Raw genomic sequence first — 40,686 nt, 5'->3', positions numbered from 1 at the left:
CCTCCGCGCCGCCACCACCGAGCCCACCGCCGGCCCCGGCGCAACCGCCGAGCCCGCCGCCCGCACCGTCTCCTGCTCCCGGCCCAGCCGTGCCGATGCCCGACCCGAATGGCCAACCCGGCGTCACCGGGCCGGTGGATGGCAGCCAGCAGCAGGTTCCGACGACCAACCAACCCGGCGTCGTGCCCTCCTGACAGCTCGCTGGGACACGGTCATACCGCCGTGGGGCCGGAGCCGAGTCCGGCCCCAGCACTTCACCACGCGTGGCGAACTCCGGATCGCAGGTCGACATCCGCTGTGCGCCGGTGCCCGGCCGCGGAGTTCAGCACCAGGTGCGATCAGACCTTCACCAGGTCGTCGGCGTGGATGACGGGACGTTGCATGGTGTCGGGGAGTTCGGCGGTAGAACGGCCGAGCATGCCAGCCAGTTCGGTGCTGTCGTATTCGACGACACCCCGGGCGACCACGCGGCCGTCGGGGGCCACCAGGTCGACCACGTCGCCACCGTAGAAGCGGCCGCGGACGCCCACGATCCCGGCCGCGAGCAGCGACCGGCGCCGGTGCGCCACCGCTTGGACGGCGCCGTCGTCGATGAGCAGCGCGCCGCGGCTGTCGGCGGCGTGCCGCACCCAGAACTTGCGGGCGGACAACCGCACCGGACGCGCGGCGAACGCGGTGCCCACGGTGCCGGTGGTCAGTGCGGTAGCGGCCGACGAGGCGGCGGCCAGCAGGACCGGTACGCCGGCGTCCGCGGCCAGCCGCGCCGCCGACAGCTTGGACGCCATGCCGCCGGTGCCGAGCGCACCGCCGCTGCCCGCGATCACGCCGTCCAGATCGGCGCTGCTGCGCACTTCGGGGATCAGCGTGGCCGCTCCTTTGCGCGGGTCGCCGTCGTAGAGGCCCGCCACGTCCGACAGCAGCACGAGCGCGTCGGCGCCGACCAGGTGGGCGACCAGCGCGGCGAGCCGGTCGTTGTCGCCGAAGCGGATCTCCTCCGTCGCGACCGTGTCGTTCTCGTTCACCACGGCCACCGCGCCGAGCGAGCGCAGGCGATCGAGGGTGCGCTGCGCGTTGCGGTGGTGCTCGCGGCGCGCGAAGTCGTCGGCGCTCAGCAGCACCTGCCCGACCGTGCGGTGGTAGCGGGCGAACGACGTGCCCCACGCGTGCGCGAGGGCGAGCTGCCCGACGCTCGCCGCGGCCTGCTTGGTGGCCAGATCACGCGGACGGCTGGTCAGGCCGAGTGGCGCGATGCCCGCGCCGATCGCGCCCGAGGACACGACGACGACGTCGGATCCGGCGCGCATCCGCGCCTCCACCGCGTCCGCGAGCCGATCCAGCCGTGCGGTATCCAGGCCGCCCTTCAGACTGGTCAACGCCGACGAACCGATCTTCACCACGACCCGGCGCGCCGCCGCGATCGCCAGCCGCGCCTCGCTCAGGCCCGAGGAATCCGCCTCGGCGCTGATAGACCTCACCTGCATCGCCACCGAACTCCCTGCACCACAATCGAATCCACGGTAGCCGGGACGAATGCCCCGCCTATTCCTCGTCTTCCCGCACGAGACCGCGTCGCACCCGGGACGCGTGCTTGCGCTCGGCCGCGCTGACCCGGTCGGTCTGCTCCAGCCGGATGTCGGTGCCGCGCCCGGTGGGCACCATGTCGATGCCCGCGGAGATCTGCGGCTCCCAGTCGAACGTCACGTCGCCGATGGTCACCGGCGCGCCCGGTTCCGCGCCCTGCCGCACCAGTTCGTCTTCCACGCCCAGGCGGGCCAGCCGATCGGCCAGGTAGCCGACGGCCTCGTCGTTGTCGAATTGGGTCTGCCGCACCCAGCGCTCCGGCCGAGTGCCGCGCACGATGAAGCCGCCCGGCTCCTCCGGGTCGGCGATGACGCTGAATCCGGTCTCGTCCACCGCGATCGGGCGGATGACCGGGCGCTTCGGCGCGGCCTGCGGATGCTCCTCGCGGTACCGGCGCACCAGGTCGGCGAGAGCGAACGTCAGCGGGCGCAGACCCGCCCGGCTCACCGCGGAGATCTCGAACACCGGCCAGCCGCGCTCGGTGAACTCCGGAGTCACCATCTCGGCCAGTTCGGCCGCGTCGGGCACGTCGATCTTGTTCAAGATCACCACCCGGGGGCGGTCGGCCAGGTCGCCGAGCCCGGCGTCCGCGCTCAGCGCGGGCTGGTAGGCGGCGAGTTCGGCCTCGAGCGCGTCGACGTCGGAGACCGGGTCGCGGCCCGGCTCCAGTGTCGCGCAGTCCACCACGTGGGCGAGCACCGCGCAGCGCTCGAGATGCCGCAGGAAGTCCAGGCCAAGTCCGCGGCCCTCGCTGGCGCCGGGAATCAGCCCGGGCACATCGGCGACCGTGAACGTGGTGTCGCCGCTGGCGACGACGCCGAGATTCGGCACCAGCGTGGTGAACGGGTAGTCGGCGATCTTCGGCTTGGCCGCCGACAGCACAGAGACCAGCGAGGACTTGCCCGCCGAAGGGAAGCCGACGAGCCCGACGTCGGCGACCGACTTCAGCTCCAAGACAAGGTCGAGCTCTTCGCCGTCCTCGCCGAGCAGCGCGAAACCCGGCGCCTTACGGGCCTTCGACGCCAGCGCGGCATTGCCGAGCCCGCCTCGGCCGCCACGCGCGACGATGAAACGGTTGCCGGCACCGACCAGGTCGACGAGCACTTTGCCGTCGTCGTCGAGTACCACGGTGCCGTCGGGCACCTTCAACACCAGGTCGCCGCCCTGTTTGCCGTCCCGGTTACCACCCTCGCCCGGTTTGCCGTTGCCTGCCTTCGCGTGCGGGTGGAAGTGGAAGTCCAGCAGGGTGTGCACGTTGGAGTCGACCTCGAGGATGACGTCGCCGCCGTTGCCGCCGTTGCCGCCGTCCGGCCCGCCGAGCGGCTTGAACTTCTCGCGGTGCACCGAGGCGCAACCGTGGCCGCCTTTACCCGCACGCACATGCAGTACGACGCGGTCGATGAACTTGGACATACGCCGAATCATCCTCCTTCGGGACTGGTCGTACTGGACGCTGGTCGTTCGAGAACACGAAAAACGGGCCAGGGTTCCGAGACCCTGACCCGCTCGCTGTTAATCCGGAAGTGGTTCGGCGGTCAGGCCTGAACCGGCTCCGGGACCACGATGTTGACGGTCTTGCGTCCACGCTTGGTGCCGAACTCCACCGCGCCCGCCGCCAGGGCGAACAGGGTGTCGTCACCGCCACGGCCGACGTTCACGCCGGGGTGGAAGTGGGTGCCGCGCTGACGCACCAGGATCTCGCCCGCCTTGACCGACTGGCCGCCGAAGCGCTTGACGCCGAGTCGCTGGGCGTTGGAATCACGTCCGTTCCGGGAGCTGGACGCGCCCTTCTTGTGTGCCATAGCTGGTTCTCCTCGGGATGTCTTACTTGATGCCGGTGACCTTGAGGACCGTCAGCGGCTGACGGTGACCCTGGCGCTTGTGGTAGCCGGTCTTGTTCTTGAACTTGTGGATGCGGATCTTCGGACCCTTGGTCTGCTCGACCACCTCGGCGGCCACGGAGACCTTGGCCAGCTTGTCGGCATCGGTGGTCAGCTCCGCGCCATCGACGACGAGGACGGGATCCAGCGCCACGGCGGTGCCCGGCGCACCCTCGATCTTCTCGACCTTCACCAGGTCACCGACCGCGACCTTGTACTGCTTTCCGCCGGTCTTGACGATCGCGTACGTTGCCATCGGTCGGCTGCCCTTCTTCCTATAGTGCTCGGCACTTGCTCACGCGGCGACTCCTCCGGTCTGAAACCACCGGAAACCGCCACACGACTGGTCTGGTAATCGCCACCGCCTCGGCATCTGGTGGCTCTCGGTATCGAACTGTCGAGAACCGGGCCACGAAGACAAAATATGTTGTCACCGGGCAGCGACTGTCCAAGATTACAGGACGGCTACCGCGACGACCAAACCGGCGTCCACGCCCGCGCCGCGGTCATGCCACCGGTTCGCTGCCCGGACGCACGTGGCCCCCACCGGAACGACCGGCGGGGGCCACGGCACGTGGGCGAGGACTCAGTTCGGCGCTTCCGGCGCACCGGCCGGGCGGCCGACCGCCCGCCTGCGCGGCCGGTTGCGCTGCGGCAATTCGGCCGCTTCCGGCTGGGAGTAGTCGATCGCGGGGGCGGGCGCCTGATCACCGGTGGGCAGCACGAACACCGCTCCCGAGCTGTCCGCCGCCGGTGCGGCGGCCGAACGGGCAACCCTTCGGCGACGAGCCGGACGGGCCGCCGGTGCGGCGACACCGTTGGCGGCCGCACCGTTCTCCGATGCCGGAACGGGCTCGGCAGCCGAGACGGGTTCGGCGACAGGCTCGGGCTCGGCGGCCGGAGCGGACTCCGCGACGGAGACCGGCTCCTCCGCCGGTACCGGCTCGACCTTCTCGACTTCCTCGATGACCTCCACCACTTCGGCGGGCTCGGTCTCGGGCTCCTCGGCGGGCACCGCCACCGCGGCTTCGACGGTCTCCGTGACCACCGGCTCCGCGGCGGATTCGTCGGCGACCGCGACCCGCGGCTCGACGGCGTCCTCGGCTTGTTCGGGCTCGTCGGACTGGTGCGCCGCCATCGCCAGCGCCACCGGATGCGCCCGCTTGACCGCCGCCTCTTCCTCGGGGTGCTCGGGCGCGGGACCGGATCCGTTGGCCGGCTGGGCGGGCGCGGCCGCACCCTTGTCGCGGCCCCGCCGCCTGCGCGAACCGCTCTCGCGGGTGCGCCCCGCGGTCTCTTCGCCGGAACCGGGCTCCACCGGGTAGGTGTGCACGAGGATGCCGCGGCCGTGGCAGTGCTCGCAGGTGGTGGAGAACGCCTCGACCAGGCCGGTGCCGAGCTTCTTGCGGGTCATCTGGACCAGCCCCAGCGAGGTGACCTCGGAGACTTGATGGCGGGTACGGTCGCGGCCCAGCGCCTCGGTCAGGCGGCGCAGCACCAGATCGCGGTTGGACTCGAGCACCATGTCGATGAAGTCGACGACGATCATGCCGCCGATGTCGCGCAGCCGCATCTGGCGCACGATCTCCTCGGCGGCCTCCAGGTTGTTCCTGGTGACCGTCTCCTCCAGATTGCTGCCGCCGGAACCGGTGAACTTGCCGGTGTTCACGTCGATCACCGTCATGGCCTCGGTGCGGTCGATCACCAGGGTGCCGCCCGACGGCAGCCACACCTTGCGATCCAGCGCCTTGGCCAGCTGTTCATCGATCCGGTAGGTCTCGAACACGTCGACGCCGTTGTTCTCGTGCCGGTTGACCCGGGCGAGCAGGTCCGGCGCGACGGTGCCGATGTACTTCTCGACCGTGCTCCAGGCCCGGTCGCCTTCGATGACCAGCTTGGAGAAGTCCTCGTTGAACAGGTCGCGGATGACCTTGACCAGCAGGTCGGGCTCTTCGTAGAGCGTCTTGGGCGCGTTGTTGTCCTTGCCGGTCTGCTGCTGGATCGTGCGCCACGTGGCCTGCAGCCGCTCCACGTCGCGGGCCAGCTCGGTCTCGCTGACGCCTTCGGAAGCGGTGCGGATGATCACACCGGCGTCGGCGGGCACGATGTCGCGCAGGATCTCCTTCAGCCGCTTGCGCTCGGTGTCGGGCAGCTTGCGGCTGATGCCGGTGGAGGTGCCGCCGGGCACGTACACCAGGAAACGACCGGCCAGGCTGATCTGCGTGGTCAACCGCGCGCCCTTGTGGCCGACCGGGTCCTTGCTCACCTGGACCAGCACCTGGTCGCCGGGCTTGAGCGCCTGCTCGATCTTGCGCTCCTTGCCGCCGAGACCGGCGGCTTCCCAGTTGACCTCACCGGCGTAGAGCACGCCGTTGCGGCCGCGGCCGATGTCGACGAACGCGGCTTCCATGCTGGGCAGCACGTTCTGCACCTTGCCCAGGTAGACGTTGCCCACCATGGACGCCGAACCGGTGCTGGTCACGAAGTGCTCGACCAGGACGTTGTCCTCGAGCACGGCCACCTGCGTCGCGGTCGGGTGGTCCGGGAAGGACTTCTCGCGCACGACCATCACGCGGTCCACCGCTTCGCGCCGGGCCAGGAACTCCGACTCGGTCAGGATCGGCGGACGGCGGCGGCCCGCCTCACGGCCGTCCCGCCTGCGCTGCCGCTTGGCCTCCAGCCGGGTGGAGCCGGTGATGCCCTGGACCTCGTCGGACGCGGCGCGGCTGCGGGTCTTGTTGCGCGGCTCGCGCTCGTGCACGACCGTGTTCGGCGGATCGTCGTCGGAGGCCTCGTTCTCGCCGGACTCACCGGCCACCTTGCGGCGACGACGGCGACGGCGGCGGCGGCTCGAGCCTTCCGGCACGCCGTCCTCGTCCTCGCCATCGCCGGTCTCCGCGGACTCCGCCTCGGCGGGCTCGGAAGCCGTGGGGGCCGACTCGTCCACGGTCTCGGTCTCGGTCTCGTCGTCGTTGTCCTCGCCGTCGCCGTCGGCTTCGGACTGCTGCTCACCCCTGCCACGACCCCGGCCGCGGCGGCCACGGCGCCTGCGCCGGGGCTGGCCGTCGGCTTCGCCCTGCTGGTCGGACTCGCGCTCGTCCTCGACCTCGGTCTCGTCCTCGGCGGGCTCGGGCGCCTGCTGCTCGGTGTGCCGGGTTTCCCGCTCGGCGCGCCGCTGTCTGCGCGCCTGCTCGGCGGCCGCGGCGTCCGGCGACAGGAACAGCGGCGCCTGCACGACGGCGGCGGACTCGAACACCGCCGGGGTCACCGGCTCGGCCTCGGGTCGCACCGAGTGCGTGAACAGCTGCGTGTGGTGCGCCGCCGCGCCGGTGGACGGTTGCGTGGCGCTCGGCACGTCCGGCGCGGAGAAGATGACGCCCGTACCGGTGAAGGACGCGTCGGCCTCGGCCGCGCGCGGTGGTTCCGGAGGTTCGGCCGGTGTTGCCGCGTCCGCCGCGGGCTCGGCGGCCTGCGGCGGTGCGGGGGGCTCGGCCTGCCCCACGGCGGGCTGCTCGGCGGCATCGGCCTCGACCGTCACCAAGGCGTCGCGCACCGACTCGGCGACCGCGCGGTCGACGTTCGACTGCGCGCTGCGCGCGTCCGCCCCCATCTCGGTCAGCTTGGCCAGGATGCGCTTGCTCGTTACCCCCAGCAGCTTGGCGAGTGCGTGAACTCGGATTCGCTCCGGCAATTGTTCGGCATCCTGTGATGTTGTATCCAGCGGCTCTTGATCGGCCACGAAGTCTCCTCGGGCCCCCGGGCGCGTCCCTCCCGGCGGGAGTGACGCGGCCGACGCGGGGGCGCTGTCCGTTCGACTCGCACCCGGTGGGCGCGAGATCAAGTGGTCTCGCCCCGCGTGCCCGGTTATCTCCTCGGTCGTTCGTCGTTCGGGCTAACTGGTCACGCGGCGCCTGGCTGTATGGCTGAACTCCGCGGTTCGAGCGCTCATCCAGCGTGCCTACACGGATATCCGACCCGGTGACCAGGCCATTTACCCGTGGCAGCGATGATCGGCATCGAGCCGTGGTGTCATCCGGCTGCGCTCGTCACGTCTCGTTCGCGCACCTGCACGAACAGTCGGCGTCGAATGCAGCCGATGCCAGTATCCCACACCCCGCGCCGGGCGTTCGCCATCGGCGCTCGACTCGGTCCGGCCCGCGGCGCGAACACCGGTGTCGCGGCGGCGCGGGCACGACGATCGAGACGTGGTCAGGCGGGCCGCTCGGGGAACCAGAGCGCGATCTCCCGCTTGGCCGATTCGGGGGAATCCGAGCCGTGGACCAGGTTCTCCTGGGTCTCCAGAGCGAAGTCTCCGCGAATGCTGCCGGGCACGGCCTTGTCCACCGGATCGGTGCCGCCGGCGATCTGGCGGAACGCGGCGATCGCGCGGGGACCCTCCAGGATGGCCGCGACGACCGGGCCCGAGGTGATGAACTCGATCAGGGACCCGAAGAACGGCTTCTCGGCGTGCTCGGCGTAGTGGCCCTGGGCCAGTTCCTCCGACACGTGCTTCAGTTCGAGGGCGACGATCTTCAGGCCCTTGCGCTCGATCCGTGCCAGCACCTCGCCGACAAGGCCACGGGCCACACCGTCCGGCTTGATGAGTACCAACGTCTGCTCAGTCACGGCGAACAGCCTATCCGGCACACTTGCGGGCAGCGCACCAGCGGTCCGGCTGATCGGCGCCCCGGCGCCGCCGCCCCCTCGGCAACAGACCGGCAGCGTCCTCTCCTGAGTCCTCCGGCTACGACCGCTGGATGCGCTGGCTGGGCAGCAGGCCCTTCTCCATCCGGCCGCGCACGTCGGCTCGCAGCACCAGGATGAAGCCCCAGACCACGCCGAACACCACGCCGATCACGCCGATGGACAGGTGGATGAACGCGCCGAGCAGGACAAGCACTTGCAGGCCGAGATTGAACGGCAATGCCCAGGACCGCCGCTGCAATCCGGCCCCCAGGAACATCACCACCGCGAGGACCACGAGATAGGTGCCCGACAACCAGGTCACCCCGCCGCCGACGTCCGCCACCACCGGCAGGGCCAGCAGCACCACGATCGCCTCCAGCACCAGCGTCCCCGCCATCACCCCGCGGAACCCCTTCCACGGGTCGGTCGCGGGGGCGGGCACCACCTGCTCGTCTCGGTCGGCCGGTTCGCTCATGCTGGATTTGTTGTCGGCATGAGCGGGGCCCTGCGTGGTCACGCTGCGCTTCCGCCTCCAGGCCTGACCGCTCATGCTGTGCCCTCCTCGGCGTCCGCCGGGCTCACGAAGTGTCCGGCGTTCCTGCGGTGCTTCTCGGCGTCCACGGGCCCGCCGTGGCCGGATAGGCTGCCGTCCGCGCACCCGGCGCTCACGCCGGGTCCTTCCCGAACAGCGCGCGGGCCGCGCCCGCCGTGACCACCGACCCTGTCACGATCACTCCGGCTCCGGAGACCATCTCGCCCGCCTCGCCCACCTCTTCGGCGATCGCGATCGCGGTCTCCAGCGCGTCGGGCAGCGTGGCGGCGGAGACCACGCGCTCGTCACCGAACCGCTGGACCGCGAGGTCGGCGAGCGTCTCCACGTCCAGCGCGCGGGGCGAACCGTTGCTGGTGACGACGATCTCGTCCAGCACCGGCTCCAGCGCGGTGAGGATGCCGGCGGCGTCCTTGTCACCGAGCACCGCGACCACTCCGACCAGTTTGCGGAAGTCGAACTCGTCGGTCAGCGTCGCGGCCAGCGCCTGCGCACCGGCCGGATTGTGCGCGGCGTCGATGAAGATGGTGGGCGCGCTGCGCATGCGCTCCAGCCGCCCGGGGCTGGTGACGCTCGCGAAACCGGCGCGCACGGCGTCCATGTCGAGCTTGCGTTGCGCGCCCGCGCCGAAGAACGCCTCCACCGCCGCGAGCGCGAGCACCGCGTTGCGCGCTTGGTGCTCGCCGTGCAACGGCAGGAAGATCTCGTCGTACACCCCGCCGAGGCCCTGCAACTCGAGTTGCTGCCCGCCCACCGCGATCTGCCGGGCGAGCACGCGGAACTCCGAGCCCTCGCGCGCGACCGCGGCGTCCATCTCGACGGCGCGGCGCAGCAGCACCTCCATCGCCTCCGGTTCCTGCTGCGCGATCACCGCGACGTTGTCGCGCGGCACCAGGCCCGCCGGGGCGCGTTTGATGATCCCGGCCTTCTCGCCCGCGATCGAGGTGAGGTCCGGGCCGAGGTACTCGGTGTGGTCCAAGCCGATCGGCGTGATCACCGCGACCTGCCCGTCGACCACGTTCGTGGCGTCCCAGGTGCCGCCCAATCCCGTCTCGACGACCGCCACGTCGACCGGCGCCTCGGCGAAGGCGGCGAACGCCATGCCGGTGAGCACCTCGAACTTGCTCATCGCGGGACCTCCCGCGGCCGCCGACTGCTTGTCGATCATCTCGACGTACGGCAGCAGCTCGCGGTAGATCTCCACGTACCGCGCGGGCGTGATCGGCGCGTTGTCGATGCTGATCCGCTCGGTGGCCAGTTGCAGATGCGGACTGGTGATCCGGCCGGTACGCCGATGCAGCGCGGTGAGCAGCGCGTCGATCATCCTGGTCACCGAGGTCTTGCCGTTGGTGCCCGCGATGTGGATCGCCGGGTAGCTCTGCTGCGGCGAGCCGAGCAGATCCATCAGCGTGGCGATCCGGGTGAGCGAGGGCTCGATCTTGGTCTCCGGCCAGCGCCGGTCGAGTTCCGCCTCGACCAGCGCCATCTCCGCCAGCTCCACCGGCGAGGGGCCGGAGCCGAGCCGCGCGCCGCCACGGCGCTCGTCGTCGCCGTATTGCGGTTCCGGCTCGTGGTTCACTTGCCGCTCAACTCCGCCAGCCGCGCCCCGATCCGCGCCACCTCGTCGGAGGCGATCTGCTGCCTGCCGCGGATCTTGTCCACCACGTGCTCGGGCGCCTTGGCCAGGAACGCCTCGTTGCCGAGCTTGGCGGCGGTGCCCTGGAGCTCCTTCTGCGCGGCGGCCAGGTCCTTCTCCAGCCTGCGGCGTTCGGCGTCCAGGTCGACCGCGCCCGAGGTGTCCAGCTCCACGGTGACCGTTCCGGTGCTCAGGCGGACCTCCACCGACGCGGTGGCGGCGAACTCGGCCCCCGGCTCGGTGAGCCGCGCCAGGTTCGCCACCGACGCCGCCTGCTCGCCGAGTCCGGCCGCGTCCAGGCCGATCAGCTTGGCCGCGACCTTCTGCTTGTCCGCCAGGCCCTGGTCGCTGCGGAACCGCCGGATCTCCGTGATCAACCGCTGCGTATCGGAAATACGTTGCGCGCCTTCATGATCCGCGGGCACACCGGATGCCTGCGGCCACGGCGCGACCACCACCGACTCGCCGCCGGTCAGCGCCTGCCACAACGCCTCGGTGACGAACGGGATGACCGGATGCAGCAGGCGCAGCACGGCATCGAGCACGGAGCCGAGCACGAGCTGGGTCGCCTCGGCGCGGGCGCCGTCGGCGGCGAACTGCACCTTGGCCAGTTCCAGGTACCAGTCGCACAGCTCGTCCCAGGCGAAGTGGTAGAGCGCCTCGCAGGCCTTGCCGAACTCGTAGGCGTCGAACGCGGCGTCGGCTTCGGCGCGCACCGCGTCCAGCCGGTCCAGGATCCAGCGGTCGGCGTCGGTGAGCTGCGCGCGGTCGGGCAGGTCGCCCACCCGCGCGCCGTTCATCAGCGCGAATTTGGTCGCGTTGAACAGCTTGGTCACGAAGCTGCGCGAGGCGAGCACGTGCGGCTCGCCGACCGAGAGGTCACCGCCGGGCTGCGCGCCGCGCGCGAGGGTGAACCGGGTCGCGTCGGCGCCGAAGGCGTTGATCCAATCCAGCGGGTCGATGCCGTTGCCGCGCGACTTGGACATCTTCTTGCCGAACTGGTCGCGGATCAGGCCGTGCAGGAAGACGTCCTTGAACGGCACCTGGCGCTCGCCGCCCTTGCCCGCGGTCAGCGCGGCGTCCTCGGCCACGTAGGTGCCGAACATCATCATCCGCGCCACCCAGAAGAACAGGATGTCGTAGCCGGTGACGAGCACACTGGTGGGATAGAACTTCTCGAGTTCGGCGGTGGCGTGCGGCCAGCCCATCGTGGAGAACGGCCACAGGCCGGAGGAGAACCAGGTGTCCAGCACATCCGGGTCCTGCACCCAGCCTTCGGGCGCCTGCTCGTCGGGCCCGACGCACACCACTTCGCCCTCGGGGCCGTACCAGATGGGGATGCGGTGGCCCCACCACAGCTGGCGCGAGATGCACCAGTCGTGCATGTCATCGACCCAGCCGAACCAGCGCGGTTCCTGACTCTTGGGGTGGATCACGGTGTCGCCGTTGCGGACGGCGTCACCGGCGGCCTTGGCCAGCGACTCGACCTTCACCCACCACTGCATGGACAGCCGCGGCTCGATCGGCTCGCCGGTGCGCTCGGAGTGGCCGACGCTGTGCAGGTACGGGCGCTTCTCGGCGACCACCCTGCCCTCCCGCGCGAGCCGTTCGCGCACCTTGACGCGCGCCTCGAAACGGTCCATGCCGTCGAATTCGGTTCCGGTGCCGGTGATCCGGCCACGCTCGTCCATGATGGTCGGCATCGGGAGCCCGTGCCGCAGACCCATCTCGAAGTCGTTCGGGTCGTGCGCCGGGGTGATCTTCACCGCGCCCGAGCCGAATTCGGGATCGACGTAGTCGTCGGCGATGATCGGGATCTGCCGCCCGGTGATCGGATGCTCCAAGGTGGTGCCGATCAAGGCCCGGTAACGCGGGTCCTCCGGATGCACGGCCACGGCCGTGTCGCCGAGCATGGTCTCCACCCGGGTGGTGGCCACCACGACGTGCGGTTCGTCGTCGGCGAGCGAGCCGTAGCGCAGCGAGACCAGCTCGCCTTCCACGTCCTCGTACTTCACCTCGATGTCGGAGATCGCGGTGCGCAGCTCCGGCGACCAGTTCACCAGCCGCTCGGCGCGGTAGATCAGGCCCGCGTCGTAGAGCCGCTTGAACATGGTCTGCACGGCGCGCGACAGGCCCTCGTCCATCGTGAAGCGGTCCCGGCTCCAGTCGACGCCGTCGCCGAGCGCGCGCATCTGCCATTGGATGGCGCCGCCGGATTCCCGCTTCCAGTCCCACACCTTCTGCACGAACAGTTCGCGGCCGAAGTCTTCCTTCGTCTTGCCGTCCACCGCCAGCTGCTTCTCCACCACGGTCTGGGTGGCGATGCCCGCGTGGTCCATGCCGGGCAGCCAGAGCACCTCGTAGCCCTGCATGCGCTTGCGGCGCGAGAGCGTGTCCATCAAGGTGTGGTCGAGCGCGTGGCCCATGTGCAGCGTGCCGGTGACGTTCGGCGGCGGCAGCACGATCGAATAGGCCGGCTTGCCACTGCCCGGATCGGCGGTGAAATAGCCCGCGGCTACCCAGCGCTCGTACATCTCGGCCTCCACCTCGCCGGGAGTCCAGCTCTTGGGGAGGGCATCGGCACGATTACGCGTGTTGTCAGGGGCTGCGCTGGTCACCCCGCGATTCTAGAGCCCGCCGATCCGCCGACCTCGGGTCGGTCGACCCCGGTCGCTGGTGTCCGGCGGATCCGCCGGTCGACGCCGCGCGGAATGGCGAGGAAAATCCGCCTGCCGGGCGCCGAAGCGGAGGGTATTCCGCGATGAAGACAAAAAGAGGCGGAGTCTTCGGTGGATGAGGGACACCGAACACTCCGCCCATGTCAGTAGCTTACCGGCGATCCGGGACCGGGCTCGGAATCCATAAGCAATTCTCAGCTTCCGGCATTTCGGACCCCGGATATTCCGCTCAACGGGCGAGCACGGCGACCTCGGCCGCCACCAAGTCGCCGTTGATCGCGATCGCTGCGGCGGAGCCCGCTCCCGCGGCGGAAATGACCTGAGCTGCCGGATTGCTGACGTTGCCCGCGGCCCACACACCCGGCACGCTGGTGCGTCCGGTGGCGTCCGTCGCCACCCAGCCGCCTGCGTCGAACGCGCAGCCGAGCGCGACCAGCACTTCGTCGTTGGCACGGAAAGTCGGCGCGACGAACATGGCGGTCCTCGGCACGGCCCGCCCGTCGGCCAGTTCCACACCGCGCAGCCGGTCGTCCACCACGAACCGGGCGACCTCGCCCTCGACCACCCGGACGCCGCGCGCGTCCAAGCGGGCCCGGTCGTCGTCGGACAGGGTCATCGTGTTCGAGAAGAAGACGACGTCGTCCGACCACTGGGGCAGCAACAGCGCCAGGTGCACCGCACGGGCCAGGGCGCCGGGCTCCGGCCCGCCGAGCACGCCGATCGGCTGGTCCCGGACCTCGTAGCCGTGGCAGTACGGGCAGTGCAGCACGTCACGGCCCCACCGCTCGGCCACTCCGGGCAGCTCCGGCAGTTCGTCGCGCAGCCCGGTGGCCACGAGCACGCGACGAGCCCGCAGCGTCCCGCCGCCACCGAGCCGCAGCGTGTGGTCGGCCTCCCCCGTCCGCTCGGCGCCGACGACGACGTCGTCGATCATCTCCGCGCCGTAGCTCACGGCCTCGGCGGCTCCGCTCGCCAGCAGTTGCGCCGGTGGCATCCCGTCCCGGGACAGGAACCCGTGCATGTGCTCGGCGGGCGCGTTGCGCGGTGCGCCGCCCCTGACCACCGCGACGCGCCGCCGCGCCCGGGCCAGGACCAGCGCACCGGACAATCCCGCCGCTCCGCCGCCCACGATCACCACGTCGTATGTTTCGCTCATCCGCGATCACCTCCATCGACACAGTGCCGTCAGTTCCGGCGATTCAGCAACAAATGTTGCCAAAATCGGGAAAGCGCGGTGCACTGGTGACATGTCTGCACCACCGGCTGTCGCCCAGGCCCTCGCCGATATCGGGCCACGACTCAAAGCGCTGCGCACCCGCCGCAATGTCACGCTCACCGCGCTGGCCGAAAGCACCGGGATCTCCAAGAGCACGCTGTCGCGGCTCGAGTCCGGTCAGCGCAAAGCCAGCCTGGAACTGCTGCTGCCGATCGCGATGGCCCACCAGGTGCCGTTGGACGAATTGGTGGCCGCCCCCGCGATCGCCGATCCGCGGGTCCACACGACGGCGCGGAAGATGAACGGGCTCACCATCGTTCCGCTGACCCGGCAGCCGGGTCCGCTGCAGGCGTTCAAGATCATCATCCCACCCGAGCGCGGCGAACCCGACCCCAAGGTGCACGAGGGTTTCGAGTGGCTCTACGTGTTGTCCGGACGACTGCGGCTGGTACTCGGCGAGCACGATCTGGTGCTCGGCCCGGGCGAGGCCGCGGAATTCGACACCCGCCAACCGCATTGGTTCGGCAGCGCGGGCCGGGGTCCGGTGGAAATCCTGAGCCTATTCGGGTCGCAGGGTGAACGAATGCATCTTCGCGCGCGGTCGGCGGGCCGGAAACGCGCCTGAACCACTTGTGTCTGAAATGTCCGTTATTGCCAAAACGTGAATTTTCCGGACCCTGGAAAGGGTGAATACCCCAAGCGCTCCTCCCCCGGTGAATCCCCAAGAAAAACCAGGGTTTTCCCGGTTGCCGAACACGCGTCGGCTGCGGACGCTGGGAGAGGTGAACCCCCCGCTGGAGGCATACGCCCCCGAACCCCGGCTGCCGGTGCTGGTCCCGGAGACGCTGCACGATCTGCGCGGTCAGACGATCGCGGAGATCCGGTATCCCGCCGCGGCGGCCCTGGTCGTCGCGGGCGTTCCCGGCGCGGGCAAGAGCACCGCGCTGCGTAAGTTCTTCGGCGCCGACGCGGCGGCCACCACGCCGTCGCGCAGTGCCGCCGGAGTGCTGGTGCTCGACTCGATGCAGGCGCGTAATCGCTGGCGGCCCAAGCTGTGGTGGCTGCCCTACCTGCTGTGGCGCCCGCTGGTGCACGTCGCGCACTTCCAGGCCATTCGCGCCGCGTTGCGGGAGGTCAGCGGCCCGGTCGTCATCCACGACTGCGCCACCTTCGGTTGGGCACGCGCTCTGATCGCGCGCTGGGCGGCGGATCGCGAACTGCACCTGCTCATGTTGGACGTGCCCGCGGCGGTGGCCCGCGCGGGCCAGCACAGCCGCGGCCGGAGGATCAACCACGTGGTCTTCCGGCTGCACGTGCGACGCTGGCGGCGACTGATGCGCACCGTGGCGACGCAGCGCCGCCCGGTCGGCCGCGCGTCCCGATCGGTGGTCATCGTCGACCGCGCGGCCGTGAATCACCTGCAGTGCGTGACGTTCGCCTGACCGGACGCCGCCGCGGTCAGGGCACCAGGACGGTCAATGCCGCGGGCACCGCCCGGATCGTGATCGGCAGCGTGCCCGCCGGTTCACCGTCGGCGGTGGCGGGCGCGCCGGCCGCGGTGAGCGTGACGGCCGCGGCGCGGAACTGCTTGACCTCCGGGTGATTCTGCCGTTTGCCCGCCGACAGCGCGGGCAGCAGGCGCAGCATCTCCCCGCGCGACAACGCGCCCACCACGGTCAGGTCGAGCAGTCCGTCGTCCATCAGCGCGTCCGGGCAGATCAGCATGCCGCCGCCGTAGGTGCGGGTGTTGCCGACCGCGACCATGACCGCCTCGGTCACCAGCTGCGCGCCCGCGCCCGGGTTGGTCAGCCCGTCGGTCACCGCGTCCACCAGCTCGACCCGGTAGGGCACGGTGAAGCGCCCGGAGATCTCGGCCAGCGCGGCGACGGTGTAGCGCAGTCTGCCCTTCGGCCAGCGCATCTCGTTGGCGCGCAGGGTGACCCGCGCGTCGAATCCGGTGCCCGCCACCGTGGCGAACCACATCGGCGGGTCGGAGGACTCGATGCGGCCGAGGTCGATCGTCCTGGTCCGCCCACGCAACACCAGCGAGGCGGCGGCCTGCGGATCGTCGGTCGGCACGCCGAGTTCTCTGGCCAGATCGTTGCCGGTACCGGCGGGAATCATGCCGAGCGCCACGCCGGTCTCGGCGACGGCGGGGAGGGTCACGTTGATCAGGCCGTCGCCGCCGACGCAGACCACGGCATCGGGTCTCGCGCCGCCCGCGATCAAATCCCGCACCTGCCGAACTGTTTCGGCGGCCGAGGGAGCGCATACCTGCGTGACCTCCGCGCCGCCCGCGCGGAAGCGGGCGATCGCGACGCTCGCCGCGTCACCTCCCCTGCCGTGCCCGGACCGCGGATTGGTCACCACGGTGATCTTGCGCACCGGCGAATAGTTGTTCACGGCACCAGCTTTCCGGGATTCAGGATGCCCGCCGGGTCGAGTTCGGCCTTCACCGCACGCAGCACGCGCACGCCTAGATCGCCCACTTCGTCCGGCACCCACGGACGATGATCGGTGCCCACCGCGTGGTGGTGGGTGATGGTGCCGCCGCTGGCGACGATGGCGTCGCCCGCGGCGCGCTTGGCGGCCTGCCACTGGGCCAGCGGGTCGTCGAGCTGCTTGGCGACGACGGTGAAGTACAGCGACGCGCCGGTCGGATAGGTGTGCGAGATGTGGCACATGACCAGGGGCGGAGTGCCCTGCGCACCGAGCGAATCGGTCAGTGCCGCGGTGACCCCCGCCTTCAGCGCGCTCAGATTCGACCAGGTGGTGGCGGTCTCCAGCGTTTCGCAGAGCACGCCCACGTCCAGCAGCGCGTCGCGCAGGTACGGGGCGGCGAAACGACCGTGCTCCCATTCCCGGGCCGGTGTCTCCCCCAAGGACGCGCCACCCGCGGCGGCCAGCACGGCGGCCGCTTCGGCGCTGCGTGCGGCGACATGCGCCGCGCTGCCCTCGTAGGTGGTGATGGCCAGGCATCCGGCCACGGGGTTGCCGCCGATATCGCCGGAGCGGGCGAGATTGATCCCGGTCTCCGCCTCGTCGGACAAGCGGAGCACAGTGGGCGCCGCGCCCGCCTGCACGACCGCGCGCAACGCGGCGGCGCCGGTCGCGAAATCGGGGAACGCCCAAGCTTGGTAGGCGACAGTTTCCGGAACCGGATGCACCCGCAGCGTGACCTCGGTGATCACGCCGAGCGTGCCCTCTGATCCGACGAACAACTCGCGCAGGTCCGGTCCCGCCGCCGAGGCGGGCGCGCGCCCGAGTTCGAGCGTGCCGCTGGGGGTGGCGATCTTCAGCCGCTGCACCATGTCGTCGAAACGGCCGTAGCCCGCCGAGGCCTGGCCGGACGACCGCGTCGCCGCGAAGCCGCCGAGGGTGGCGAACTCGAAACTCTGCGGGAAATGACCGAGGGACAGCCCGTGCGCGCCGAGCAGTTCCTCCGCGCGCGGACCGGTCACGCCCGCGCCCAGGGTGGCGGTGCCGCTGACCGGATCGACCTCGGTCAACCCGGCCAATCTGCGCAGATCAAGGGCGATCACGGTATCGAAGCGTCCGCGCACGGGATCGACGCCGCCGACCACACTGGTGCCGCCGCCGAACGGGACCACCGCGACGGCGTGCCGCGCGCAGTAGCCGAGCACGGCGAGGACCTCGTCGTGATCGGCCGGGAAAACGACGGCGTCCGGCGCGTCCTGCGGCCCCTCGGCCCGGCGGCGCAGCAGATCGGGCGTGCTCTTCCCGCCGGCGTGCCGCAGCCGATCGCGGTGGTCGGCCGACACGTTGCCGGGGCCGACCACCTCGACCAGCCCGGCGCGCCGCTCGGGCGTCAACGCCGATTCGCGCAGTGGCACGTCGCCCTCGTCGCGGCGCGCCACCGGGTTGCCGGAGACCCCGAACACCTGCGTCAGCAGACCGCGGACCCGTTCCGAAAGTGGCTGGTGAGCAGCCGCAACGCCCCAGGCATCCCAGACCATGCTCGCCGCCGAGTCGCCCGGGCCGGTCTTCGCCGACCGGGCCGGATCGCCGTCGGTGTGCTGCTGCGTGTCCACCATGCGTTACAGTTTGACATATACTGTCAAGCAGTAACGAACAGATGGAAATTCTTCCTGGCCGACGCTCCGCCGTCGGCCGCTCGACCCCGGTGGTGACGCTTTGACCGCTCCCGACACCTCCGCCGAGCACCTCTCGGCGACCGACCTGGCGATTCTCGACGCCGCCCGCGCCTGCGTGGAGGAGTTCGGCGTACGCCGCACCACACTCACCGAGGTGGCGCGGCGGGCGGGCGTCAGCAGGCCGACGGTCTACCGTCGCTGGCCGGACACCGGCGCGCTGGTAGCGGAGTTGCTGGTGCGCGAGCTGCGCGGGATCGTGGCGGCGACCATGCCGTCGGCGGGCAGCGCACGCACCAGGTTGGTGGAGGGCGTGGTCGCCGGGGCGGCGACGGTCCGGACGAATCCGTTGTTCGGCAAGATCTTCCGCACCGACACCGATCTGATGCTCACCTACGTCTTCGGCAGGCTCGGGCGCAACCAGCGCGCGCTGATCGAACTGTTCGCGGCGGGCATCCGGGACGGCCAGCGGGACGGCTCCATCCGCGCGGGCCATCCGGAGCGGATGGCCACCATGCTGCTGCTGATCGCCCAGTCCGCGGTGCAGTCGGCGGGCACCGTCGCACCGCTGCTGGCGGGCGAGCACCTCGACGCCGAACTCCGTCGCGCGATCGACGGGTACCTCGACGATCGCGCTCACGAAACGGCCGAAGACGCGGCCCGAGCGCAATCGTGATCAGTACCAGCTCGCGGCGTTCCCGCTGCATCCGAAAGGCATGTGATGAGCACTGAGCCAATGCGTACCGGAGACTCCGCGTTGAACGCCGCGCGCCGCGCCACGGATTTGTCGCGGCTCGGCGACGGCGCCGAGATCGACGTCCTGGTGATCGGCGGCGGCGTCACCGGCGCCGGAGCCGCACTGGACGCCGCCGCCCGCGGACTGCGGACCGTGCTGGTGGAACGCCACGACCTGGCGTTCGGCACCAGCCGCTGGAGCTCCAAGCTGGTGCACGGCGGCCTCCGGTATCTGGCGAGCGGCCGGGTGGGCATCGCCCACGAGAGCGCGGTGGAACGCGGCATCCTGCTGCGCACCACGGCGCCGCATCTGGTGCGCCCGCTGCCTCAACTGGTGCCGCTGCTGCCGAATGTCGGCACGACGCAAGCCGCTCTGGTGCGCGCCGGTTTCCTGGCGGGCGATCTACTCCGGCGCGGCGCGGGCACACCCGCCGCGCTGCTGCCCCGGTCCCGGCGCGTCGCCGCCGCGGAAGCCGTACGGCTCGCGCCGACCGTGCGGCGCGCGGACCTGCGCGGCGGCCTGCAGGCATGGGACGGGCAACTGGTCGACGACGCACGCCTGGTCGTCGCGCTGGCGCGCACGGCCGCGGCGCACGGCGCGCGGGTCCTGACCCGCGTCGAAGCGCGCGAGGTGACCGGGCAGTCGGCGACCCTGCGCGACACCCGCACCGGCGAGACCCTCACGGTGCGACCGCGCACCGTGGTGAACGCCACCGGCGTCTGGGCCGATCAGGTGGACCCGAGCATCCGGCTGCGCCCGAGCCGGGGCACACATCTGGTGTTCTCCGCCGAGTCCTTCGGCGGCCTCAGCGCGGCGCTCACCGTCCCGGTGCCCGGCAGCATCGGCCGTTTCGTGTTCGCCTTCCCCGCCGCGCACGGCCGGGTCTACCTGGGCTTGACCGACGAGGACGCGCCCGGCCCGGTGCCCGATGAGCCCGAGCCCACCGGGAGCGAAATCGATTTCCTGCTCGACACGATCAATCCCGCCCTGCGAGAGCCGTTGACCCGCAGCGACATTCGCGGGTCGTACGCCGGATTGCGCCCACTGCTGCAGACCGCCGACGACAGCACGGCGGACATCTCCCGGCAGCACGCGGTGCTGCGTTCCCCGACCGGAGTCGTCACCATCGTCGGGGGCAAGCTCACCACGTACCGGAAGATGGCCGAGGACGTGATCGACGCCGCGGTCACGCACGGCGGTCTCGCCGCGGGGCCGTGCCGCACCCGGCGGCTGCCACTGGTGGGTGCGGTCTCCGGCGCGGCACGCGACCGCATCGACGCCCCGCCCGTGCTGATCGAGCGTTACGGCAGTGAGGCGGCCGACGTACTGGCCGCGGCGCGGCGCGATCCGGCGCTCGCCGAGCCGGTCGCACCCGGAATGGACGTGCTAGGTGCGGAGTTCGCGTTCGCGGTGTCGCACGAGGGCGCGCTCGAGGCGGGAGACCTGCTGGACCGGCGCACGCGCATCGGCTTGGTCGCCGAGGATCGCGCCGCCGCGGCGGCCGCGGCCGCGCGCGCCTTCGCCTGACCGCACCGCGGGTTCAGTCCATCGACCACTCGGACAGGTCCGCGCGCATGCACGCGCGCGGCCAGCGGTCGAGGCCGTGGGCCCGTTCGGCGGCACGCAACGCGATCAGCCCCGGCGTCTCCTCGTCCGCCGCCAGGTACCGGAAGCCGAGCCGCTGGTAATACGGGCCGTTCCACGGCACCTCGGTGAAGGTGGTCAACGTCATCGCGGGCAGGTTCGCGGTGGCGGCCCATCGGGCGGCCTGGTCGAGCAAGCGTTTGCCGATCCGGCGGCGGGCGTGGTCCGGATGCACCGAAACCTGCTCGATATGGGCGTTTCCGTCGACCACGCCCACGATCAGGTAGCCGATCGGCGGGTCGGCGTCGCTCCATACCCAGGCGCGCCCGGCCTGCAGGAACTCGCGCAGCGTCGCCTTCGAAGGCGGTTCGTCGTCGGCTACGGCCGTCATGCCGAGTTCCGCGAACGGCTTGCCCGCCGCACGTTCGATCTCTTGCAGCACGGGCAGGTCTTCGCTTGTCGCGGGCCGGATCACCGGCCCATTGTGCAACGGCGCGCCCGACGCGGACCACCGAATTTCACTCCGCCGGGGTGGCTAGGATGCCGTTGATCAGCACTCGCACCGCCCATGCCGCGCGTGCGTCGCCGTCACCCGACAGCAGAGCCTGCCGCATGGCCACGACGGTCGGATAGCGGTCGGCGGGCAGTTCGGCGAAGCGCCGCTCCATCGCGGCGAGATACTCCTGTTCGCTGCCGCCGCCGGTGTCGTGCGCGCTCTGCTCCGCCGCCGCGGCCGTGATGTGCAGATAGAGCAGGTCCACCGCCCACGACGCGGTGCGCTCGTCCAACCCCGCCTCGATGAGCGCGCCGAGCATCAATTCCACCAACCGCACCGCGTTGGGACTGCTCGGGATCACACCGAGCGCGACGAGCGCCAGCCCCTCGTGCTTGCTCATCGCCGCCACCATGGTGTCGGCCAGTGCGGTGAGCCGCTCCCGCCAGTTCGCCCCACCCGGCTCCGGGACGCCACCGAGGACATGGTCGAGCATGGCGGCCATCAGGTCGTCGCGATTGGCGACGTACACGTACAGCGAGGCGGCGCCGGTGTCCAAGTCCTGCGCCACCCGGCGCATGGTCAGCGCCGCCGCGCCGTCGCGATCCAGAATGCGCAGACCGGTCTCGACGATCACCTCGCGACTCAGCGGAGCTTTGGCCGGGCGGGCCCGGCGGCTGACGGCTGCTGCGCTCATGGGCCGAGCATAACCAGGGACGAACGGCGTTCGGGTGACCGGCGCAGGTCGGGGGTGCGAAACATGCGGGATACCGAGACACGGACCGAGAACCGATCCGGCCGCTGGTTCCGCAACGACCCGCCAGGACGCCGTCGCGACTTCCGGCACACCCCTGTCGCCGCAGTGTCATCCCCGGGCGTACCTGCCCCGCAACTCGGTTGTGCTGCACGCGCGACCGGATCGCAGCCCGCGCGACCACTGCGATCTCGCTGACGCGGAGCCGTCGGCCCACCAGAGAGTTGGGCTGATCCGGGTCCACCGTCCTGGGGCCGGGGCCGGCGAACCACTCACCCTGAGCGCCGGTAGTGTCCGCAAACCTCGAACTGTGACTTATGACATAGCAGGAGACGACGAGCATGACCGTCGCCGACTGCGGAAAACACCCCAACGTGCAGCTCACAGCCTTGGTGATAGTGGAAGCAACCGCTCGTGAGAAGGCGCGCGCCCGAGCGTGATTCGGGGACCGGGCGGTGCGCCGGAGGGTTCCGGCATTCCGCTTCGCGATGCTCGCAGACCCCGGTTCGGTTGTCGCCGACGCTCTATGCTGGCTTCGGAATGCCGGTAGTGCGCCGGGAAGGAGGGCGCGGGTGCGCAGGAAACCGTCCACCGTGGGTGTCGCACCGGGCGACGGGCTCGTCGCTCGCTTCGGTGCGGTCGTCGCCTACCTCGGAGCCGAAACGACCTCCACGGACCGGATACTCGGCACCATCGAAGCCGTGGCCGAAGGAGAGCATCCCGGCGCCGCGCTCGCCCAGCGCTTGGCCGCGGTGATCTTCGGCAGCACGGTCCAACCGCCGCCGTTCGGCGTGGTCGCGCCGACCGACGACGGCTTGCTGATTCTGTTGCGCGGACCGGTGACCGCCGAGATCCAAGGTGCGGAGGGCACCCGCCGCCTCGACGGCGGGCGCGCGTTCACCTGGGTCGACGAGATCGTGCGCGAACCGGTGCGCCGCATCACGATCGGCGCGGACACGGGGACGCCGCCGACCGCGCTCCCCCGCACGGATCTGCGGGCGGGCGTGGTCCCCGGCGGCGGTTTCGTCATGCACGCCGCGGTGCGGCGCGCCGGGAAGACCGTCGAGCCGCGCACCTCCGAGCCCGCGGCACAGGGCGAACCAGAACCCACAGCGGCGGCCGGTTTCGCCGCGATGCCCGAACCGACCGGCGCCGCCGACGCCGTCGCCCAGCCGAAGCCGGTCGCCCGCCCGACCGACTCGGCCCCGGTCGCTCGGCCGACCGACTCCGCCCCGGTCGCCCGCCCGACCGACTCGGCCCGTCTCCTGGCCAAACCACGTCCGCCCCGGCACGTCACCGATCGCCCGCTCGCCTGGTCCCAGGTGCAGCCCGCGCACGAACCGGTCGCTCCGCGCGAAGTTCCCGAGAACGGTGCGACGCGAACCGCGCGCCCGGCGGCGCCGTCCGGCGACGCGGCGGCCGGTGCGCTGGTCACCGAGGACGGCGCGGCCTACCCGTTGAACCGCGCCTACGTCATCGGGCGCGGGCCGCAAGTGGACGAATCGGTGCGCGCCGCCACCGCCGCGCCGATCGTCATCCAGCGCGACCGCCACGTCTCGCGCGTCCACGCGTATGTGTCGGTCGACGGCGGCAAGGTGTACGTCCGGGACGCCGCCGCCACCTCGGGCACCTTCATCGCCGGTCCCGGCACCGATCAGTGGACCAGGATCAGCACGTCGCCGACCGAGCTCCCGCCGGGCTGGCGCGTCCGCATCAGCGAGCGGGTCCTCACCTACCGCGGCGACGAGCAGCGCACGGGCGCGGCAGATATCGCGGCAGCGCGCCGCCGATCCTGACGGCCGGATTCCTCCACCGACGCAAGCGCGGTATCGGTCACCCGGTCCGGCATCCACAGACAGCGTCGTTCGCCCGGATCGGTGCGACATACGCAGAGCGCGGGCCGCACGCACCGGCCCGATGCCACATGCACAAAGCACGGCCGCAGTACGCACCGCCCGATCGGAATGCGGTGGGGGGCATTCCCTCCCGCGCGGTCGCGATGTCTCGGGCGACCACGGCGCGGCCCACATCGCCCCGCCCGAGCACGGCAACCCTGGGCACCGCACGGCCCCACGCGAGCGGTGCTGACGCCCGGTCGGCCGGTCCCCGCCCGGTTCGGACCGCGCGGAGAGGACAATGGCGGCATGCACCGAAACGGACCGAGCCGCGACATCGACGAGTCCGAGCTGACGGTGACCCCGCCCGAAGAGCAGGCCGCGGGCGTCACCGCCGTGGCGGTGGCGCTGAAGCGCTCGATCGAGGAAATGGGCGTCGTGCGCACCGCCCGCACCTTGGCGCGGGTCAATCAGGTGCACGGCTTCGACTGCCCCGGCTGCGCGTGGCCGGAGCCGACCGGCCATCGCAGGCCCGCCGAGTTCTGCGAGAACGGCGCGAAGGCCGTCGCCGAAGAAGCCACGCTGCGCACGGTGACTCCGGAGTTCTTCGCCGCACACTCCGTGGCGGAGCTGAGCGAGAAGTCCGGCTATTGGCTCGGTCAGCAGGGCCGGCTGACCCACCCCATGGTGCTGCGGCCCGGCGACACCCACTACCGCCCCATCGCCTGGGACGACGCCTACCACCTGATCGCGGACACCCTGCGCGGACTGGACTCACCCGACGAGGCGGTGTTCTACACCTCCGGCCGCACCAGCAACGAGACCGCGTTCCTCTACCAGCTGGTGGTGCGCAGCTACGGCACCAACAACCTGCCGGACTGCTCCAACATGTGTCACGAGTCCTCCGGCACGGCGCTGTCGAGCTCGATCGGAATCGGCAAGGGGTCGGTCTCCATCGACGACTTCGCCAAGGCCGACCTGATCGTGGTCGCGGGACAGAATCCGGGCACCAACCATCCACGGATGCTCAGCGCGCTCGCCGCGGCCAAGGCCGCGGGCGCACGCGTCGTCGCGATCAACCCGCTGCCGGAGACCGGGCTGTTGGGGTTCCGGGATCCGCAGACGGTCAAAGGCGTCACCACCGGTGTGCCGATCGCCGACGATTTCCTGCAGATCCGCCTCGGCGGCGATATGGCCCTGTTCCAAGTGCTGGGCCGGCTGCTGCTGGAAGCCGAGGATCGCGCGCCCGGCACGGTGGTCGACCGGGCGTTCGTCGATGCCCACTGCGCCGGCTACGCGGAGTACGAAAAGCACGTGCGCGCGGTCGATCTCGCCACCGCCGAAGAGGCCACCGGTTTGAGCCGGACCGAACTCGAGCACACCGCGCGGGTGTTCGCCGGCGCGAGCAACATCATCGTGTGCTGGGCGATGGGCTTGACTCAGCAGGCGCATGCGGTGGCCACCATCGAGGAGGCCACCAACCTGCTGCTCTTGCGCGGCATGATCGGCAAGCCGGGCGCGGGGGTGTGCCCCGTACGTGGGCACTCCAACGTGCAGGGCGACCGCACCATGGGCATCTGGGAGAAGATGCCCGCCGCTTTCCTCGACGCCCTCGACCGCGAGTTCGGCATCACCAGCCCTCGCGAGCACGGCTTCGACACCGTCGCGGCCATCCGCGCCATGCGCGACGGACGCGCGAAGGTCTTCTTCGGCATGGGCGGCAACTTCGTCTCCGCCACTCCGGATACCGGCGTGACCGAAGCCGCGCTGCGCGGCTGTGCGCTGACCGTGCAGGTCTCCACCAAACTCAATCGCAGCCACGTCGTGCACGGTCGCACCGCGCTCATCCTGCCGACGCTCGGCCGCACCGACCTCGACCTCGCCCCCGACGGCGGCAAACAGCAGGTCTCCGTGGAGGACTCGATGTCGATGGTGCACCTGTCCACCGGACGGCTGAAACCGGTCAGCGACCAGCTGCGCAGCGAAGTCGCCATCGTCTGCGAACTCGCCCAGGCGCTCTTCGGTCCCGGGCACCCGGTGCCGTGGGCGCGCTTCGCCCGCGACTACGACCACATCCGCGACGCCATTGCTCGCGTCGTGCCCGGCTGCGCCGACTACAACACCAAAGTGCGCGCGCGCAACGGCTTCCAGCTTCCTCACCCGCCTCGCGACGCCCGCGAATTCCGCACCGCCACCGGCAAAGCCAACTTCGCGGTCAACGAGATGAGCTGGCTGCCGGTCCCCGCGGGCAGGCTGATCCTGCAAACGCTGCGCAGCCACGACCAGTACAACACCACCATCTACGGTCTCGACGACCGCTACCGCGGCATCCACAACGGCCGCAAAGTAGTGCTGGTCCACCCCGACGACATCACCGCGTTCGGCTTCCACGACGGCGATCTGGTCGACCTCGTGTCCGAATGGACCGACGGCACCGAACGCCGCGTCGAGGGCTTCCGCCTGGTCTCCTACCCCACCCCACGCGGCAACGCCGCCGCCTACTATCCCGAAACCAATCCCCTCGTGCCGCTGGACCATGTCGCGAAACGCTCGAACACACCCGTCTCCAAGGCAGTCACCATCCGTCTCGAGGCTGCACCGGCATGAGCGGTCAGGCCCGGAGGCGGCAGCGCAGCGTAACCACGCAGGGCCCCGCCCATGCCGGAATCGGACACAGCATGAGCGGTCAGGCCCGGAGGAGGCAGCGCAGCGTGACCACGCAGGGCGAGGGGTACAGCGCATGAGTCGCGTCACCGCTCGCCGCCGGATGCGCCGGATCACTCCCGGCGCGGACATCCAGCGCCCGGACACCCTCGCCGTCGAGGAGCCGCTGGAAATCCGCGTCGGCGGGCAGTCGCTGACGGTCACCATGCGCACCCCTGGCAACGACATCGATCTGGTGCACGGATTCCTGCTGAGCGAAGGCATCATCGGCTCCGCCGAGGACATCGTGGCGGCGCGTTACTGCGCGGGCACCGACGAGCAGGGCCGCAACACCTACAACGTCCTCGACCTCACCCTGCGCACCCCCGTCCCGGTGCGGACCCGATCCTTCCTCACCACCGGAGCCTGCGGGCTGTGCGGCAAGACCGCTCTGGACGAGGTCCGCACCCGCACCCGGTTCCCCCTGTCACCGGGCGGCCCCGCAGTGGACACCAGCGTCCTGGCCGCCATGCCGGACCGGCTGCGCGACCGCCAGTCCGTCTTCGACGCCACCGGCGGCCTGCATGCCGCTGGCCTGTTCACCCCCGGAGGCCGACCGCTGGCCGTTCGGGAGGACATCGGCAGGCACAACGCCGTCGACAAGGTGATCGGCTGGGCGCTGCGCGAAACCCGCGTTCCCGCCCGCGATCTCGTGCTGATCGTCAGCGGGCGCGCATCGTTCGAACTGGTGCAGAAAGCCGTCATGGCGGGGATCCCGATGCTCGGCGCGGTCTCGGCGCCCAGTTCGCTGGCGGTCGACCTCGCCGTTGACGCCGGGCTCACCCTGGTCGGATTCCTCCGCGGCGACACCATGAACATCTACAGCGCCCCCGAACGGATCAACAGCGATCCGGAAGCCTCCTTGTTGGCCTGACTCACTATTGCCCGCGCCGGATACCCGTTTTACCGTGACTGCACGGGAGCCGAAACGGGTTCGGCGAGAACGGAGTGGCCGATGCGGATCTCGCTGGAGGGGAACTCCGAGGGCCTGCGGGTACGGATGCGATTCCAGCAGCACCGCCGCCTCTTGCTCACGCGGATCGTGCTGGCCGTCCTGGCGGCGCAAGGAGCGATCGTGGGCCTCTGGGCCACCCTCGCGCCGCAGTCCTGGTACACCAGTTTTCCGGGGTTCGGCATCCGGTGGGTGGCGGCCGACGGCCCGTACAACCACCACCTGGCGGCCGACGTCGGATCCTTCTTCCTGGCGCTGACCGCGGTGACGATCGCCGCGCTGGTGGTCGACCGGACCACGGCGGCCCGCCTCGCGGGCATCGGCTGGCTGACCTTCGGGGTCCCGCATTTCCTGTACCACGTCCTGCACCGGCCCGCCGGACTCGGCGCGGCGAGCCTCACGGCCAGCCTGATCGCGGCGTTCCTGCTCGTGGCCGGTGGAGCGGTCTGCGTCTTCCTACCGCCACGCGGCGACCTGCCGCTGTCGGATCCGCAGCCGGTCACCCTGCGTTTCCCGCGCCGCCGTCCGCGCGCCGCCGCCGACCGGCGAGCCCGGGACGCCCGTGGGAGATCACCACGGGCGTGATCCGGTGCGTCCGCGGATGACGCCGCGTTCGCCGAATTCCCCGCCCTCAGTCCTTCAGCGCATCGAGCAGTGCCGCGCGCTGACGCGCGCCCAAACCACCGATGCGGCGGTCCTCGGGGATCTCCGCCTGATCCATCAGCTTGGCGGCCTTCACCGGCCCGACACCGGGCAGCGCCTTGATCACCGCAGCCACCTTGGTCTTCTTGACCAGCTCGTCGGAGTCGGCCTTCTTCAGCAGGTCCGCGACCGAGACCTTGCCCGCCTTCACCTTGCCGATCAGTTCGGAGCGTGCCTTGCGGACCGCAGCCGCCTTGGCCAAGGCCTCGGTACGCTGCTCTGCGGTCATGGTAGGCAGTGCCATGTCTCCTCCGCTTCCACTCGTCACTCGAACGTCTGGTTGACCGGACCGAGTAAACAGCACGGCACCGGGTGCGCAAGCTCGACACACCGGGGCGCGAGCAGCGGAAATAGCGAGGAATCTCCCTGATCCACGCCGTCGGAAGCGACGCACGGCCGACCTCCGCCGGGCGAAACGGACGAAACGAACCGAGGTAACGCGGGGCGCGCGATTCCCGACAGAATCAGCAGACATCCGACGCGGGTCATGGTTCAACGGCGAACCAGGGGGATCAACGGCGATCCCCCGAGCCCGGATCCGGTCGACCACTCCGGACGGCGCCCGATCCCGCGACGACAGAGCGACAGCACGCCGCGCACAGCCGTGACAGCATGGCGGCATGGCGCCGAGCACTCCGCCGAGCACGCCCTCGTCCGCGGTTCTGTGGCTGTGGGCCGGGCAGGCGATCTATCGCGGGCCATCACTGCGCCTGAACGCGCATTCGACCGCGGTCGACTGCCTCGCCGTGGGGGTGGACGCCCCGTTCACGCTCGAGTCCGGCGGCGACGCGCACGTCCTTGGCAGCGCGCTGATCCCGCCGCGCCGGATGCACCGGCTGGTCGCGGGCGGCGACCGGATGCTGTTCTGCTATCTGGATCCGGGCTCGCGCGGCGCGCGGGCATGCCGCGAGCGGATGACGCGGTGGCACAACGAATTCGGACTGGGGCACCGGGCGGATGCCGCACTGGCCGCCGAGGCGACGCAAGCGCGTCCCGATCCGTGCGCGTTGGCCGGACTCGCCGGAACGGCGCCGGTCACCGCGCCGGACCACCGAGTGGCGGAGGCGATGGCGGCCCCGCTGGCCGATCCGGCACGGGACATCCCCGCCGACCGGTTCGCCGCGGCCGCGCACCTGTCGGAGTCGCGCTTCCTGCACCTGTTCGCCGCACAGGCGGGGACCTCCTTCCGGCGGTACCGGCTCTGGGCCAGGATGCTCGGCGCCGCACGCGCGGTCGCCGAGGGCGCGAACCTCACCGTGGCGTCGGCGCACGCGGGGTTCGCCAGCCCGTCCCACTTCAGCGACGCCTTTCGCACCCTGTTCGGACTGTCGGCCACCACGCTGCTTGCCACCGGAGTCCGGATCGTCGTGCTGGACGAAGCGGAGGGGATCGAATCGGGCTCGCGACCTTGCTAGGCTACGAATTAGAACACGTTTCACTTCGGAGGAGACTCGATGGCCAAGCAGATCCGCGACGTGGTCGAGCAGTACGTCAAGCTGGTGGGCTCGGGCCCGACCGAGGACATCGTCGAGCTGTACGCGCCCGACGCGGTCGTGGAGGACCCGGTCGGCACCCCACCCAAGCGGGGCCACGCCGCCATCCGCGAGTTCTACGAGGTGATCGCCGCGCTGGAGCGGGAGACCGAGCTGCGGCCCGAGGACGTCAGGATCGCGGGCAATCAGGCCGCGTTCCCGTTCACCATCGTCACCAAGGTCGGCGGACAGCGCTTCGTCCTGTCGCCGATCGACGTGATGGAGTTCGACGAGGAAGGCCGGATCACCGGGATGCGCGCCTACTGGAGCCAGGAGGACATGCGGGTCGAGCCCGAGTAGCGCGCGCGGGGGCCGGGTGCGCCACGTCACATCGCGGCCCCATCACATTCCGGCACGGTCTCTCGTCCGAGAAGTAGGAACCAGATCCGCTGATCGAAGGAGATCGACATGGGCGCCACCCGTATCGCCGCCGTCACCCCGCAGCAGGCCGGACCGACGACCAAGCTGCTCTACCGGCTGGCCAAGCGCCGCTTCCGCGAAGTGCCGGAGCCCTTCGCCGTCACCGCCAACCATCCGGGACTGCTGCGGGCCGGCGCGATCCACGAGACCATGGTCGACAAAGCCAGCACCGCCCTGCCCGCCGTCATCCGCGAGATCGCGGTTTATCGCACGGCGTGGACCATCGGCTGTTCCTGGTGCGTCGACTTCGGCGCCATGCTCATGCGCCTGGGTGAGCTGGACGTCGCACGGCTCGAGCACATCGCGGACTACGCGACCTCGCCGCTCTACTCCGAGGACGAGCGCGCCGCCATCGCCTACGCCGACGCGATGACGGCCACGCCGACCGCGGTCACCGACGAGCAGGTCGCCGACCTGGAGCGGCGCTTCGGCCGTGCCGGTGTCGTGGAACTCAGTTATCACATCGCACTGGAAAACTCACGCGCGCGGTTCAATTCGGCGCTCGGGATCACCGCGCAGGGCTTCAGCACCGATTCGTGCCGGGTGCCCTGGGCGTGAAAAGGGCCGTGGCGCTGCGGAAACGTTCAGGCCGACCTGGTCTTTCAGCGCCGCGGCCACTCCGGACTGTCGCTCCGGCCCGGAATGCACTAAGAATATGAGGTGTTGACGTCGGCTGGCCGTATCGCGGTCGGCGAACTGCCGTGGCGGATTTCGCCGCTCGGCGGGCCGTGCCGGCGTCTTCGGTTTCTCGAGTTCCCCTCCGCTCAACCGTTTGGAGCCGCATGCTCGACGAACAGACCCCGGACGATGACGTCGCACGGCTGGCGAGACGAGTCGAGAAGGCTCGCGGCCGTCTCGCCTACCAGTTCGACCCGGCACTGACCGGCGCGCTGTCGGAGGAGGAACTGCTCGCGGAACGCGAACTGGCCGAACGCATCCGGACCCAGGATCGCGACCAGCGCTGGAAGCAGGCCGAGGCGTCCGCCTCGGCCTCCGACCGGTCGCGGCACACCGCGGAGGCCATCGAGAAGGCCGAGATCCGAGACCTGCTGCTGGCGCGCAAGGCCATCGCCGCGCAGCGGCGCGCGTCCAGCCCGCATGCCAGGCTGGCGTCGCTGTACCGGCACCGCTCCTGGTCGCTGGGCGCGCTGGCGGGCGTGGTGGCCGCCGGGATGCTGTGGTCGGCGGTCAACGTCCAGCACAACATCGCGCCGGGCGGACCGACCGATCCGCTGTACTGGTTCAGCTACCTGCTCGAAGCGATGATCAGCGTGTCGCTGATCATCATCATGATCGGCACGAACAAGGTCACCGAGTGGGGCGTGCTGGACAACCGCAGCCAAGTGGCGGCGGCCGAGGTCGCCTTGCTCGCGCTCACCGTGGGATTGAACACCTACCCGTACGTGAGTGCCGGGCGGTGGTTCGACGCCGCCGTGCACGGGGTCGCCCCCGTGATGATCGGCGTCGCGCTGCTCATCCACGACGCGGCGAGCGCGCGGTACGGACGCGCCATCAGCTACGCCACCGAGCAGGTGCGGAGCCTGCCCGACCCCACCGGGCACGACCCCTTGCCGGAACGCTCCTCGGAGAACATCCGCACCGGTGCGGACACCGGCCTCTCGCTGGATCTGCACGCCCCGATGGTGCAGGGCGCGCACAGCTAGATATCGCTCGGTAAACGCAGCAGAGATTTTGTCACGTCGCGGGGCGACTGCTCGCACCCCCGCGATGGGCGGTGCGAAGCGGCGGACCTATTACTACGGGTATCGCCGCTCGACCGCGTCCTTGGCCTCTTTCAGCCCGCACCCCGTCAGCTCGCGATACCGCTTGATCGCGTGAATCTTCTTGCCCTGCCTCAGGAGTGCGTCGACCTCGACCATGCCGTCGCCCCGCGGGACGTGCGGCACCGCAGGCGGACGTGCGACCGCAGGGGCCTCGATGCCCAACTGGGCCATGATGAGATCGAGCTTGACGTGCAACGCGTCGACCTTGCGCTCCAAGCGCCGGTTGGCGAACATGATCCGATCGTAACGACCGGCGGCGCGCGTCAAGCTACGTCGAGTACGGCGTCGGCGAGGCTCGTCCTGGTCTCGAAGCGCCCGAGATCATCGGACAGTTGCAGCAACCGGTCCACACACCGCGTGCCGGTGACCAGGCGCAGCCTGCGCCCGGTCTGCGTCAGCACGGACCGCGCGTCCACCAGGACATGCAGCCCGGCGACGCCGAAGAACGTCACTTTGGACAGGTCGAGGACCACCAGGGGCGCCGCCGTGCCCAGCGAGCCGATCACCCTGCGGCGGAACACCTCGACGGTGTAGTGGTCGACCTCCCCCGCGAGCGCGCATAGCGTGACCAGATCGCTCGGGGCGGTAACGGAGATCTTGAGCCGCTCGGCGGGGTGATCGGCATTGCGAGCAGCGTTGAGAACGTACGTGGGGTTGGCCAAGCCTGCCGACATGCGGACCTCGGTCCTGTCGCCCGCAGCGAATCTCCGGACGGATCGCTTGCGGATACCAATGCGCTCCGGACCAGAGTGCCGCCGGAACTAGGCTGTTTGCTCAACCCTCACGCAGGAGTACCCCCGAGGAGGGGTCGCCACACCCGTATTACGCCGACTTCTCCCGGCGCTCCGAACGCTGCGGCTTGCGCGGCACGATGGTGGGCAGCACATTGTCGTTGACCGTGTCCGCGTTCACGACCACCTTCGCGACGTCGTCGCGGCTGGGGATGTCGTACATCGCGGGCTGCAGGACCTCTTCCATGATCGCCCGCAAGCCGCGCGCGCCGGTGCCGCGCAGAATCGCCTGGTCGGCGACGGCCTCCAGCGCGTCATCGGTGAACTCGAGGTCGACCCCGTCCATCTCGAACAACCGGACGTACTGCTTGACCAGCGCGTTCTTCGGCTCGGACAGGATCTTGACCAGCGATTCCTTGTCCAGATTCGTCACCGAGGCCACGACGGGCAGACGGCCGATGAACTCGGGGATCAGGCCGAACTTGATCAGGTCCTCGGGCATGACATCCGCGAAGTGATCGGTCGTGTCGATCTCGGCCTTGGACCGCACCTCGGCGCCGAAGCCGATGCCGCGGTGGCCGGTGCGGTCGGAGATGATCTTCTCCAGACCCGCGAAGGCGCCCGCCACGATGAACAGCACGTTGGTGGTGTCGATCTGGATGAACTCCTGGTGCGGATGCTTGCGGCCGCCCTGCGGCGGCACGCTCGCCTGGGTTCCCTCCAGGATCTTCAGCAGTGCCTGCTGCACGCCCTCACCGGACACGTCGCGGGTGATCGACGGGTTCTCGCTCTTACGCGCGATCTTGTCGACCTCATCGATGTAGATGATGCCGGTCTCGGCGCGCTTGACGTCGTAGTCGGCGGCCTGGATCAGCTTCAGCAGGATGTTCTCGACGTCCTCGCCGACGTATCCGGCCTCGGTCAGCGCGGTGGCGTCGGCGATGGCGAACGGAACGTTCAGCATCTTCGCCAACGTCTGGGCCAGGTAGGTCTTGCCACAGCCGGTGGGACCCAGCATCAGGATGTTGGACTTGGCCAGCTCCACGGTCTCGCCGCGGCTGTCGCGACCCTTGTCACCGGCCTGAATGCGCTTGTAGTGGTTGTAGACGGCCACCGCGAGAGTGCGTTTGGCGGTGTCCTGGCCGATGACATAGTTCTCCAGGAAGTCCCGGATCTCGGCCGGCTTGGGCAGCTCATCGAGCTTGACCTCGCTGGACTCGGCGAGTTCCTCCTCGATGATCTCGTTGCAGAGATCGATGCACTCGTCGCAGATGTACACCCCTGGTCCCGCAATGAGCTTCTTGACCTGCTTCTGGCTCTTTCCGCAGAACGAGCACTTCAGCAGATCGCCGCCATCTCCGATGCGCGCCATCTCGTGGGTCCCTACTTCCTTGTCCGCGTGCAACCGTCCGTCCAGGTTGCCAGCTGTCCACCACTTTCGCAGCCGCAAACGCATCGGCTGATTCGTGGCCGGTGGGCAGTGCTGTCAACCGGGAGCAAAGGTCCCTAGGTCGACCGTACCCGGTGTTCGGGATGGAGGTCGACAACTCGCGCATGTTTCTCGCGCGGGTTGTGCGAGTTGTCACGACGCCGAAAGACGAAGCGCTCGCCGGATCGGACAATCGACACCTCCGGACCGCCCGGCGCGCCGCGCCGGGGTTCGAACAGATTCTCGAACCCACGGCGGCGCGTAAGCGGTCCGGCCGGGCGGCATGCCCCATTGCATACTTCCCGGCCGGAATTCCCTGTGATAGAGCGAATTCGAGCGAATCGCCGCCGGGATCGGCAATTCGCACCGCCGTCCCGGCCCGGCCGGAAACGACGATCGGCGCCTTATTTCTGCGCGCTCAGCTTGCGGTAGTCGAACACCGTGTCGATGATCCCGTACTCCTTGGCCTCCTCGGCCGTCAGGATCTTGTCACGGTCGGTGTCCTTGCGGATGGTGTCGGCATCCTTGCCGGTGTGCCGCGCGAGGGTGGTCTCCATCAGGCGACGCATGCGCTCGATCTCGGCGGCCTGGATCTCCAGGTCCGACACCTGCCCCTGGATACCACCCTCCAGCGACGGCTGGTGGATCAGCACGCGGGCGTTGGGCAGGCAGGCGCGCTTGCCGGGAGTGCCCGCGGCCAGCAGCACGGCCGCGGCCGAGGCGGCCTGGCCCAGGCAGACCGTGGCGACGTCGGCGCGCACGTACTGCATGGTGTCGTAGATGGCCATCAGCGAGGTGAACGAGCCACCCGGCGAGTTGATGTACATGGTGATGTCGCGGTCGGGGTCGAGCGACTCCAGCACCAGCAGCTGCGCCATGATGTCGTTCGCCGAGGCGTCGTCCACCTGCACGCCGAGGAAGATGATGCGCTCCTCGAACAGCTTGTTGTACGGGTTGGACTCCTTGACGCCGAAGCTCGAGTGCTCGATGAACGACGGCAGGATGTAGCGCGCCTGCGGGCTCTGCGGTGCGATGCCGGACAGGCCGGCGCGCGGGTCGATCGAATTGGCCATCTGAGTCTCCAAAGTCGGTGCGGCGGCCGGACGTTCGAGGTGTCCGGGGGCCTGTGGGGTGATCCGGTGCGTTACTTCTTGGCGCCGTTGGCCTGATTCGCGTGGCTGATCACGTGGTCGATGAAGCCGTACTCCAAGGCTTCGGACGCGGTGAACCAGCGGTCGCGGTCGGCGTCGGCGGTGACCTGCTCGACCGACTTGCCGGTGTGCAGCGCCTGCAGCTCGTTCAGCTCGCGCTTGGTGTGCGCGAACTGCTCGGCCATGATCGCGATGTCGGCCGCCGAGCCGCCGATCCCCGCGGAGGGCTGGTGCATCATGATGCGCGCGTGCGGCAGCGCGTAACGCTTGCCCTTGGTGCCCGCGGTGAGCAGGAACTGCCCCATGGACGCGGCCAGGCCCATGCCGTAGGTGGCGATGTCGCACTCGGCGAACTGCATCGTGTCGTAGATGGCCATGCCCGCAGTCACCGAGCCGCCCGGCGAGTTGATGTAGAGCGAGATGTCCTTGGTGGGATCCTCCGCCGACAGCAGCAGGATCTGCGCGCACAGCTTGTTCGCGATGTCGTCGTCGACCTGCGTGCCCAGGAAGATGATGCGCTCACGCAGCAGGCGCTCGTACACCGAATCACTGAGGTTGAGACCAGCAGTCGCGGTTGTCATGACCCCTGCCTGGTTGATTGTCACGGATACCTGCCTTCTCTCGCCGGCTCGTTGCCCATTGCCACATAGCCATCACTGGTTGGATATGCCGCACCCGGTCGGACAGGGCCATCCAACTTGCCGTCACAAACATTAACGAAGCAGGGCGGCACCGAACTCCCGGTACCGCCCTTTCTTCGCTCACAGCGCAATCAGCGCACCTCGCGGGCGACGATCACACCGACATTCCATGAAATTATTCGGCGTCCGCCGCGGCCGTCTCACCGGCCTGGTCCTCGTCCGCCGAATCGGCGGGCGCGCCGAACATTTCGGCGGTGTCCACCGGGTTGCCCGCGGAGTCGGTGACGGTCACCTGGCCGACCACGCCCGCGAGCGCCTTGCCGCGCCGCACGTCCGCGAAGATCGCGCCGAGCTGGCCCGCCTGCTGCACCTGCTGGATGAACTGCTCCGGGGACAGGCCGTAGCGCTGCGACTGGAACAGGATCCGCTCGGTGAGCTCCTCCTGACCGACCTGGGTGCCCTCCGCCTCGGCGATCGCGTCCAGCAGCAGCTGAGTCTTGACCGACTTCTCGGCGGACTGCTTGGTGTCGGCGTCGAACTCCTCGCGGGTGCTGCCCTGCGCCTCGAGCGCCTCGGCGAACTTGGCCTCGTCGTGGTCGAAGCCGTGCACCGCGTCGTGGGTCACGGCGTCGATCTCGGCCTGCACCACGGCGTCGGGCAGCGGCACCTCGACCTGCTCGAGCAGGGTCTCCAGCACCTTGTCGCGGATCTCACCCGCCTGCTGCACCTTCTTGACCCGCTCGACGCGGCTGCGCAGGTCGGCCTTCAGCTCCTCCAGCGTGTCGAATTCGCTGGCCAGCTGGGCGAACTCGTCGTCGGCCTCGGGCAGCTCGCGCTCCTTGACGCTCTGCACCGTCACGGTGATGACCGCCTCCTTGCCCGCGTGCTCGCCCGCGACCAGCGTCGAGGTGAACTCCTTCGACTCGCCGGCCGACAAGCCGACCAACGCCTCGTCCAGGCCCTCGATGAGCTGACCGGAGCCGACCTCGTGGGACAGGCCGGTCGTGGCGGCCTCGGCCACCTCCTGGCCGTCCACGGTCGCCGAGAGGTCGATGGACACGAAGTCGCCGTTCTGCACCGGACGCTCGACCCCGGTCAGGGTGCCGAAGCGCTGGCGCAGCGACTGCAACTGCTCCTCGATGTCCTCGTCGCCGACGGTGAACGCGTCGACGGTGACCGCGATGCTCGAGTAGTCCGGCAGGGTGATCTCCGGACGCACGTCGACCTCGGCGGTGAAGGCGAGCTCCTGGCCGTCCTCGATCTTGGTGATCTCGATCTCGGGCTGACCGATGACCTTCACCTCGGAGGTGGTGACGGCCTCGCTGTAGCGGCCGGGCAGCGCGTCGTTGACGACCTGCTCCAGGATCGCGCCACGGCCGAGGCGGGCCTCGAGCAGCTTCGCCGGCGCCTTACCGGGACGGAAGCCGGGGATGCGGACCTGCTTGGCCAGTGCCTTGTACGCGCGGTCGAAATCCGGCTTCAACTCCTCGAAGGGCACCTCGACATTGATCCGGACCCGGGTCGGGCTCAGCTGCTCGACGGTGCTCTTCACGGACATGCTCCTTGTTCGTTGTTCGTACTGGTTGACGTTCTGTGTGCGGTGCCACGCCGCCGGCGCTCCGGGGTCGGAAACGGCGGGCGCGGCGGCCCTACGCCGGCTGCCGCACTCCCCCACCGGCGCCGATCCGAACCGGAGTCCCGGCCTCGGCCGAGACGACGAGGGGTGCGGCGTACGCCACGCATCCCGACCAGGTTAGTTGACCGGCCGAGCGGGCCTGCACCCGGCGGTGGCTCGGCGGCCGCGCTACTTCCCCACCGACACCGCGTCGGTGACGAAGACCAGCGTCTCGTACGGCGCGATCCCGCGCCCGCCCGCGCCGTAGCCCAGCTCCGGCGGCACGATCAGCAACCGCCGTGCACCCTCCCGGACACCGGCGAGTCCCTGGTCCCAGCCGTCGATGACCTGGCCCGCGCCCAGCGTGAGCTGGAACGGCTTACCGCGGTCGAACGAGCTGTCCAGCGTCTTCTTGTCCGACCAGGTGACCAGCGCGTAGTTCATGGTCAGCGCCTGCCCCGGCGCGGCGCCGGGCCCGCTGCCCTCCTTCAAGTCCTTGACGATCAGCTGCTTGGGCGGATCACAGTTGTCGGGAACGGTGATCTTCGGCGCGGCGCCGAACTCGCCGCTGACGGTGATGTCCTCGGCGGTGCACTCCCGGCCTTTGCTCTGCGTGGCCGGGCGCTGCGCGGAAGCCCCGGCCGCCGCGGTGGTCTTCGTCGGCGAGACGGTCACGGGGGACGGCTCGTCGTCCGAGCCGCAAGCCGCCAGCGCGATGGTCGTCGCGGCGAGGGCGCCGATACCGAGGATCCTTCCGAGAATGTGCATGCCGCGGACCCTAGACCACGAACGGGCATCGGGTGGCGCGAGCTTCCCGCGACACGCACGGGCCGCCGCGCCGAGCCCGCGGCGGCTAGGCTGACGGTGAATTCTCCATCTGGCGTTGTCGATTCCGATCGGCGACCGTCGCAGGACCGGGACGGTGGTCCCCTCGTGGCGCCGCGGTCCCCGATGCCCCGAACGTGAGGAGAGTCAGCGCATGACCCACATGGCAAGTGCAGGTGGCGATACTTCGGCGGACAACGTCGGCAGCACCGGCGGACGAACCGTCGCCCCGCGTCCCTACCGCTTGGCGGACGTACCGGGCCCGTTGGAACGCGACGAAATGAACTCGATCGACGCGTGGTGGCGGGCGGCCAACTATCTCGCGGTCGGCCAGATCTACCTGGTGGGCAATCCGCTGCTGCGTGAACCGCTGCGCGCGGAGCACGTCAAGCCGAGGCTGCTCGGGCACTTCGGCACGGTGCCCGGCTTGAATCTGGTCTGGGCGCACGCCAATCGCGCGATCCGGCAACGTGGCCTGAGCGCTGTCTTCGTCGCGGGCCCCGGACACGGCGGTCCCGGCCCGAACGCGTGCGCCTGGCTGGAAGGCACCTACTCCGAGTGCTACAGCCACATCCCGCAGGACGCCGCGGGCATGGGCGCGCTGTTCCACCAGTTCTCCTTCCCCGGCGGGGTGCCGAGTCACTGCGCACCGGAGACGCCCGGCTCCTTCCACGAGGGCGGCGAACTGGGGTATTCGCTGCTGCACGCGTTCGGCGCCGCGTTGGACAATCCCGGTCTCACCGTGTTCTGCGTGGTCGGCGACGGCGAGGCGGAGACCGGGCCGCTGGCGACGAGCTGGCATGCGAACAAGTTCCTCAATCCGGCGCGCGACGGCGCGGTGCTGCCGATCCTGGCGCTGAACGAGTACAAGATCGCCAATCCGACCCTCCTCGCGCGCATCCCGGAATCCGAGCTGCTGGCCCTGCTGCGCGGATACGGCTACGAGCCGATCGTCGTCGCGGGCGACGACCCCGCTGCGGTCCACCAGGCGATGGCCGCGGCGGTGGATACGAGTATGGAACGCATCGATCGAATCCAGCGCGCCGCACGCGACGGCGCCGATGGGACGCGGCCCACCTGGCCGATGATCGTGTTGCGTACGCCGAAAGGCTGGACCTGCCCGCCGATGGTGGACGGCGACCAGGTGGAGGGCACCTTCCGCGCGCACCAGGTCCCGTTGCCCGGCGCCCGCACCGATGCCGGCCACCGCGCGGTGCTGGAACAGTGGCTGCGCTCCTACCGTCCGGAGGAGTTGTTCGACGACAGCGGCAAGCCGGTGCCGGAACTGCTCGCTCAGGTACCCGATGGCGATCGGCGGATGAGCGCCAACCCGGTCGCCAACGGCGGTGCGCTGCTGCGCGACCTGCGCCTGCCGGATTGGCGGGAGTTCGGCGTCGAGGTGCCCGCTCCCGGCGCGACCGACCACGAGGCCACCAGGGTGCTCGGCGGCTGGCTGCGGGAGGTCACCGCACTCAATCCGGACAACTTCCTCACCTTCGCGCCCGACGAACTGGCCAGCAACCGGTTGCAGGACATCCTGGAGGTCACCGGCCGCAACTGGCAGGCCGAGATCGATCCCCGCGACCAGAAGCTCGACCGTGGCGGCCGCGTGATCGAAGTGCTCTCCGAACACATGTGCCAAGGGTTGCTGGAGGGCTATCTGCTGACCGGCAGGCACGGTGTGTTCACCTGTTACGAAGCGTTCATCCACATCGTCGACGCCATGTTCAACCAGCACGCCAAATGGCTCGACGCCAGTGCGGCGGTGCCGTGGCGGCGCCCGGTTCCCAGCCTCAACTACCTGCTGTCCTCGCACGTCTGGCGGCAGGACCACAACGGCTTCACCCACCAGGATCCCGGCTTCCTGGACGTGGTGCTGAACAAGAAGGCCTCGATCGTGCGGGTGTACCTGCCGCCGGACGCCAACACCCTGCTGTCCACCTACGATCACTGCCTGCGCTCCCGGCACTACGTCAACGTGGTGGTCGCGGGCAAGCAGCCCCAGGCCGACTGGCTGTCGGTGTCCGAGGCCGCCGAGCACTGCGCGCGCGGCATCGGCATCTGGCCGTGGGCCGGCCACGGAGACGAGACCGGCACGACGCCGGACGTGGTGCTCGCCTGTGCGGGCGACGTGCCGACGCTGGAGACCCTCGCCGCGGCCGCGATCCTGCGCGAACGGCTGCCCGATCTGCGCGTCCGGGTGATCAACGTGGTGGACCTGATGCGTCTGCAACACCCGGACGAGCATCCGCACGGCTTGTCCGACAGCGAGTTCGACACGCTGTTCACCCGGGACCGGCCGGTGATCTTCGCCTTCCACGGGTACCCGTGGCTGATCCACCGGCTGACCTATCGGCGCACCAACCATGGCGAACTGCACGTCCGCGGCTATAAGGAGCGCGGTACGACGACCACGCCGTTCGACATGGTGATGCTCAACGACCTGGACCGGTACCACCT

35 protein-coding genes (1 of these 35 cut by a window edge) are annotated in these 40,686 nt (G+C 70.1%); 13 read left to right on the top strand and 22 right to left on the bottom strand.

Annotated elements, in window-relative coordinates; genetic code table 11:
• Nucleotides 1-338 precede the first annotated feature (338 nt).
• The 10 genes from proB to ABZ552_RS26975 all read right to left on the bottom strand — a co-directional run bounded on the left by proB (nucleotide 339) and on the right by ABZ552_RS26975 (nucleotide 14,167).
• Entirely contained in the window at nucleotides 339-1,439 is a 1,101-nt protein-coding gene (proB, locus tag ABZ552_RS27020) for a glutamate 5-kinase (RefSeq protein WP_159845456.1), read from the bottom strand.
• Between the two features lie 100 nt (nucleotides 1,440-1,539).
• Nucleotides 1,540-2,994 (bottom strand): GTPase ObgE, encoded by a 1,455-nt coding sequence (gene obgE / locus ABZ552_RS27015; protein ID WP_281874942.1) that lies wholly within the window; start codon nucleotides 2,992-2,994, stop codon nucleotides 1,540-1,542.
• A 122-nt stretch (nucleotides 2,995-3,116) separates the two neighbouring features.
• Nucleotides 3,117-3,383: a 50S ribosomal protein L27 gene (gene rpmA / locus ABZ552_RS27010; protein WP_040775807.1), complete on the bottom strand. Its 267-nt coding sequence runs from the start codon at nucleotides 3,381-3,383 to the stop codon at nucleotides 3,117-3,119.
• A 22-nt stretch (nucleotides 3,384-3,405) separates the two neighbouring features.
• A complete protein-coding gene (rplU, locus tag ABZ552_RS27005) occupies nucleotides 3,406-3,717 on the bottom strand; it encodes a 50S ribosomal protein L21 (protein ID WP_039796660.1) in 312 nt (103 codons plus the stop codon).
• Nucleotides 3,718-4,047: 330 nt separating this feature from the next.
• Entirely contained in the window at nucleotides 4,048-7,200 is a 3,153-nt protein-coding gene (locus ABZ552_RS27000; protein ID WP_357440574.1) for a translation initiation factor IF-2 N-terminal domain-containing protein, read from the bottom strand.
• Between the two features lie 470 nt (nucleotides 7,201-7,670).
• Nucleotides 7,671-8,087, bottom strand: coding sequence for a nucleoside-diphosphate kinase (gene ndk / locus ABZ552_RS26995; RefSeq protein WP_281874944.1), 417 nt, complete (start codon nucleotides 8,085-8,087; stop codon nucleotides 7,671-7,673).
• 118 nt (nucleotides 8,088-8,205) lie between these two features.
• A complete protein-coding gene (locus ABZ552_RS26990) occupies nucleotides 8,206-8,622 on the bottom strand; it encodes a DUF4233 domain-containing protein (RefSeq protein WP_357440716.1) in 417 nt (138 codons plus the stop codon).
• A gap of 190 nt (nucleotides 8,623-8,812) precedes the next feature.
• On the bottom strand, nucleotides 8,813-10,183 hold the full coding sequence (locus ABZ552_RS26985) for a folylpolyglutamate synthase/dihydrofolate synthase family protein (protein ID WP_281881108.1): 1,371 nt from the start codon (nucleotides 10,181-10,183) through the stop codon (nucleotides 8,813-8,815).
• A gap of 89 nt (nucleotides 10,184-10,272) precedes the next feature.
• Nucleotides 10,273-12,951: a valine--tRNA ligase gene (locus ABZ552_RS26980; protein WP_281916896.1), complete on the bottom strand. Its 2,679-nt coding sequence runs from the start codon at nucleotides 12,949-12,951 to the stop codon at nucleotides 10,273-10,275.
• Between the two features lie 289 nt (nucleotides 12,952-13,240).
• Nucleotides 13,241-14,167, bottom strand: coding sequence for an NAD(P)/FAD-dependent oxidoreductase (locus ABZ552_RS26975; RefSeq protein ID WP_357440570.1), 927 nt, complete (start codon nucleotides 14,165-14,167; stop codon nucleotides 13,241-13,243).
• A gap of 91 nt (nucleotides 14,168-14,258) precedes the next feature.
• Here ABZ552_RS26975 and ABZ552_RS26970 point away from each other — a divergent pair, with 91 nt between their 5' ends.
• Nucleotides 14,259-14,852, top strand: a complete 594-nt coding sequence (locus tag ABZ552_RS26970; RefSeq protein WP_281874947.1) for an XRE family transcriptional regulator — start codon at nucleotides 14,259-14,261, stop codon at nucleotides 14,850-14,852.
• A 157-nt stretch (nucleotides 14,853-15,009) separates the two neighbouring features.
• The gene (locus tag ABZ552_RS26965; RefSeq protein WP_357440566.1) at nucleotides 15,010-15,669 is read left to right on the top strand and encodes a hypothetical protein; all 660 of its coding nucleotides are present in this window, start codon (nucleotides 15,010-15,012) and stop codon (nucleotides 15,667-15,669) included.
• Between the two features lie 16 nt (nucleotides 15,670-15,685).
• Here the strand turns inward: ABZ552_RS26965 and ABZ552_RS26960 are convergent, their stop codons facing one another.
• Both ABZ552_RS26960 and ABZ552_RS26955 read right to left on the bottom strand, forming a co-directional pair.
• Complete coding sequence (locus ABZ552_RS26960) at nucleotides 15,686-16,612, bottom strand: YegS/Rv2252/BmrU family lipid kinase (RefSeq protein ID WP_357440714.1); 927 nt, start codon at nucleotides 16,610-16,612, stop codon at nucleotides 15,686-15,688.
• A gap of 14 nt (nucleotides 16,613-16,626) precedes the next feature.
• Complete coding sequence (locus ABZ552_RS26955) at nucleotides 16,627-18,204, bottom strand: FAD-binding oxidoreductase (RefSeq protein WP_357440712.1); 1,578 nt, start codon at nucleotides 18,202-18,204, stop codon at nucleotides 16,627-16,629.
• Nucleotides 18,205-18,382: 178 nt separating this feature from the next.
• Between ABZ552_RS26955 and ABZ552_RS26950 the strand changes: the two genes are divergently transcribed.
• Both ABZ552_RS26950 and ABZ552_RS26945 read left to right on the top strand, forming a co-directional pair.
• On the top strand, nucleotides 18,383-19,015 hold the full coding sequence (locus ABZ552_RS26950; RefSeq protein ID WP_281874949.1) for a TetR/AcrR family transcriptional regulator: 633 nt from the start codon (nucleotides 18,383-18,385) through the stop codon (nucleotides 19,013-19,015).
• Between the two features lie 45 nt (nucleotides 19,016-19,060).
• A complete protein-coding gene (locus tag ABZ552_RS26945) occupies nucleotides 19,061-20,602 on the top strand; it encodes a glycerol-3-phosphate dehydrogenase/oxidase (RefSeq protein WP_281916893.1) in 1,542 nt (513 codons plus the stop codon).
• 13 nt (nucleotides 20,603-20,615) lie between these two features.
• Here the strand turns inward: ABZ552_RS26945 and ABZ552_RS26940 are convergent, their stop codons facing one another.
• Nucleotides 20,616-21,134 (bottom strand): GNAT family N-acetyltransferase, encoded by a 519-nt coding sequence (locus ABZ552_RS26940; protein WP_281874951.1) that lies wholly within the window; start codon nucleotides 21,132-21,134, stop codon nucleotides 20,616-20,618.
• Between the two features lie 43 nt (nucleotides 21,135-21,177).
• A complete protein-coding gene (locus tag ABZ552_RS26935; protein ID WP_357440561.1) occupies nucleotides 21,178-21,849 on the bottom strand; it encodes a TetR/AcrR family transcriptional regulator C-terminal domain-containing protein in 672 nt (223 codons plus the stop codon).
• Between the two features lie 629 nt (nucleotides 21,850-22,478).
• On the opposite strand from ABZ552_RS26935, the gene ABZ552_RS26930 reads away from it, so the two are divergent.
• From ABZ552_RS26930 to ABZ552_RS26915, 4 genes are all read left to right on the top strand, one after another.
• A complete protein-coding gene (locus ABZ552_RS26930; protein WP_357440558.1) occupies nucleotides 22,479-23,702 on the top strand; it encodes an FHA domain-containing protein in 1,224 nt (407 codons plus the stop codon).
• 348 nt (nucleotides 23,703-24,050) lie between these two features.
• Nucleotides 24,051-26,348, top strand: a complete 2,298-nt coding sequence (locus ABZ552_RS26925; RefSeq protein ID WP_281874954.1) for an FdhF/YdeP family oxidoreductase — start codon at nucleotides 24,051-24,053, stop codon at nucleotides 26,346-26,348.
• Nucleotides 26,349-26,481: 133 nt separating this feature from the next.
• The gene (fdhD, locus tag ABZ552_RS26920; protein WP_281874955.1) at nucleotides 26,482-27,318 is read left to right on the top strand and encodes a formate dehydrogenase accessory sulfurtransferase FdhD; all 837 of its coding nucleotides are present in this window, start codon (nucleotides 26,482-26,484) and stop codon (nucleotides 27,316-27,318) included.
• A gap of 81 nt (nucleotides 27,319-27,399) precedes the next feature.
• Entirely contained in the window at nucleotides 27,400-27,981 is a 582-nt protein-coding gene (locus ABZ552_RS26915; protein ID WP_281874956.1) for a hypothetical protein, read from the top strand.
• Between the two features lie 46 nt (nucleotides 27,982-28,027).
• On the opposite strand, the gene mihF is transcribed toward ABZ552_RS26915, so the two are convergent.
• Nucleotides 28,028-28,342, bottom strand: a complete 315-nt coding sequence (gene mihF, locus ABZ552_RS26910; protein WP_029895202.1) for an integration host factor, actinobacterial type — start codon at nucleotides 28,340-28,342, stop codon at nucleotides 28,028-28,030.
• A gap of 376 nt (nucleotides 28,343-28,718) precedes the next feature.
• On the opposite strand from mihF, the gene ABZ552_RS26905 reads away from it, so the two are divergent.
• The 4 genes from ABZ552_RS26905 to ABZ552_RS26890 all read left to right on the top strand — a co-directional run bounded on the left by ABZ552_RS26905 (nucleotide 28,719) and on the right by ABZ552_RS26890 (nucleotide 31,714).
• Complete coding sequence (locus tag ABZ552_RS26905; RefSeq protein ID WP_281874959.1) at nucleotides 28,719-29,513, top strand: AraC family transcriptional regulator; 795 nt, start codon at nucleotides 28,719-28,721, stop codon at nucleotides 29,511-29,513.
• A 39-nt stretch (nucleotides 29,514-29,552) separates the two neighbouring features.
• Nucleotides 29,553-29,930 carry a nuclear transport factor 2 family protein gene (locus ABZ552_RS26900; RefSeq protein ID WP_281874960.1) on the top strand — a complete coding sequence of 126 codons (378 nt, stop codon included), beginning with the start codon at nucleotides 29,553-29,555 and terminating at the stop codon, nucleotides 29,928-29,930.
• A gap of 108 nt (nucleotides 29,931-30,038) precedes the next feature.
• Nucleotides 30,039-30,608, top strand: coding sequence for a carboxymuconolactone decarboxylase family protein (locus tag ABZ552_RS26895; protein WP_281874961.1), 570 nt, complete (start codon nucleotides 30,039-30,041; stop codon nucleotides 30,606-30,608).
• 224 nt (nucleotides 30,609-30,832) lie between these two features.
• Nucleotides 30,833-31,714: a hypothetical protein gene (locus tag ABZ552_RS26890; protein WP_281874962.1), complete on the top strand. Its 882-nt coding sequence runs from the start codon at nucleotides 30,833-30,835 to the stop codon at nucleotides 31,712-31,714.
• Between the two features lie 93 nt (nucleotides 31,715-31,807).
• Here ABZ552_RS26890 and ABZ552_RS26885 read toward each other — a convergent pair whose 3' ends face one another.
• The 7 genes from ABZ552_RS26885 to ABZ552_RS26855 form a co-directional block, all read right to left on the bottom strand.
• Nucleotides 31,808-32,068, bottom strand: coding sequence for a 50S ribosomal protein L7/L12 (locus ABZ552_RS26885; RefSeq protein ID WP_281874963.1), 261 nt, complete (start codon nucleotides 32,066-32,068; stop codon nucleotides 31,808-31,810).
• 29 nt (nucleotides 32,069-32,097) lie between these two features.
• Nucleotides 32,098-32,508 (bottom strand): STAS domain-containing protein, encoded by a 411-nt coding sequence (locus tag ABZ552_RS26880; RefSeq protein ID WP_281874964.1) that lies wholly within the window; start codon nucleotides 32,506-32,508, stop codon nucleotides 32,098-32,100.
• Between the two features lie 148 nt (nucleotides 32,509-32,656).
• Nucleotides 32,657-33,937, bottom strand: coding sequence for an ATP-dependent Clp protease ATP-binding subunit ClpX (clpX, locus tag ABZ552_RS26875; protein ID WP_281881112.1), 1,281 nt, complete (start codon nucleotides 33,935-33,937; stop codon nucleotides 32,657-32,659).
• A 461-nt stretch (nucleotides 33,938-34,398) separates the two neighbouring features.
• Nucleotides 34,399-35,067: an ATP-dependent Clp protease proteolytic subunit gene (locus ABZ552_RS26870; protein ID WP_043721507.1), complete on the bottom strand. Its 669-nt coding sequence runs from the start codon at nucleotides 35,065-35,067 to the stop codon at nucleotides 34,399-34,401.
• A gap of 71 nt (nucleotides 35,068-35,138) precedes the next feature.
• Nucleotides 35,139-35,726: an ATP-dependent Clp protease proteolytic subunit gene (locus ABZ552_RS26865; RefSeq protein WP_039796608.1), complete on the bottom strand. Its 588-nt coding sequence runs from the start codon at nucleotides 35,724-35,726 to the stop codon at nucleotides 35,139-35,141.
• Between the two features lie 235 nt (nucleotides 35,727-35,961).
• Nucleotides 35,962-37,338, bottom strand: a complete 1,377-nt coding sequence (gene tig / locus ABZ552_RS26860) for a trigger factor (protein WP_350356346.1) — start codon at nucleotides 37,336-37,338, stop codon at nucleotides 35,962-35,964.
• 252 nt (nucleotides 37,339-37,590) lie between these two features.
• Entirely contained in the window at nucleotides 37,591-38,169 is a 579-nt protein-coding gene (locus ABZ552_RS26855) for an FKBP-type peptidyl-prolyl cis-trans isomerase (protein WP_281916884.1), read from the bottom strand.
• A gap of 211 nt (nucleotides 38,170-38,380) precedes the next feature.
• Between ABZ552_RS26855 and ABZ552_RS26850 the strand changes: the two genes are divergently transcribed.
• Nucleotides 38,381-40,686, top strand: the 5' portion of a protein-coding gene (locus tag ABZ552_RS26850; protein WP_357440548.1) for a phosphoketolase family protein. Its footprint extends 163 nt past the window's final position; the window shows 2,306 of its 2,469 coding nt (coding positions 1-2,306); the start codon lies at nucleotides 38,381-38,383; its stop codon lies off the right edge, out of view.

The sequence above is a fragment of the Nocardia sp. NPDC019219 genome (assembly GCF_040632645.1).
Classification (GTDB): domain Bacteria; phylum Actinomycetota; class Actinomycetes; order Mycobacteriales; family Mycobacteriaceae; genus Nocardia; species Nocardia sputorum.
Note: the sequence above shows the minus strand (reverse complement) of the source record. Positions and strands in the feature narration are given on the sequence as shown.

Coding starts and splice junctions, on each gene's coding strand:
- ABZ552_RS26900 (WP_281874960.1), top strand. CDS start 29,553: ATGGCCAAGCAGATCCGCGACGTGGTCGAGCAGTACGTCAAGCTGGTG.
- ABZ552_RS26970 (WP_281874947.1), top strand. CDS start 14,259: ATGTCTGCACCACCGGCTGTCGCCCAGGCCCTCGCCGATATCGGGCCA.
- rplU (WP_039796660.1), bottom strand. CDS start 3,717: ATGGCAACGTACGCGATCGTCAAGACCGGCGGAAAGCAGTACAAGGTC.
- ABZ552_RS26935 (WP_357440561.1), bottom strand. CDS start 21,849: ATGAGCGCAGCAGCCGTCAGCCGCCGGGCCCGCCCGGCCAAAGCTCCG.
- ABZ552_RS26880 (WP_281874964.1), bottom strand. CDS start 32,508: ATGTCGGCAGGCTTGGCCAACCCCACGTACGTTCTCAACGCTGCTCGC.
- ABZ552_RS26905 (WP_281874959.1), top strand. CDS start 28,719: ATGGCGCCGAGCACTCCGCCGAGCACGCCCTCGTCCGCGGTTCTGTGG.
- ABZ552_RS26955 (WP_357440712.1), bottom strand. CDS start 18,204: ATGGTCTGGGATGCCTGGGGCGTTGCGGCTGCTCACCAGCCACTTTCG.
- ABZ552_RS26945 (WP_281916893.1), top strand. CDS start 19,061: ATGAGCACTGAGCCAATGCGTACCGGAGACTCCGCGTTGAACGCCGCG.
- ABZ552_RS26915 (WP_281874956.1), top strand. CDS start 27,400: ATGCGGATCTCGCTGGAGGGGAACTCCGAGGGCCTGCGGGTACGGATG.
- ABZ552_RS26990 (WP_357440716.1), bottom strand. CDS start 8,622: ATGAGCGAACCGGCCGACCGAGACGAGCAGGTGGTGCCCGCCCCCGCG.
- ABZ552_RS26985 (WP_281881108.1), bottom strand. CDS start 10,183: ATGGCGCTGGTCGAGGCGGAACTCGACCGGCGCTGGCCGGAGACCAAG.
- ABZ552_RS26975 (WP_357440570.1), bottom strand. CDS start 14,167: ATGAGCGAAACATACGACGTGGTGATCGTGGGCGGCGGAGCGGCGGGA.
- ABZ552_RS26890 (WP_281874962.1), top strand. CDS start 30,833: ATGCTCGACGAACAGACCCCGGACGATGACGTCGCACGGCTGGCGAGA.
- clpX (WP_281881112.1), bottom strand. CDS start 33,937: ATGGCGCGCATCGGAGATGGCGGCGATCTGCTGAAGTGCTCGTTCTGC.
- ABZ552_RS26925 (WP_281874954.1), top strand. CDS start 24,051: ATGCACCGAAACGGACCGAGCCGCGACATCGACGAGTCCGAGCTGACG.
- mihF (WP_029895202.1), bottom strand. CDS start 28,342: ATGGCACTGCCTACCATGACCGCAGAGCAGCGTACCGAGGCCTTGGCC.
- ABZ552_RS26885 (WP_281874963.1), bottom strand. CDS start 32,068: ATGTTCGCCAACCGGCGCTTGGAGCGCAAGGTCGACGCGTTGCACGTC.
- ABZ552_RS26865 (WP_039796608.1), bottom strand. CDS start 35,726: ATGACAACCGCGACTGCTGGTCTCAACCTCAGTGATTCGGTGTACGAG.
- ABZ552_RS26855 (WP_281916884.1), bottom strand. CDS start 38,169: ATGCACATTCTCGGAAGGATCCTCGGTATCGGCGCCCTCGCCGCGACG.
- ABZ552_RS26870 (WP_043721507.1), bottom strand. CDS start 35,067: ATGGCCAATTCGATCGACCCGCGCGCCGGCCTGTCCGGCATCGCACCG.
- obgE (WP_281874942.1), bottom strand. CDS start 2,994: ATGTCCAAGTTCATCGACCGCGTCGTACTGCATGTGCGTGCGGGTAAA.
- rpmA (WP_040775807.1), bottom strand. CDS start 3,383: ATGGCACACAAGAAGGGCGCGTCCAGCTCCCGGAACGGACGTGATTCC.
- fdhD (WP_281874955.1), top strand. CDS start 26,482: ATGAGTCGCGTCACCGCTCGCCGCCGGATGCGCCGGATCACTCCCGGC.
- ABZ552_RS26895 (WP_281874961.1), top strand. CDS start 30,039: ATGGGCGCCACCCGTATCGCCGCCGTCACCCCGCAGCAGGCCGGACCG.